General features: G+C 69.5%; 55 protein-coding genes, 2 tRNA genes and 2 pseudogenes (1 of these 59 only partly in view). 21 read left to right on the forward strand and 38 right to left on the reverse strand.

From position 1 onward, the window contains the following. Window positions 1–726 (reverse strand): annotated as a pseudogene (locus tag HXX10_RS21250) (hypothetical protein); the annotation flags it as partial. A gap of 123 nt (window positions 727–849) precedes the next feature. On the opposite strand from HXX10_RS21250, the gene pcaB reads away from it, so the two are divergent. After that, a complete protein-coding gene (gene pcaB, locus HXX10_RS21255; protein WP_296525008.1) occupies window positions 850–2241 on the forward strand; it encodes a 3-carboxy-cis,cis-muconate cycloisomerase in 1392 nt (463 codons plus the stop codon). Between the two features lie 335 nt (window positions 2242–2576). Here the strand turns inward: pcaB and HXX10_RS21260 are convergent, their stop codons facing one another. From HXX10_RS21260 to HXX10_RS21275, 4 genes are all read right to left on the reverse strand, one after another. Next, the gene (locus HXX10_RS21260; protein WP_296525010.1) at window positions 2577–3218 is read right to left on the reverse strand and encodes a CDGSH iron-sulfur domain-containing protein; all 642 of its coding nucleotides are present in this window, start codon (window positions 3216–3218) and stop codon (window positions 2577–2579) included. Between the two features lie 111 nt (window positions 3219–3329). Further along, complete coding sequence (locus HXX10_RS21265) at window positions 3330–3641, reverse strand: hypothetical protein (protein WP_296525012.1); 312 nt, start codon at window positions 3639–3641, stop codon at window positions 3330–3332. A gap of 70 nt (window positions 3642–3711) precedes the next feature. Beyond that, window positions 3712–3942 carry a hypothetical protein gene (locus HXX10_RS21270; protein WP_296525014.1) on the reverse strand — a complete coding sequence of 77 codons (231 nt, stop codon included), beginning with the start codon at window positions 3940–3942 and terminating at the stop codon, window positions 3712–3714. Window positions 3943–4064: 122 nt separating this feature from the next. After that, window positions 4065–4268, reverse strand: a complete 204-nt coding sequence (locus HXX10_RS21275; RefSeq protein WP_296525017.1) for a hypothetical protein — start codon at window positions 4266–4268, stop codon at window positions 4065–4067. Window positions 4269–5232: 964 nt separating this feature from the next. Between HXX10_RS21275 and HXX10_RS21280 the strand changes: the two genes are divergently transcribed. The 4 genes from HXX10_RS21280 to rpsU all read left to right on the forward strand — a co-directional run bounded on the left by HXX10_RS21280 (window position 5233) and on the right by rpsU (window position 8243). After that, the gene (locus HXX10_RS21280) at window positions 5233–6411 is read left to right on the forward strand and encodes a fatty acid desaturase (protein ID WP_296525019.1); all 1179 of its coding nucleotides are present in this window, start codon (window positions 5233–5235) and stop codon (window positions 6409–6411) included. A 110-nt stretch (window positions 6412–6521) separates the two neighbouring features. Continuing rightward, window positions 6522–6923, forward strand: coding sequence for a phasin family protein (locus tag HXX10_RS21285; RefSeq protein ID WP_296525021.1), 402 nt, complete (start codon window positions 6522–6524; stop codon window positions 6921–6923). 270 nt (window positions 6924–7193) lie between these two features. After that, the gene (locus tag HXX10_RS21290; RefSeq protein WP_296525024.1) at window positions 7194–7490 is read left to right on the forward strand and encodes a hypothetical protein; all 297 of its coding nucleotides are present in this window, start codon (window positions 7194–7196) and stop codon (window positions 7488–7490) included. 459 nt (window positions 7491–7949) lie between these two features. Beyond that, window positions 7950–8243 carry a 30S ribosomal protein S21 gene (gene rpsU, locus HXX10_RS21295; RefSeq protein WP_296525025.1) on the forward strand — a complete coding sequence of 98 codons (294 nt, stop codon included), beginning with the start codon at window positions 7950–7952 and terminating at the stop codon, window positions 8241–8243. 148 nt (window positions 8244–8391) lie between these two features. Here rpsU and HXX10_RS21300 read toward each other — a convergent pair whose 3' ends face one another. The 15 genes from HXX10_RS21300 to cpaB all read right to left on the reverse strand — a co-directional run bounded on the left by HXX10_RS21300 (window position 8392) and on the right by cpaB (window position 24322). Then, window positions 8392–8514 (reverse strand): hypothetical protein, encoded by a 123-nt coding sequence (locus HXX10_RS21300; protein WP_296525028.1) that lies wholly within the window; start codon window positions 8512–8514, stop codon window positions 8392–8394. A gap of 102 nt (window positions 8515–8616) precedes the next feature. Beyond that, complete coding sequence (locus HXX10_RS21305; protein ID WP_296525030.1) at window positions 8617–8886, reverse strand: DUF1488 domain-containing protein; 270 nt, start codon at window positions 8884–8886, stop codon at window positions 8617–8619. Then, window positions 8883–9191, reverse strand: a complete 309-nt coding sequence (locus tag HXX10_RS21310) for a hypothetical protein (RefSeq protein ID WP_367142010.1) — start codon at window positions 9189–9191, stop codon at window positions 8883–8885. Before HXX10_RS21310 ends, HXX10_RS21305 begins: the two co-directional genes overlap by 4 nt. 43 nt (window positions 9192–9234) lie before the next feature. Beyond that, window positions 9235–9492, reverse strand: coding sequence for a hypothetical protein (locus tag HXX10_RS21315; RefSeq protein ID WP_296525032.1), 258 nt, complete (start codon window positions 9490–9492; stop codon window positions 9235–9237). 49 nt (window positions 9493–9541) lie between these two features. Further along, a complete protein-coding gene (locus tag HXX10_RS21320; RefSeq protein ID WP_296525034.1) occupies window positions 9542–9811 on the reverse strand; it encodes a hypothetical protein in 270 nt (89 codons plus the stop codon). A gap of 319 nt (window positions 9812–10130) precedes the next feature. Next, entirely contained in the window at window positions 10131–12494 is a 2364-nt protein-coding gene (locus HXX10_RS21325) for an EAL domain-containing protein (RefSeq protein ID WP_296525036.1), read from the reverse strand. Window positions 12495–12653: 159 nt separating this feature from the next. Next, the gene (locus tag HXX10_RS21330; protein ID WP_296525038.1) at window positions 12654–13745 is read right to left on the reverse strand and encodes a DUF2336 domain-containing protein; all 1092 of its coding nucleotides are present in this window, start codon (window positions 13743–13745) and stop codon (window positions 12654–12656) included. A 16-nt stretch (window positions 13746–13761) separates the two neighbouring features. Then, a complete protein-coding gene (locus HXX10_RS21335) occupies window positions 13762–16539 on the reverse strand; it encodes an EAL domain-containing protein (RefSeq protein WP_296525040.1) in 2778 nt (925 codons plus the stop codon). Between the two features lie 203 nt (window positions 16540–16742). Further along, window positions 16743–17693, reverse strand: coding sequence for a type II secretion system F family protein (locus tag HXX10_RS21340; protein WP_296525042.1), 951 nt, complete (start codon window positions 17691–17693; stop codon window positions 16743–16745). 16 nt (window positions 17694–17709) lie between these two features. Beyond that, complete coding sequence (locus HXX10_RS21345) at window positions 17710–18675, reverse strand: type II secretion system F family protein (protein ID WP_296525044.1); 966 nt, start codon at window positions 18673–18675, stop codon at window positions 17710–17712. A 7-nt stretch (window positions 18676–18682) separates the two neighbouring features. Next, window positions 18683–20158 (reverse strand): CpaF family protein, encoded by a 1476-nt coding sequence (locus HXX10_RS21350; RefSeq protein WP_296525046.1) that lies wholly within the window; start codon window positions 20156–20158, stop codon window positions 18683–18685. A gap of 46 nt (window positions 20159–20204) precedes the next feature. After that, the gene (locus HXX10_RS21355) at window positions 20205–21434 is read right to left on the reverse strand and encodes a response regulator receiver protein (protein ID WP_296525048.1); all 1230 of its coding nucleotides are present in this window, start codon (window positions 21432–21434) and stop codon (window positions 20205–20207) included. Between the two features lie 52 nt (window positions 21435–21486). Next, complete coding sequence (locus HXX10_RS21360) at window positions 21487–21849, reverse strand: hypothetical protein (RefSeq protein WP_296525050.1); 363 nt, start codon at window positions 21847–21849, stop codon at window positions 21487–21489. Then, on the reverse strand, window positions 21836–23281 hold the full coding sequence (locus HXX10_RS21365) for a type II and III secretion system protein family protein (protein ID WP_296525052.1): 1446 nt from the start codon (window positions 23279–23281) through the stop codon (window positions 21836–21838). Before HXX10_RS21365 ends, HXX10_RS21360 begins: the two co-directional genes overlap by 14 nt. Window positions 23282–23467: 186 nt before the next feature. After that, window positions 23468–24322, reverse strand: a complete 855-nt coding sequence (cpaB, locus tag HXX10_RS21370; protein WP_296525054.1) for a Flp pilus assembly protein CpaB — start codon at window positions 24320–24322, stop codon at window positions 23468–23470. 305 nt (window positions 24323–24627) lie between these two features. Between cpaB and HXX10_RS21375 the strand changes: the two genes are divergently transcribed. The 5 genes from HXX10_RS21375 to HXX10_RS21395 all read left to right on the forward strand — a co-directional run bounded on the left by HXX10_RS21375 (window position 24628) and on the right by HXX10_RS21395 (window position 28693). Next, on the forward strand, window positions 24628–25524 hold the full coding sequence (locus HXX10_RS21375; RefSeq protein WP_296525055.1) for an NAD(P)-dependent oxidoreductase: 897 nt from the start codon (window positions 24628–24630) through the stop codon (window positions 25522–25524). A 175-nt stretch (window positions 25525–25699) separates the two neighbouring features. Next, the gene (locus tag HXX10_RS21380; protein ID WP_296525056.1) at window positions 25700–26290 is read left to right on the forward strand and encodes a tetratricopeptide repeat protein; all 591 of its coding nucleotides are present in this window, start codon (window positions 25700–25702) and stop codon (window positions 26288–26290) included. 132 nt (window positions 26291–26422) lie between these two features. Continuing rightward, a complete protein-coding gene (locus HXX10_RS21385; RefSeq protein ID WP_296525058.1) occupies window positions 26423–26899 on the forward strand; it encodes a TerB family tellurite resistance protein in 477 nt (158 codons plus the stop codon). Next, on the forward strand, window positions 26896–27732 hold the full coding sequence (locus HXX10_RS21390) for an SDR family oxidoreductase (protein ID WP_296525060.1): 837 nt from the start codon (window positions 26896–26898) through the stop codon (window positions 27730–27732). The genes HXX10_RS21385 and HXX10_RS21390 overlap by 4 nt, the downstream gene beginning before the upstream one ends. Window positions 27733–27922: 190 nt before the next feature. Further along, on the forward strand, window positions 27923–28693 hold the full coding sequence (locus HXX10_RS21395) for a glutamine amidotransferase (protein ID WP_296525062.1): 771 nt from the start codon (window positions 27923–27925) through the stop codon (window positions 28691–28693). A gap of 28 nt (window positions 28694–28721) precedes the next feature. Here the strand turns inward: HXX10_RS21395 and HXX10_RS21400 are convergent, their stop codons facing one another. Next, complete coding sequence (locus HXX10_RS21400; RefSeq protein ID WP_296525131.1) at window positions 28722–29627, reverse strand: LysR family transcriptional regulator; 906 nt, start codon at window positions 29625–29627, stop codon at window positions 28722–28724. A gap of 199 nt (window positions 29628–29826) precedes the next feature. Between HXX10_RS21400 and HXX10_RS29020 the strand changes: the two genes are divergently transcribed. The 3 genes from HXX10_RS29020 to HXX10_RS21415 all read left to right on the forward strand — a co-directional run bounded on the left by HXX10_RS29020 (window position 29827) and on the right by HXX10_RS21415 (window position 33509). Then, window positions 29827–30051, forward strand: a complete 225-nt coding sequence (locus tag HXX10_RS29020) for a hypothetical protein (RefSeq protein WP_367142011.1) — start codon at window positions 29827–29829, stop codon at window positions 30049–30051. A 182-nt stretch (window positions 30052–30233) separates the two neighbouring features. Further along, window positions 30234–31922 carry a methyl-accepting chemotaxis protein gene (locus HXX10_RS21410; RefSeq protein ID WP_296525064.1) on the forward strand — a complete coding sequence of 563 codons (1689 nt, stop codon included), beginning with the start codon at window positions 30234–30236 and terminating at the stop codon, window positions 31920–31922. Window positions 31923–32132: 210 nt separating this feature from the next. Further along, complete coding sequence (locus tag HXX10_RS21415; protein ID WP_296525067.1) at window positions 32133–33509, forward strand: SLC13 family permease; 1377 nt, start codon at window positions 32133–32135, stop codon at window positions 33507–33509. A gap of 31 nt (window positions 33510–33540) precedes the next feature. On the opposite strand, the gene HXX10_RS21420 is transcribed toward HXX10_RS21415, so the two are convergent. Further along, window positions 33541–35556, reverse strand: coding sequence for a methyl-accepting chemotaxis protein (locus tag HXX10_RS21420; RefSeq protein WP_296525068.1), 2016 nt, complete (start codon window positions 35554–35556; stop codon window positions 33541–33543). Between the two features lie 246 nt (window positions 35557–35802). Here HXX10_RS21420 and HXX10_RS21425 point away from each other — a divergent pair, with 246 nt between their 5' ends. Further along, complete coding sequence (locus HXX10_RS21425; protein ID WP_296525070.1) at window positions 35803–36096, forward strand: hypothetical protein; 294 nt, start codon at window positions 35803–35805, stop codon at window positions 36094–36096. Window positions 36097–36136: 40 nt separating this feature from the next. Here the strand turns inward: HXX10_RS21425 and HXX10_RS21430 are convergent, their stop codons facing one another. Then, window positions 36137–37114, reverse strand: coding sequence for a tripartite tricarboxylate transporter substrate binding protein (locus HXX10_RS21430; RefSeq protein WP_296525073.1), 978 nt, complete (start codon window positions 37112–37114; stop codon window positions 36137–36139). Between the two features lie 218 nt (window positions 37115–37332). Between HXX10_RS21430 and HXX10_RS21435 the strand changes: the two genes are divergently transcribed. Together HXX10_RS21435 and HXX10_RS21440 are read left to right on the forward strand one after the other, a co-directional pair. Continuing rightward, window positions 37333–37695, forward strand: a complete 363-nt coding sequence (locus tag HXX10_RS21435) for a hypothetical protein (protein ID WP_296525075.1) — start codon at window positions 37333–37335, stop codon at window positions 37693–37695. A 378-nt stretch (window positions 37696–38073) separates the two neighbouring features. After that, on the forward strand, window positions 38074–38691 hold the full coding sequence (locus HXX10_RS21440) for a LysE family translocator (RefSeq protein WP_296525077.1): 618 nt from the start codon (window positions 38074–38076) through the stop codon (window positions 38689–38691). A 30-nt stretch (window positions 38692–38721) separates the two neighbouring features. On the opposite strand, the gene HXX10_RS21445 is transcribed toward HXX10_RS21440, so the two are convergent. From HXX10_RS21445 to HXX10_RS21460, 4 genes are all read right to left on the reverse strand, one after another. Further along, on the reverse strand, window positions 38722–39153 hold the full coding sequence (locus tag HXX10_RS21445) for a hypothetical protein (RefSeq protein WP_296525078.1): 432 nt from the start codon (window positions 39151–39153) through the stop codon (window positions 38722–38724). Window positions 39154–39307: 154 nt separating this feature from the next. After that, window positions 39308–40012: a 5,6-dimethylbenzimidazole synthase gene (bluB, locus tag HXX10_RS21450; RefSeq protein WP_296525079.1), complete on the reverse strand. Its 705-nt coding sequence runs from the start codon at window positions 40010–40012 to the stop codon at window positions 39308–39310. 239 nt (window positions 40013–40251) lie between these two features. After that, window positions 40252–40656, reverse strand: coding sequence for a hypothetical protein (locus tag HXX10_RS21455; protein WP_367142012.1), 405 nt, complete (start codon window positions 40654–40656; stop codon window positions 40252–40254). 121 nt (window positions 40657–40777) lie between these two features. Beyond that, the gene (locus HXX10_RS21460; RefSeq protein WP_296525081.1) at window positions 40778–41143 is read right to left on the reverse strand and encodes a DUF952 domain-containing protein; all 366 of its coding nucleotides are present in this window, start codon (window positions 41141–41143) and stop codon (window positions 40778–40780) included. A 339-nt stretch (window positions 41144–41482) separates the two neighbouring features. On the opposite strand from HXX10_RS21460, the gene HXX10_RS21465 reads away from it, so the two are divergent. Further along, window positions 41483–41558 (forward strand) — tRNA-Phe (locus tag HXX10_RS21465). A gap of 65 nt (window positions 41559–41623) precedes the next feature. Here HXX10_RS21465 and HXX10_RS21470 read toward each other — a convergent pair. From HXX10_RS21470 to HXX10_RS21480, 3 genes are all read right to left on the reverse strand, one after another. Beyond that, entirely contained in the window at window positions 41624–42376 is a 753-nt protein-coding gene (locus HXX10_RS21470) for a GntR family transcriptional regulator (protein WP_296525083.1), read from the reverse strand. 37 nt (window positions 42377–42413) lie between these two features. Beyond that, window positions 42414–43937, reverse strand: coding sequence for an MmgE/PrpD family protein (locus tag HXX10_RS21475; RefSeq protein ID WP_296525085.1), 1524 nt, complete (start codon window positions 43935–43937; stop codon window positions 42414–42416). A gap of 117 nt (window positions 43938–44054) precedes the next feature. Continuing rightward, complete coding sequence (locus HXX10_RS21480) at window positions 44055–45362, reverse strand: citrate:proton symporter (protein ID WP_296525086.1); 1308 nt, start codon at window positions 45360–45362, stop codon at window positions 44055–44057. Between the two features lie 583 nt (window positions 45363–45945). Between HXX10_RS21480 and HXX10_RS21485 the strand changes: the two genes are divergently transcribed. From HXX10_RS21485 to HXX10_RS21500, 4 genes are all read left to right on the forward strand, one after another. Beyond that, on the forward strand, window positions 45946–46995 hold the full coding sequence (locus tag HXX10_RS21485; RefSeq protein ID WP_296525088.1) for an amidohydrolase family protein: 1050 nt from the start codon (window positions 45946–45948) through the stop codon (window positions 46993–46995). Beyond that, window positions 46992–47987: a tripartite tricarboxylate transporter substrate binding protein gene (locus tag HXX10_RS21490; RefSeq protein ID WP_296525090.1), complete on the forward strand. Its 996-nt coding sequence runs from the start codon at window positions 46992–46994 to the stop codon at window positions 47985–47987. Before HXX10_RS21485 ends, HXX10_RS21490 begins: the two co-directional genes overlap by 4 nt. Window positions 47988–48332: 345 nt before the next feature. Then, on the forward strand, window positions 48333–49349 hold the full coding sequence (locus HXX10_RS21495; protein ID WP_296525091.1) for a BMP family protein: 1017 nt from the start codon (window positions 48333–48335) through the stop codon (window positions 49347–49349). Between the two features lie 265 nt (window positions 49350–49614). After that, entirely contained in the window at window positions 49615–49779 is a 165-nt protein-coding gene (locus tag HXX10_RS21500; RefSeq protein WP_296525094.1) for a hypothetical protein, read from the forward strand. A 77-nt stretch (window positions 49780–49856) separates the two neighbouring features. Here the strand turns inward: HXX10_RS21500 and HXX10_RS21505 are convergent, their stop codons facing one another. The 8 genes and pseudogenes from HXX10_RS21505 to selA all read right to left on the reverse strand — a co-directional run. Then, a complete protein-coding gene (locus HXX10_RS21505; protein ID WP_296525096.1) occupies window positions 49857–50906 on the reverse strand; it encodes an esterase in 1050 nt (349 codons plus the stop codon). Window positions 50907–51032: 126 nt separating this feature from the next. Next, window positions 51033–51473: a hypothetical protein gene (locus tag HXX10_RS21510; RefSeq protein ID WP_296525097.1), complete on the reverse strand. Its 441-nt coding sequence runs from the start codon at window positions 51471–51473 to the stop codon at window positions 51033–51035. Between the two features lie 164 nt (window positions 51474–51637). Beyond that, entirely contained in the window at window positions 51638–52015 is a 378-nt protein-coding gene (locus HXX10_RS21515; protein ID WP_296525099.1) for a DsrE/DsrF/DrsH-like family protein, read from the reverse strand. Between the two features lie 90 nt (window positions 52016–52105). After that, on the reverse strand, window positions 52106–52564 hold the full coding sequence (locus HXX10_RS21520; protein WP_296525101.1) for a hypothetical protein: 459 nt from the start codon (window positions 52562–52564) through the stop codon (window positions 52106–52108). Between the two features lie 17 nt (window positions 52565–52581). After that, window positions 52582–52677: transfer RNA gene (locus tag HXX10_RS21525), tRNA-Sec, on the reverse strand. Between the two features lie 135 nt (window positions 52678–52812). Next, window positions 52813–54675: pseudogene (gene selB / locus HXX10_RS21530) on the reverse strand (selenocysteine-specific translation elongation factor); the annotation flags it as partial. Further along, window positions 54672–55481 (reverse strand): tetratricopeptide repeat protein, encoded by an 810-nt coding sequence (locus HXX10_RS21535; protein ID WP_296525102.1) that lies wholly within the window; start codon window positions 55479–55481, stop codon window positions 54672–54674. The pseudogene selB and the gene HXX10_RS21535, both read right to left, overlap by 4 nt. After that, window positions 55468–55878 carry the end of an L-seryl-tRNA(Sec) selenium transferase gene (selA, locus tag HXX10_RS21540; protein WP_296525104.1) on the reverse strand. The gene runs 1023 nt beyond the window's last position, so the window shows 411 of its 1434 coding nt (coding positions 1024–1434); its start codon lies beyond the right edge, outside the window; its stop codon occupies window positions 55468–55470. Before selA ends, HXX10_RS21535 begins: the two co-directional genes overlap by 14 nt.

A 55878-nucleotide genomic window follows, 5' to 3' on the forward strand; every position in this document is an offset into this window, starting at 1 on the left:
GCCGCGCGGCTTCGGCCTCGCGGGCGGACGCGGCTCCGGCCGGGGCGCCGCGGCGCGGACCGGCGGCTTTTTCGGCACGGTCGGCGACGGGGCGACCTGTGGTGGGACCGGCATGGCGACCGGGTCGGGCGGCGGCGCGGCAGCCTCCACGGGGGGCGGGGCTTCCACCGGCGGCGCGGCCGCGGCGACGTCGACCGGGGTCTGGGCCGGCGTTTCGGCCGCCGCCGTCTCCGGCGGCGGGGGCTCGGGAGTCTCCGGAGCATCGGGCGCGCCAGCCGGGCGTGCCGCAGCGGAGGGCTCGGACTCCTGCTCGCCCGGAACCGGGGCGCGGCCCGCCGGGGCGTCGGCCCCCAGCACCAGCTCGACCGACATGGCTTCGAGACCGATGCTGGCGCGCGGCTCGACCGGCCGGTTGAGCAGCACATAGAGCCCGGCATGGGCCGACACCGAGACCAGCAGGGCGGCGACCAGCGCCAGCGTCCGTGACGACTCGGCGTGACGCGGTGCCGGACGTTCCTCGGCGCCCGCCGGCAGCGGCACCCGCGACGCCGGCTCGGCGCCCGGCTGCGGCCGGCGGAACGGCACGATGTTGCCGCCCTCGGGCAGCGCGCCGGCGACGACCGATCCGGGCGGCGGGGCCGGACGCGCGCCCTCTGCCAGGCGCAGCGGAGGCGCGAGGTTTTCGGCGGGCGTCGGCACGAGCCGGATATCGGGCATCTCGAGCATGGGGACAGATTGCACGGACCACCACTCTACCCTATCCGGCATAACCGCTACGATGGCTTGCCGTCGGACCCGGCCCTGCCGCCCGCGCATCCCTGCCGCGTCTGTTCCCGTGGAAGGTTCCCCATGCCTGCAACTGCCCTCGATTCGACCATCCTGCGCGACGTGTTCACGACCGCCGCGATGCGGGCGGTCTTCTCGGACGAGCACCGGCTGCAGCTCACTCTCGACATCGAGGCGGCGCTGGCCCGGGTGCAGGCCCGACTCGGCGTCATCCCGGCCGAGGCTGCGGCGGAGATCGCCCGCCACTGCACGGCCGACGCGCTCGACCTGGAGATGCTCGCACGCGACACCGAGCGGATCGGCGCCCCGGTGCAGCCGGTGGTCGCCCAGCTCACGGCCCTGTGCCGCGACGGTCTCGGCCAGTGGACGCATTACGGCGCCACCACCCAGGACGTCATGGACACGGCGAGCGTGCTGCAGATGCGCGAGGCCTTCGTGCTGATCGACGCCGACCTCGCGGCGATCGCCGATGCGCTGGCGGCGCTCGCCCACGCCCACCGCGACACCGTGATGGCGGCGCGCAGCCAGCTCCAGCACGCGATCCCGACGACGTTCGGCTTCAAGATGGCGGGCGTGCTCGCCGCCGTGCTGCGCGACCGTGCGCGGCTGACCCAACTGATGCCGCGTGTAAATGTCGGGCAGTTCGGCGGCGCCGTCGGCACGCTCGCCTCGCTCGGCGACAAGGGGCCGGCCGTGCACGACGCCCTGATGGCGGAGCTGGGGCTCGGCACGCCGGAAATCGCCTGGCACACGGCGCGCGACCGCATCGCCGAGGCCGGCGGCTTTCTGGCGCTGGTCGCCGGCACCTGCGGCAAGCTCGCCCGCGACGTGACGCTGCTGATGCAGACCGAGGTCGCCGAGGCGACGGAAGCGGCCGCGCCGGGGCGGGGCTCGTCGAGCACCATGCCGCAGAAGCGCAATCCGGTTTCGTCCGTGATGATCTCGGCAGCCGTGCCGGTGGTGCGCCAGCTCGCCGGCAGCCTCTACGAGGCGATGGTGGAGGACCACGAGCGGGCCAGCGGGGCGTGGCAGACCGAGTGGATCGTGGTGCCGGAAATTTTTTGCCTCGCCGCCGGCGTGCTGGCTCATACGCGGGCGCTGGCGGCTGGTCTGTCCGTCGATCCGGCCCGCATGCGCGAAAACCTGGCGATCACCAAGGGCCTCGTCACGGCCGAGGCGGTCGCCATGGGGCTGGCGCCGACGCTCGGCCGTGCCCACGCGCACCACCTGGTTGCCGAGATTTCGCGCGAGGTGCTGAAGACCGGCCGCCCACTGGCGGAGCTGCTGGCCGGGAATGCCGAGGTGACGCGCCATCTCGATCGCGCCGCGATCGAGCGGCTGTGCGATCCGGCGCACTACACCGGTGCAGCCGGCGAGATGGTCGACCGGGTGCTGGCCCTGCACGCGGCCTCGGCACCGGCGGATCGCCAGGCGAGGCAACAGCAACTGCGCTGATCGGGAAACGACATCTGATCAGGTGCTGATCAGACTCCGATCAGACGTCGAAACACTGCTGATACCAGCCTTCACAGGTTTTTCCCCCTCGCGTCATGGCCGGGCTTGACCCGGCCATCCATCAAGCTACTGAAAATAAGATCCATTCTAGCGATGGATACGCGGGTCGAGCCCGCGTATGACGAGTCAGAGAGAGTATGCGACGGCTTGTATGATGGATAGAATCCGACGCTTGATAACCGAGTCGAAGAGGCTGCAACGACGCGCGGCGAAGTCCTTGCTCGACCCAGAGCAGACGCCGGTCCTTTGCTCGAGAAAAGACGGTCCGGCAACGCTCAGACGGGGGCAGCCGTAAACCCGACCTTCGCGTGTGCACCGTCGCAAAATGGTTTCGATCCCGACTGGCCGCAGCGGCAAAGGGCGGCATGTGCGGTCTTGACGATGGTGTGTCCGGTTCCCGTGACAATCTCTACCGGGCCGGCGATCAAAAGAGGTCCGTTGGCGACGCCCTTGATCGTCACTCTACCCGACCGCGATGCCAATTCTTCATCGGGGCGTGGCGCGGCTTCGCCGGAGGCGGAGAAAGATGCGGCAGCATGACTGCCGTCGCAGAAGGGCTTTTTGCCCGACGCACCGCATCGGCAAAGCGTGGCGCGCAAGAGGGTGTCCGGACCCAGCGAAAGCTCGGCATGAACGGCAAGCGGGCCGTTCTCCCTGACGCGAATGACGTTGACCATCGGCGGTTGCTCGCCCGGACCGCCGTCGGTCCTTTCGAACGAGATCGTCCCGGATGGGCAGTCATGCGCGAGCTCGATGATCTCGGCGGTCGTCGCCTTCTCCGGATGCAGCCATTCGCCTTCGACATTCGGGACAAAGACATCCGGACGCGACAGGACACAATTGCGCGAGTGAATGCACTTATCGCCGTCGAATATCAGGCGCAGGCCCGATCCGGGGACAACTTCGATCTTCGACATGCTTCTCTCTACGGCTGCCTGGCGTTCGGGGCGAGGGCGAGGGGGAGCCCACCGTGACGCAGCGGCAGGCAGAAACAACAGGCGCCGATCATGCGTGACAGCATGCGGCCACTAGTCCGACAGCACCGACACCACCGAACCCGCGGCGGGCTGCGCCGGGGTCGGGGCCGGTTGCACGGCTGTACGTTCGACCGGCTGTCTGTAGCCGATCGCCGCCAGTGCCTGCTGGGCGAGGCGCGCCGGATCCCGCTCGCCTTGATCGGCCAGCGCCATGATGTGCATGGCCGCCGCCATCTTCACGAGCGTGAGGGCGTGGCCACAATGCAGCTCGGCGCACACTTTGTCGAAGGCGGCCTCCATGGCCACGATGGTGGGGGGATCGAACGTGAACTGCGGCGGAAAGCCCGGAAAGTTGCCAGCCATGAGACCTGCCTTCTGTGAAATCCTGCCTTCGCCGCCCGGCGCGCCGCCTGTCGGGGCGTCGCCCTCGGCATCATTCCTCCGTGTCGTCGCGATCTGGCCCCGGCCGCTCCTTCAGGACGAACACCACGCGATGGCCGGATTGCCAATCGGCCATGATCCGACCACAGACCTCGCAGTGGGCGGAGCTGCGATCCTGCACCAGCGTCTCTTCGACGTGGACCGAATACAGGGCTCCGCAGCTCTCGCAGGTGAAGTCGCCGCTGCCCACGGCCGTCTCCCAGATCCTGGCCATGACCAACATGCCTAGCCTCCGGCGATCCCAGGAGGCGCCGCCGCTGCGACGCCATTCGCATCCGCACGCGTTCCGAGCAAGCGCCGGGCGGCGGCCGGCTTACGCTGGACGCCGCGCTACTCGGCGGCTCGTCACGACGATCCGACCGGGCTTTCGATCTCGCTCTCCTTGACGACGCGTTCATACTGCTCGCGACCGCTCTTGATCCGGTACTGATAGTCACCCTCGGCGAAGGGAAGTTGCCGAACGACCTCATAGAGGCCCGTAGCCGCATTGCGGAACGGAAACCCATTGACGATCCGGACGCTCTGCCCGGTACGAAACTTGTGAAGCATTGTCACGACTCCCCGAACGGCACCTGAACTGCGGTCTTCCACTCGCGTCCACATCCTGTGCATCGCCAGTGATGAACGATGTGCGCGGTCTCGCCAGGCCAGCCTTCGACGAAGTCCGATCGGATCGGCGCGACCGCCCATGCCCCGTCGCAGGACGGACACGCTTCGGGCGGCGGAGGACCGACCGGCAGAGGACCGACCATCGGCCGATCGTGTGTCGGAAGTCCGGGCACGGCGCGGCTCACCGGATCGCCGGACACCAATCGCGGCAGCCGGCGACGACCATTCTCGTCGATCATGGTCTCAGGGGTGGCCTCTGTCACGCCGGCTCCTGGTTCGAGGCGGGAGCACGAACGGTCTCTCGGCCAGCGGCGGCCCTTCATCGTGCCGGTGGTTGTACATATGTGGGGTCTCCGCCGACGATCGTCGAGGTTTTTTTTCGCCGGAGGACGGGAGCACCGCCCCCACATCCGCTGGCGAACCGCGCGGATGACAATCATTGGCGTCAGCGCCGGTCCAAGCGACAGACGCCCGTTTTACGGGCAACGTGAAATATCGTGTCGCCGGCCGGCTTTCCCTCTTGCCAATTCATGATCAGGTGCGCAACTTGTGTGTGCAGGCTCGTCGCGACCTCCCGAGCGAGCCGCGATCCAAGCAGATGTGACGGCGATCTTCGTGACGGCCTCTCTCGCGGGCCTGATTCATGAAGGCCTCCTGTGTGCTCCGGCATTCGTCCGGCCTGCTGCGGCGACACCATCGCCGTAGTCATGTCGCAACGCTTCAGCGACACCTCCGCGACGTCCATGCCGTCGCGACGTCCATGACATTGACCCCGCGTCGCGCATTCGACGCCGCGGGCCGCTCGTGCGGAAGGCCTTCGCTCGGCCTTTCCGGCACGGCGGGGGCGACCCGGCCCGACACCCGACCACGCTCGAGCGACGGAGTCCCGAGAGGGAACGCCCCGATGCATCATGACGCCGACTCCCCCGCGGCCGAGGCCGGCCGGCACGACGACCACAACGACATCGTCTATCCGTCCGCCGTTCCGTTCGTGCTGGTTCATCTCGCCTGTTTCGGCGCCATATGGTCCGGCGTGACCATCGAGGCGGTCGCCATCTGCTTTGGTCTCTATTGGCTGCGCATCTTCGCGATCACGGCCGGCTATCATCGCTACTTCTCGCACCGGGCCTATACGACCAGCCGTGCGTTCCAGTTCGTTCTCGCCGTGCTGGCGCAGAGCACCGCGCAGAAGAGCGTGCTGTGGTGGGCCGCAAAGCATCGGCATCATCACCTCCATTCCGATACCGTGAACGACGTGCACTCGCCGCGCCGCAGCGGCTTCCTGTACAGCCATCTCGGCTGGATCTTCGCCCGGCGCAACGACGCCACCGACCTCGGCAAGGTCGCGGATCTGGCACGCTATCCGGAGATCGCCTGGCTGCACCGGCACGAGCTGGTGTCGCCGATCGTCCTCGCCGTGCTGTGCTTTCTCGTCGCCGGCTGGTCCGGCCTGATCGTCGGTTTCTTCTGGAGCACCGTGCTGCTCTATCACGCGACCTTCTGCATCAACTCGCTCGCCCATGTGCTCGGCAGCAAGCGCTACGTGACGGGTGACGACTCCCGCAACAACTGGGCGCTGGCGCTGGTCACCATGGGCGAAGGCTGGCACAACAATCACCATGCCTTCCAGAGCAGCGCCCGCCAGGGCTTTCGCTGGTGGGAGATCGACGCGACCTACTACATCCTGAAGGCGCTGTCCTGGATCGGCGTGGTCTGGGACCTGAAGGCGCCGCCCGAGCAGGTGCTGAAGAACGAGCAGCGGCTCGGCCGCAAGGTGATCGACCGCGCCGCCGAGGACCTCGCCGCCCGCTTCAACGCCGACCGCATCGCCGCTGCGGTGGTGACGACGCTGCAAGGGCCCGAGCTCGCGGCGCTGCGCGCGACGCTCGCCCGTGCCCAACAGCGCACCGCCGATGCGCTGGCGACGCTGCATCTGCAATATCTCCCTTCGCGCGAGGAGCTTGTCGCGGAAGCCCGGCGCATGTTCGCGAAAACCCGCTCGCTCGACGCCATCGTCGACCGGGCCCACGAGCTGCTGCTCGCCTCGGTCGGAGCCCGCCTCGCCGGCGCGGCACTGACGTAGCAGAATCGTCCGCCGACCTGCGGGCAACGCCCGCCCGGCGGACGATCACGTGCGAGGACCTGCGTCCGGCTCGGCCGAGGGCCAGCCCGGCACATCATCAGGAGATCGTCATGCCTCTCTCGTCCTTCGGAATGTCAAACGACGCAGCCGGTGTGAAGAAGATGGCGGAGCAAGGCCTGGAGCCGATCAACGCCGCCATCTCCAGCTACCTTCGAATGTTCCAGGGCGGCATGTCCGGGATGCCGAGCATACCGGGGATGAACGGCGTTCCGGGCGGCGGCGCAGGCGAGCTCGGCACCAAGATGTTGAGCTATGCGGGCCGCAACATGACCACCGCCTTCACCTTCGTGCAGTCTCTGATGGAGGCCCGCGACATCCGCCAGGTGCTCGAGCTGCAGACCGAGTTCGTCCAGTCGCAGATGCATGCGATGACGGAGCAGATCAGCGATCTCGGGCGGACCGCGATGACGGCCATGGCGGACTCAGCCAAACCCGCCGGCAAGTCGAGCTGACCTGACGGGGGGGGGCCTTACGGGACTGCCGCGGCCGGGGCTCGTGCGCCGGCCCGACCCGCGGCGGCACGGCCGCGCCGGCGCCTTGCACGGTGTGGTTTCTTTTCGAGCTTTTTTGATCGAGATCAGCATCCGGGAGGGTCTTCCGGTGTTGGAAGGCATTCTGGGGGAGTAGACTCGCGTCGAGGCCATGAGCCCAGGCCGACACCGCACCGGCTATGCAGCCCTCGTCACCGGGCATTCTGCGGGTCGCCGTCAGGAGAACTCGCGATGCGCCTCCCGCCGGAGCTTTTGCATGTCTCGGTGATCCGGGACGAGGACGAGGCCATGTCGACGCTGAGCCACGCGCTCACCACGTCCGGCTGCCAGGACCAGGACGTGCGGGTGCTGTGTGCCCTGCTGATCGCCAAAGCCGCCATCGTCGCGGTGAGCCGGGTCACCGGCCAGGTCGTGCTCGGCTTTCACCGGATCGAGACCCCGCGACGGCAGCGATGGTTCACCATCGGCTCGGGCGGCGTGAGCTTCGTCTGGGAAACCGACGACGACGACCAGGCGACGCTGCAATAGCCCCTTGCAGATCGCCGGAGCGCAAGGCAGCACGGATCTCCTGCATACGGGGCGCCCAAGAAAACGGTGGCTATTTCTCCGCCGACGCTCCATGGTGCGGGAGCGGTCGGATGTCGCCTCGGCTCACCTCGCGCCGAGGGATCGATTCACGTCCCGTCGGACCTGAAAGCCGCCCTCGTCCGCCCGTCCGATTCAGCGACTCCTAGGGCAGACGTGCCGGCGTGACGAACCGTGGACGTCACCACGCGTCACCGAACGATGTGCAATGGCCATCGCCAGGTTCGTGCAGCCGGGTCCGTGTGACAGGCCCCGGTGATCGAGTCTGTATGGCGCAGCCTTGCACGGAGCGCTGCCACGACGATGTCGATGCGCGCTGCCGGCCCGGCACGCCATTCGCCGTTTCGCGTTTCGCCGGTCCGCTGTCCGCGAGGGCGCGACCCGCCAAGAGGAGTGACAGGTTTGCAGGTTTTCGTACGCGACAACAACGTCGATCAGGCGCTTCGGGTTCTGAAGAAGAAGATGCAGCGCGACGGCGTGTTCCGGGAGATGAAGCGACGGCGCTTCTACGAGAAGCCGTCGGAGCGCGCCAACCGCGAGAAGGGCGAGGCCGTGCGGCGCGCCCGCAAGCTCGCCCGCAAGAAGGCGGTGCGCGAAGGCTTGCTCCCTGCTCCGAAGAAAAAGAAGATCGAGCCGGGCCGCGGCGGTGCCGGCGGCGGCGGCGCGATGCGGTTCCCCGCCCCGCTGGCCGCTTGACGCGGCCGATGGCTCGGGTTCGCGGTCAATCCACGGATCGATCGCGCAGATGGATTGCTTCGGCGGATCGCGCTCGGCGTTCGATCGCGACGGATCCGCGTCGCCGCGCGCTTTACGCGTGGCGGCGACCTGACATCGCCGCCGGCGATCAGAAGAAATCGGTGAAGTTGAAGAGGATCAGGAAGGCGACGAACAGAACCGCCATGCCGAAGACGGCGGTCTGAACCAGACGGCGGAGCAGAAGTCCGGCGTCGATGCTCGTGGTGGTCACGGAACCTCCCGGTTCGAGTGAGTCATCGAGCGGACCGTCCGTCCGATGCGGCAGTGCCTGCGGGCCGGACGACGCGGCGCCTTCGGAGCGCTGCGGCCGCCCTCAAAAATCGCTCCCGTCGAGATCGTAGGAACCGCGGCTGCCGCGCACATAGATGCGCGTGGCGGCGCGATGAATCTGGTCCACGTGGGAGTCGAACACGCGCAGCATCTCCGACTCGCCCGTCGGGGTTCCAGGCTGGATCCGCTGCAGCGCGCCTTCCGTCACGAAGAAGGTGGTCTCCAACGCGCCGTCGGAGCCCCAGAACCGCACGGCCCGGCGGGTCGCGTCGAAGCAGCGGCTGCGATTGGGGAACTGTACTGACATGGTCATGTGTCCGATCCGCCCGAAAGCCGCTTGAACTCCTCGAGCACGTCGGCGATCAGCCTTTGTCGGCGCGGATCCTGCGCGGCCGGGCTCGTTGCGAACAGCGACAGGAGATAATGCGCCTTCTCGGCCGCCTCGGGCCAGGTCTGGGACGGCAGCGCGAGCAGGCGGTTCTCCAGCTCGAGCTGACGCTCCTGCAGGGCCTTCGCGTTCGCCTCGACGTCGGAACGCAGGCGGCGCAGCTCGGTCGCGTGCTGGGCAGCCATGCCGCGGTGCAGGTCGAGATCGATGGTGCTGTCGGTCATCTCCATCCTCACATCCGTCCGCGCCCGGCTCGCACCGGCGGCACTGCACTCAGCCGGCCCTCGCCACGGCCCGGCGCGCCAGCGGAAAGGAGCCGCTCTCGTAGAGGCGGCGGATCCCGACAGCGTCGAAGCGCCCCTCCTCCACCTCCAGATAGGCCCCCGCGAAAAGCTCCCGCGGAAGCTCCTCGACGGCGAAGCGGACCGCTTCCGCGGCCCGGTCGAATCGCCGATAGGAGAGCTGGTAACGCGCCTTGCGGCTGCGCGAGGGAAACAGCTCCGCTGCGCTCTCCCAGTCGATCCCATCCATCGCTCGTTCTCCTCGTATCCGTCGTCGCTCCCGGCCGTCGTCCTGACCATCAGCGCAGCATCAGGGTTTCGCGCGGTGGCCCGCCCGGAACCGCCTTGAACGAGCTCCACTCGCGCCCGCATCTGTCGCAGGTCCAGTGTTGGACGATGCGCCCGGGACCCACGAGGGCCGACACCAGCGGCGCGGCGGCGAGCCGGCCGCACGACCGGCACAAGGCTCGGTCCCCGTCGCCGGTCGGCTGATCGACGGCGGAAGACGTCGCCGGAATGCCGAGGAGATGCCGCACGAGACGACGCAGGCCGAACGGAATGCCCGCCATCACGAGCGACCTCGGCGCAACGCCCCATTTGATCCGCCGGTCGGAACGGGACCGTCGCGCTCGAAACAAAGGCGCTGCAGCGAGCACCGCGCAGCACGGCAAATCCGAGCTGAGACAACCGGGTTCCGAGCTGCGACAACAGGCGCGGCGGACAGATGACTTCCGATGTCAGCGTGCATATCGCTCCGCCGGTCGTACGGAAGATCCCGGACTCACGCCAAATCCCGGCACCGCACGTCGTCTTCTCCGCGCCATCGGCACTATGGGCGCATCACGCGTGCTTGGCGAGCGATATTTCCGACGTGCAGCGCGCGCGGCGTCAGGTCCGGTGCGCGCGACGCGAGGCGCTGGCGGGCCGGAGTGTCGGTGCGATCGTAGCGGCCAGCGCCTTCAGGCGCGAGAGCTCGTAGGCCCCCACGAACGCAGCCAGCTCGTCGGCGGGCAGCGGCCGGCTGAACAGGAAGCCCTGCATCTCGTCGCAGGCGCGCTCGCGCAGGAACGCCTCCTGGGCCTCGGTCTCGACCCCTTCGGCCACGATCGTGAGATCGAGTGCCTTGCCGAGCGCCACGATCGCCTCGGCGATAGCCTTGTCCTCCGGATCGGTGAGCACGTCGCGCACGAAGACGCGGTCGATCTTGATCGTGTCGATCGGGAACTGCTTGACCAGCGCCATCGACGAGTAGCCGGTGCCGAAATCGTCGATCGCCAGGTGGATGCCCTTGGTCCGCACGGCCGCCAGCAGCGGCAACGCGCGGGCGAGATTCTGCATCACCATGCTCTCGGTGATCTCGAGCTCCAGAAGGTCCGGCGGCAGCCCGGATTCGGCCAGCGCCTGCTCGATGTCGCCGAGCAGGCTCTCGTCGGCGAACTGTCGGGGCGACAGATTGACGGCGACCCGCAGCGGCGCGAGCCCCTGGCGCTGCCATGCCATGCTCTGCAAGCAGGCCTGCGCCAGCACCCAGCGGCCGATCGGCACGATCAGGCCGGTCTCTTCCGCCAGCGGAATGAACCGGCCGGGCGCCAGCATCCCGAGCTCGGGATGCCGCCAGCGCAGCAGCGCTTCGGCGCCCGACACGGCGCCGGTCGCCAGGCGGCGCTTCGGCTGGTAATGGAGCACGAGCTCGTTGCGCTCCAGCGCACCGCGCAGGCTCGTCTCCAGCATCAGCCGCTCGATCGAGCGACCCTCGATCGCCGGGGTGAACATGCGGACGCAGCTCCGGCCCTCGTCCTTGGCGAGATACATGGCGGCGTCGGCGTTGCGCGCCAGCGTCTGCTCGTCCAGCCCGTCGATCGGATAGAAGGCGACCCCGATGCTGACCGAGACCCGGCACTCCTGGCCGAGCACCACGATGGGCGCCACCACGGCCGCGAGGATCGCGCGGGCCACCGTCCGGGCCTGCTCCTCGTCGGCGGCACGGCGCAACAGGACGATGAACTCGTCGCCGCCGAGTCGCGACACCACGTCGGCGGGATCGACGCAACGGGCGAGGCGGGCCGCGACCTCCTTGAGCAGCGTGTCGCCAGCCGTGTGGCCGAGCGTGTCGTTGACGAACTTGAAGCGGTCGAGGTCGAGGAACATGACGGCGAAGCGCTGATGGCTGGTCTGCGCGGCCGCGATCGTCTCCTCGAGCGTCTGGCTGAACAGGGTGCGGTTGGGCAGGCCGGTGAGCTCGTCATGGGTGGCGAGCCACTGCGCCCGCGCCTCGGCCCGCTCCCGCTCGGTGACGTCCTCGAACAGCACCACGGAGCCGCCGTCGGTGATCGGCCATTGCGACAGCAAGATGGTGCGGCCGCCGGCGAGCTCCATCTTGGAGTTGCTCGGCATGCCCCCGGCGAGCCTCTGCTCGAAGAAGACCGTCATCTCGTCCAGACTGCGCCCCGGATGATTGCCGGCCGCGACGCTCTCCTGCAGCATGTCGCGCACCGACATGCCCGGCCGGAAGGTGCCGGGCGGCAGGCCGTAGAGCTCGCACATGCGCCGGTTGCTGACGGCCAGCCGGCCGCGGCGGTCGAACATGCAGAGCCCGTGCGACATGTTGCTCAGCGCCGCGTCGAACCGCAGGTTCTGGGCGGCGAGCGAGTGCGCCAGCGCGGTCTTCTCGCGGTTGGCCATCAGATGCCGCAGGCTGCGATTGCCGAGATAGACTGCGATCTCGGCGGCGGCGACGAAGTACAGACCGGTGACGACGGCAAGCGCAAGATAGGCCGATCCGCCGTGCAGCAGAGCGCCGAGCGAGATCGGCGCCAGCGTCAGGGCGATCTGGCCGACCGCGATACGCGGGCGGCCGGCGTTGCGGGTGGTCGCTCCCGCCGTGTAGCCGATCGTGGTGGCGTCGACGAGCAGGTGGGCGACCGGATCGTCGACCTGCACGAAGCAGACGAAGCACAGCCCCCCGAGCGTGCCGGCGAATACCCAGGCTCCGAGGAGCCAGCGCCACTCCCACCGGCGCAATGTTTCCAGGTCGGTGTCCGGGCCGACCGGCCGGGACCGGTAGGACACGACGAGCAGCCCGCGGGCCGCCGCGATCAGCGCCAGCGCGGCCGTGATGGCGGCGAGCCACGCGCTCCCGGTCCGGGCGCTGACGATCACGCCGATCAGGATGCTGCAGCTCCAGCCGACGACGAGCGAGCCGATCGGCGCGTAGAGGCTGTCGATCAGCTCCGCCAGGACGTCCGAAGGCAAGGGTCCGGACCCACAATGGTCGATCGTCCGCAGCCGCCCCATTGCCCGCATGCACAGTCCCGCCATTGCGGACGGTATCGTAGAACCAGAGGCTTAAGGGATCGTCTCCGAAGGCGCGACGCGGGCCGTCAGAGCCTGTTCGAGAGCCCAAACAGGCTGTCAGGTCCGCGTGGTGGCGACGCGCCCGCGCAGGCGAAGGAACTGCACGGCCTTGCGGGCCGTTTCCGGCCGCAGCTTGGTGAACGCCGCGAGTTGGTCGCTGCCGGGGTCGTCGGCGGTGCCGCCGGCCCGCAGCCGCAGGATGGCCTTGGTGGTGTTCCACGACAGACCGACCGCCTTGGCGAGCAGGATCACCAGCTCGGGACGCGGCTGCACCATGGCGCGCTCGCAGGCCTCGACCGGCAGATCGGCCATGACCGACAACGCGACCGTGGTCTCGTCGAACCGACCGGTCGCCGCGAACTCCCGGACCTTGGCCTCGTCGAGCGCGCCGAACCGGCGCAGCCCCTCGACGGCGCGGCGCGCCTCGGTGTAGTCGCCGGACAGCCGCCGGACCGACGCCTGCACCCGCTCGGACACGTCCGACAGCATCTCGCGCAGGAGCTTCGCACTCGGCCCGTCGACCGACTGCAAGGTCCGCCGCACGTTCTCCGACGCCACATCGAACAGCCGCAGCAGGTGCTGCCGCGGAATGTCCTGCCGGACGAACACCCCCACGGCCATCAAGTCGTCGTCCTTGGAACGTTCCACCAGCATGCCGTGGCCTCGCTCCGAGAACCGCACCCCGGCATTGGCCACCGTCGACAAGGCGACGGCACGGTCGCCGCGCTCGACCAGAACGTCCGACACCGCCTCGCTGACGGTCGCCCGCTTGGAGATGGCGAGCAGGTGTTCCTGGCTGGCCGTGGCGGCGGTCTGGAGCAGGATGTCGTCGGCGAGGCGTTGCGATTCCGTCAGGACGGGACCGGCGACGTCGATCGCCTCGTCCTGGGCCAGCTTGCGGATCAGGTTCTGCGGCGCGTTCGGGATGGCGGCGAGCCGACGCGCCATGGCGGCACGGACCGTCGTTTCCATCTCGCCGATCAGCCGCACCATCACGTCGTCGAACAGCGCGACCTCGTCCTCGCCGTAATCGGCGGCGCTGCCGAGGAACAGATCCGTGATCCGCCGCAACGCATCGGCCCGATAGCCGATCGCGCGGTTGGACAGGGCTTCCTCGAGCTCCTCGATGATGGTGTGCTTGTTGCTCATCGTGTTGCGCCGTATGTCACGCCGTCACCCTTTCGACGCGCCCCTGCACCGCCGTGCCGATGCCCGACTCCGCCCCCTCGGCCGCGAGGTCGAGCGCACCGGACGGAGCCGGGCGGCCGATCAGATAACCCTGCACCTGGTGGACGCCGGCCGCCCGCAGCGCTTGGAGCTGCGACTCGGTCTCCACCCCTTCGGCGACCGTGACCATGTCGAGCGAGCGGCCGAGATTGATGATCGCGCAGACGATCGCCCCGCAATGATCGTGCGTCAGCAGATCGCGGGTGAACGAACGGTCGATCTTGAGCTTGTCGAACGGGAAGGCCGTGAGATAGCTCAGCGACGAATAGCCGGTGCCGAAATCGTCGAGCGCGACCGAGATGCCGAGATTCCTGAGCTGGTGCAAGGTCGAGAGATGGTCGGCTTCCCATTCGAGCAGCACGCGCTCGGTGATCTCGATCTCCAGCCGTTCGGGCGCCAGCCCGGAATCGACCAGCGCGCACATGATCACGTCGAGCAAATTGGTCTTGCGGAACTGGACCGGCGAGATGTTGATGGCGATCTTCACGTCCTCGGGCCAGGTCGCCGCCTCGGCGCAGGCGGTCTGGAGAATCCACTCGCCGAGCGTTCCGACGAGCCCGGTGTCCTCCGCCATGGCGATGAAGCGGTCCGGCGCGATCAGCCCCTGGTCGGGATGGTTCCACCGGACCAGCGCCTCCATGCTGCGCAGCCTCCGATTGCCGGCGTCGACCAGCGGCTGGTAGTGGAGCTCGAACTCGTTCCGCTCCAGCCCCTCGCGGAAGTCGACCTCCAGTCGGTGACGTTCGTCGGCCGTGGCGGCCATCGCCTCGTCGAAAAACGCAAAGCCGCTCCGTCCCGCCGTCTTGATGGCGTAGAGCGCGAGATCGGCCTTCTTCATCAGCTCGTCGGCGTCGACGGCGTCCTTCGGCGCCATGGCGATGCCGATGCTGGCTCCGACCACAACCTTGTGGCCGTCGATGGCGAACGGACGGTCGATCAGCTCGATGATGCGGCTGGCGAGCACGATGGCGCTTTCGCGCATGATCTCGGTAGCGTCGCCACAGGCTACGAAATCGCGCGGCGGCGTCTGGATCACGGCGAACTCGTCGCCGCCGAGCCGGGCCAGCACGTCCTCGGCCCGAAGCGCACCCTTGAGCCGCGCGGCCAACTCCTTCAGCAGAGCGTCGCCGGCCGCATGCCCGAGCGAGTCGTTGACGTGCTTGAAGCGGTCGAGATCGAGCATGAGCACCGAGAAGGGCAGATTCTCGATTTCCAGGCGCCGGTGAGCGACCTCGATCTGCTCCAGGAAATGCACGCGATTGGCGACGCCGGTGAGAATGTCGTTCTCGGCGAGCCGCCGGATTTTTTCCTCGGTATGCCGCCGTTCCGTGACGTCCTCGTGGGTGGACAGCCAGCCGCCGCCCTCCATGGGCTGATTGACGACCGCGACGATACGGCCGTCTCCGAGCGACAGCTCGTGGTTCGTCGGCCCCGGACGCAGCACGCGGTCCAGGATCGCGGCCACCACCTTGTCGACGGCGACGGGATCCCCGGCGAGCTCCCGGCAGCCGCCGATCAGGTCCTGCAAGGACGTGCCAGGCACCGTCTGCTCGTCCGAAAGCCCGTAGAGTCGCCGGTATCGCTCGTTGCAGACGACCAGGCGCGCCGCGCCGTCGAACAAGGTGAGCCCCTGGCTCATGTTGTTGAGGGCGGCATCGAACCGCTGGTTTTGGGTCTGCAGCGCAGCCTGGTGGGCCTGCAGCGCGTCGTGCTCGCGCTCGAGCGCCCGCGACTTCTCGGCCAGCGAGGCCTCCGAGGCGCTCAGCGAGCGGTACTGCCGGCCCATGAGACAGAGGAGGACGAGCGCGGCGCCGACGAACACCAGGGTCGCGGCGACCGTCACCATCGTGCGGATGCGCCAAGTCTCCAGAAGCACGTCTTCCGGAACCGCGATATGGGCGACGAACGGATAGCCACGAATCGGATGGACGGCCACCCACCGTGCCACATTGTCGAACACGCCGGGCGACCGAAAGCTGCCGCCCCCTTTGGCGACCGTCGTATACCACGGCGACGACGCCGGGAGCTGCAGGCCGGTGCGATCCTCGGCGTCCGGGAAGCGCACGAACACCCGCCCGTCCGTCCGGGTGAGTGCGAAGTTCCGGCTGTGCAGTCCTTCAACCGCGTTGTAGATCTGCTCGAAATACCGCGTTCGCAGGCTGACGAAGACGACACCGAGGAACCGATGGTCCGGCGAGTTGAGGCGCCGGCCGAAGACCAGCGTCTTCTCGCCGTCGACGCGGTTCAGCAGCGGCATCGGCGTGCTCAGCCGGTCGTCGTCGTTGGCCGCGAGGTCCTGGAAATACTCGCGGTCCGCCACGTCGATACCGGACGCCGGCAAGCTGGCCGTGGAGACGATCACACGACCACGGCTGTCGGTCACGGCGATGTTGAAGGCTTGCGGCAGGTAGCCGAGCCGTTGCCGCATCAGCTCCCGAAAGGCCTGAGTGTCGTCGATATGCGGGGCGGCTATTTCTGCCGGACCGTCGCTGCTGTCGATCCGCGTCTGCAGCTCGCGGAGGACGATGTCGACCGCCTGGAGCGAGCGGCCGAGCTGGCCGGCGAGCACGACCGCGACATCGTGGGCGCCGCGCACGCCGCCTCGGATTTCGTGGTTGCGGTCGATCCAGACGGCGACGCCGACCGCACCCGTCGCCAGTCCGAGGACCAGGACGACGGCAGCAGACAAGGCTCGGAACGTCCGCGAACGGGACATGGAGCGTCTCGAGATCCTGATGACTGACCGGGGGGCAGGCTCAGTTCGGTGATGGGTCGAGGATGGACGAGAAGTGCTAAGATTCCATGCATCCCGACCGCGTGTCAGAGGCGGGAGAATACTAAGAGTTTAGTACTAGTTGGTTGGTTTCTCTGCTCGCGCGGGCGGGCCGCCTCTTGATGTCGCGTCACGTCACTCGCCTTTCAGTAGGCGCCCATCTTCACCCGCACATAGACGGGCAGCAGGATCACCACGAAGAGCACCGGAAAGATGCAGATCATCAGCGGTACCGAGAGCTTCACCGGCAGGCTGTAAGCCTTCTCCTCGGCGATCGACAACCGCTTGTGGCGCATGTCCTCGCTGTAGACGCGCAGTGCGTCCGTGATGCTGGAGCCGAGCTCGTCGGACTGCTGGATCAGGGTGGCGAAGGAGCGCACCTCGTCGAGCCCGAGCCGGTCGCCGAAATGCTCGAGCCCTTCCGACAGCGTGCGGCCGGCGCGGATCTCGAGATTGGTCAGGTGGATGTTCTGGGCGAGTGCCGGATAGGAGTCGGCGAGCTCGCGCCCGATCCGCTCGAGCGAGGCTTCCATGCCGAGACCCGCATCGGCGCACACCACCAGGAGATCCATGAAGTCCGGGAAGCCGCAGCGATACTCCTCGCGGCGCTTCTTGATGATGCGATCGAGCGCGAGGCTCGGGGTGAGATACCCGACGAGGCCGGCGACGCCGACGACGCCCCAGAACATCGAGTCGCCGGCGGCGGACAGCATCGGCATGATCATGAAGCCTATCGCCGCGAGGCCGACGGCCAGCACGCCCCGCACCAGGAAGAAGAAGCCGACCGCGCGGGGATCGAGGATCCCGGCCTGCACCAGCCGGTGCCGCAGCAGCTTCATGTTGCCGTCGTCGAGGGTCGCGTAGTGCTTGGTCGTGTGGTCGATCAGCTTCTGCACCGCGTCGATGCTGGTCTGCCGGAACGAGCGCCGGCCGCCGCCGCTCTCCACCAGGCTGCCGCCGCCGACGATGCCGGCCGCGCGCCGCTTGACGGCGCCGCGCACCCGCACCACCGCCATCATGCCGAATGCCGCCGCGGTCGCGGCGACGAAGACGAGGGCCGTGATCAGGAGGTCGGTGTCGTCGACGAGGAAATCCATGGGCGATGCCAGTCGGCTAGACCTTGAAGTTGACCATGCGGAACATCAGCAGATTGCCGGCCACCATCCAGGCCGCGGCGAGGCCGAGCCCCAGCTTGGTGAGGTCGTATTTCCAGACGCTTCCGTAGAAGTCCGGCGACACCACCTGGACGATGAAGAACATGCCGATCGGCAGCGCCGACAGCAGTATGGCCGACATCTTGCCCTCGGAAGCGAGCGCCTTGATCTTGCGCCGCATCTTGAAGCGATCGCGGATCACCGAGGACAGGTTCTCGAGAATCTCGCCGAGATTGCCTCCGGTCGAGCCCTGGATCGCCACCGCGGTCACGAACAGCGGCAGGTCGTCCTGGCCGACCCGGTAGAACAGGTTGCGCATCGCCGTCTCGAGGTCGGCGCCGTACGTGATCTCGTCGGCGACGATGCCGAACTCGGTGCCGACCGGATCCGGCAGCTCGCGCGCCACCATGGTCACGGCGATCGGTACCGGATGCCCGGCCCGGAGGCTGCGCACGATGATGTCGATGGCGTTGCCGAACTGGGTACCGAACTTCTTCTGTCGGCGAGAGCGCATCATCTTGAGCGCCAGGATCGGCCCCAGCGTCAGGCAGGCGATCGCGGCGAGCACGCCTTCGACCATGCTGTCGCGCAACACGACCACCAGGGTGAACGCCATCAGGGTGACGATCACGGTGTAGATCGCCAGCCGCGGAAGGCCGCCCGACATGCCGGACTGCAGCAGCAGCCGGTTGAAAGACAGGATCGGCAGAGTCAGGTCGCCGCCGCCGGTCAGCCCGCGCTCGCGCCGAAGCTGGATCAGGATGCTCTCGCGATCGTTGGTCTCACTCAAGAGCGCGAGCCGGTGGTTGATCCGCTTGCGATAGGAGGTCGCCGAGAACAGCAGCAGATAGGCCCCCTCGCCGAACATGATGGCGGAGGCTGCCACCAACGCGTAGATCATGTAGAGTGGGTCGATGTCGAGCATGGTCAGCTCACAACGGATGGCCGGGATCGAAATAGTTCGACGGGATCTTGATTCCCTTTGCCGCGAGATCGGTCAGCACGCGCGGCCGTACGCCGGTCGCGACGAAGTGGCCCTGCACGGTACCGTCCTCCAGCGTCCCGGTGCGGACGTACTTGAAGATCTCCTGCATTTGCAGGATCTCGCCCTCCATGCCGGTGATCTCGGCGATGCTCATCACCTTGCGCTTGCCGTCGGAGAGGCGCGAGAGCTGCACGATGATCCGGATGGCGGCGGCAATCTGGCCGCGGGTCGAGGCGATGGTCATCGGCAGCCCGGCCATGCCGATCATCTGCTCGAGGCGTGAGATCGCCTCGCGCGGATTGTTGGCGTGGATGGTGGCCATCGAGCCCTCGTGGCCGGTGTTCATGGCCTGCAACATGTCGAACGCCTCCTCGCCGCGGCACTCGCCGAGGATGATGCGTTCCGGCCGCATGCGCAGCGCGTTCTTGACGAGGTCGCGCTGGCGGATCTCGCCCTTGCCCTCGACGTTGGGCGGGCGCGTCTCCATGCGGGCGACGTGCGGCTGCTGGAGCTGCAGCTCGGCCGCGTCCTCGATGGTGATCAGGCGCTCCTTGTCGGAGATGAACGCCGACAAGGCGTTGAGCATGGTGGTCTTGCCGGAGCCGGTGCCGCCCGAGATGATGGTGGTCACCCGCGCCTTGACCAGCGCGGCGAGCAGCTCGGCCATCTGGGGCCGCAGCGCGCCGACCTCGACGAGCTTGTTGAGATGGAGCGGCTTCTTCGAGAACTTTCTGATCGAGACCAGTGGCCCGTCGACCGCGACCGGTCGGATCGCCACGTTGACGCGCGAGCCGTCGAGCAGGCGGGCGTCGCAGAGCGGATGGGATTCGTCGACCCGCCGCCCGACCGCCGAGACGATCTTGTTGACGATGCGCAGGAGATGCGCCTCGTCCTTGAACCGCACCGCGGTCGGCTCCAGCATGCCGCCGCGCTCGATATAGACGCATTCGTGGCCGTTGATCAGGATGTCGCTGATCGACCCGTCCTTGAGCAGCGGCTCGATCGGACCGAGACCCGTCATCTCGTCGAGAATCTCGGTGACGAAGTCGGCGAGCTCCTGGGTGTTGAGGGCGAGCCGCTCGACCAGCACGTATTGCGAGACGAGCTGCTGGATGTGCTTGCGGATCTCGTCCTCGGGCAGCTTCTCCAGCGCCGAGAGGTTGATTTCCTCGATCAGTCGGCGATGCAGCCGCACCTTTGCGTCGAGCAGCTTGTCGCGCATCACCGGGTTGGCCGGCACCACGGCGGCGGGCGCCGGAGCCGGCGGGGGCGGCGGAGGCGGCGGCGCGATCACCGCGGCGGCCTCGGGGCTGCCCTCGGCAAACACCGTCCAGGCGATTCCCTCGGGCGCCGCCGTCTCATCGGGCAGCGCCGGCTCGACCGGCGGTGACGGCACCTTGCGGAAGCTGAAGCGTCCGGCCATGGCTACACTCGTCACCCTGCTCCCCGGGCGGAGACCCGCCCGACCGTCAGCCGCGCGCCCATGACAGGCTCAGCCGGCGCTTGCCGGCAGGCTCGGCACCCGTTTTCTCCGACGACGTCGTCGGCCCGATCAGCTTGCGCAGCTCCGCCGTGATCTTGTTGCCGGCCTTGACCTCGTCGAGCGGCACGCCGCGATCGATCGCCTCGCGCACCAGCCGGTAGTCGTTCGGAATCGTCGCTGCGAGATCCTCGCCGAGCGCCTGCTCGGCGTCGCTCCGGCGCAATCCGGTGCTGAACAGCCGCTGCTCGAACCGGTTGATGATCACCTGCGGGCGCGGTCCCTCCTCCAGTCGCTCGCGCACGGCGGTGACGAGCTGCTTGGCGTGCTTGATGCCGGGCACCGTCATCTCGCTCACCACGAACAGGCGGTTGGAGCCGAGCAGCACATTGTCGGTCCACGGGAACCAGGTGCGCGGCAGGTCGATGACGACGTAGTTGAAATGCGAGGAGACGAGGTCGAGGAGCCGCGTCACCGTGTCGGGGTCGAACGAGCGCATCTCGGCCGGCCGGCTCGGCGCCGCGATCACGGCGAGGCCGGACGCGTGATAGGACAGCATCACCTCGAGGAGCTGGCGATCGAGCCGCTCGGGCCGGGGCTCGATCTCGTTGAGGTCGAGGCGGGGCTCGAGGTCGAGATAGTCGGCGCAGGCACCGTGCTGGAAGTCGAGATCGACCAGGCAGGTCGCCGGCCGGGTCTTCTGGGTGCCGCTGCCGAGCAGCAGCAGCGCCGTCTGGATCGCCAGCGTGGTGACGCCCGCGCCGCCGACCGCCGGCAGATACGAGAAGATCTCCGCCTCGCTCGGCTCGTTTCCGGCCGGCGTCTGCACCACCCGCGCGCAGGTGCGCACCAGCTCGACCGGCTGCACCGGCTTCACCAGGAAGTCGGCGACCCGCATCTTGAGGATCTGGCGCATCACCTCCTTGTCGAAGGCGTCCGTCACGGTGACGACCGGCGGCCAGCCGTCGAGCCGCGCCACCAGGGCCTGCAGCGACGTCATGTCGTCGAGCGTCGCCGCGTGCAGGTCGACCACCACCACGGTCGCATCGGCCGCCGTGATCGCCTCCGCGTGCTCCGCGACCGATCCCGACATCAGCTCGAGCTCGACCTGCGGCGCGGCCGCGAAGGTGTCCTGCACGACCTGCTCGAAAGCAGGATCCGGCGTGACCACCACGACCCGGGTCTTGCTGCTGGACGATTTGGTACGGGGACTTCGCATATCTCAGGGGTGCTTTCGGTCTTCGCTCGATGCGGCGGGCCTGCGGCCCGCGTCAATCCTTGACGGTCGCGCCTCCCGAGCTCTGCGCCGCCACCGTCGGAGCGCCCTCCGCGCCCTGCGACTGCTTGTAGGTGGACGTGGTGCCGAGTCCCTGCGGTCTGATCACCTTGCCGGTGCGGTAGCGCTCGGCCGCGATCGCCATGGTGGTGCCCTGGCCGGGGATGTTGCGGTTGGCGGCCGCCTTCGACCACGGGTCGACCGTGTGGATCGCCACATTGGTGGCGACGGCGTCCTGGGCGCCGAAGAACACGGCCTCGCGCCGATCGTAATAGATGTCGGAGCAGCCGGCCGACAGCGTCGCCAAAGCGAGCGCGCCGGCGAGCGCGCCGCGTCGAACAGTGTCACGGCACGACATAGGCGCCTCCTTGCGGGAACTCGATCATGTGGCCGGTGAACGGGCGCAGCGCCGCGGTCTCGCCGCGAACCGCCGGACCGCGATCGAGCTCGGGCTTGCCGCCGACGAAGAAGTCGAGATCGTTGGCCGGCAGCGTGTTGTCGAGCGGCGTGCGGAGCGGGTCGCCCGGCCGCGCCGGCCGCGCCAGCCGCGGCGTGACGATGATCACGAGGTCTGTCTCTTTCTTCTGGTACGACTTCGAGGAGAACAGCGTACCGAGCACCGGCACGTCGCCGATCCACGGGAACTGCTCCTGCGCCGTCACGCTGTCGTTCTGCAGGAGGCCGGCCAGCATGAAGCTCTGCCCGTCGCGCAGCTCCAGCGTGGTCGAGGCGCGCCGCACCGTCAGGCCCGGCACCGAGATGCCGTTGGCGACCGACACCGTGGTGGTGCGGTCGATCTGGCTGACCTCCGGCTCGATCTTCAGATTGATGATGCTGCCGCCCAGCACGGTCGGCGTGAAGGCGAGGCTGACGCCGTAGCGCTTGTACTCGACCGAGATTTGGCCGAGCGTGCCGGACACCGGGATCGGATACTCGCCGCCGGCCAGGAAGTTCGCGGTGTCGCCGGAGAGCGCCACCAGGTTCGGCTCGGCGAGCCGGCGCACCAGGCCGCGCTCCTCCAGTGCGTTGAGGGCGACGTCGATATGCATGCCCTTGACCAGCAGGCTGCCGACCATGAAGCCGAACGGGTTGCCGCCGCTCAGCACGCCGGCGGCCGTCGTTCCCACCGCCTGGGCGATCGGCAGGCTCGACGCCCCCTTCTCGCTGCCGATGTTGCCGATGAACCGACCGTTGTTGCTCCAGGCGTTCCACTGCACGCCGAGGTCGCGGCCGGCGGTCCGTGTCGCCTCGACGAAGCGGACCTCGAGCAGCACCTGCTGGGGCGACGCGACCTGCACGGCGTTGATCACCTGCGGGCCGAACTCGCGGGCGATCGACAGCGCCTGGTCGAGCGTGATCGAGTCCGGTGCCAGACCGCCGAGCAGGATGCGGCCATTGACGCTGGAGACGCGGAACTTGGCGCCGGGGAAGCGCTGCGTCAGCTCGTTCGCCAGCGCAGAGACGTCGTAGGACACCTCGACGTCGAACACGCCGACGAGCTTCCTGCCCTCGCCATAGACCGAGACGCGGGTGGTGCCGATCTTCTTGCCGAGGATCGACAGCGCCCGGTCGGTCAGCGGGTTGACGTCGGCGATCTCGGGATCGCCGAGCGTGACCTCGAGGAAGGGCGTGTCGGTGCGCACATCCTGCGACTTGCCGACCGGCACCGTGATGGAGTTGGTTCGCTTGGCGGCGGTGAGCGTGATCATCTTCTGGGCGAGCGCATCGGCGGCGATGCCGGGCAGCGTCGCGGTCGCGAGGGTGCCGCCGAAGGCGAGCGCGAGCGTCACCAGCAGCGCACGCCATCCTGTCCCACGCTGGCGACCCGCCGGGCGAACATGACCCGCCGGGCATGGAGTCCGCGCGTGTGCCGACGGCAGCGCCGTCGCGGTCGTGTTGGTTCGGTCCCCGTCCATTCCCAAGCCCCCGATTGTCTCGACGGCCCTGCGCCCCCCGGCACCGGACCGTCGCCTTGTCTATTCGGCGATCGCGTAGGACGCTCCGTCCTGCATCTCGTGCGGCACGCGATAGTCCTGCTTCTGCCCGCCGCGGGTGACCACGACGGTGGTGACGTCGCTCTTCGGCTTCTCGCCCATGAGGTCGGTCAGGAGATCCTTGATGGTGACTCGCGACGACTTGGTGCCGGCGATCTCGCCGGCCTTGCGCAGCAGCAGCGAGAGCGAGCCGATCGACGAGGCGAGGCTCAGCTTCTGGCCCGCCGCGGTGTCGACCTCGAGCGTCACCGCCTTCGGGATCGTCGGATTGGTGGACCGCTCGTCGGCGACCTGATCGACCGCGAGGACGCGGATGTCCTGCAGCAGCACCTGGGTCGAAGCGTTGTCCTTGTCGATCTGCCGGGTCAGCACCACGTCGACATGGTCGCCCGGCAGCACGAAGCCGCCGACGCCGTCGACGTCGTTGACCCGGATGGTGACGGCCTTCATGCCGGGCCCGACCAGCGCCGAGAGGGTGGCGCGCTGGCCCGCCCCCGTGATCTTCATGGCGAGCACCGGCTCGTTCGGCTCGATCGCCGCGAGCACCACGCGCTTGCCGTCGGACAGCATGTCGGAAATCCGGGCGAAGGCGCCAGGCGGCAGCGAGTCGGCCGGCCAGGACGCCTCACGCAGCACCTGCGGGGAGAGCTCGTTGCCGAAGCGCAGCGGCCGCGCCGCGACCACGACGGTGTGGGACGCCACCGGAGCGCCGCGGTTCGCGTCCAGGCTGCGCAGCCGTGCCTCGGACTGGTTGTTGAGCCAGGCACGCGTCGCGAACACGGCGAGCAGGCCGAACACCGCCGCCACCGCGATCATGATGACTGTGCTGCTGCGCACCGGTCCTGTCCCCGCCAGGAGTCCGCGGCATGCGGCTCCTGACCGACTATAGGAACCGCGACGGTATTGAATTCGTGAACCGAACCGGGGGGTCTGCCGGTATGCTGAAGGACGCCTGAAGGGACACCGTTTACGAAACGTGTACGGACGCGGCCGGCCTTTGCGCGGTCTTAAGCGTAAGCCGCGGGGCACGGTGCCTCGCCACCTCCGCCCACCTCTGCGGCCGGCTCCGAGACGACCCGCAAGAAAGCAGTGGCGCCGCCGACGGGCTTACGGAATAGTCGGCGCAGCACGGGACTCTGATCATGCCGACCACAATCGCAATTCTCGCTCCGGGTGAGATGGGCTCGGCCGTCGGGGCGCGGCTGACGGCGGGCGGTGCCCGCGTGATCACGTCGCTCGCCGGCCGCAGTGCAGCAAGCGCCGCACGGGCCCGCGCGGCCGGCCTGGAGATCGCCGACACCGACCATGCGTTGGTGGCGGAGGCCGATCTGGTGCTCTCGGTGGTGCCGCCCGGCGAGGCGGTGGCGGTCGCCAAGCGGCTCCGCCCGGAGCTCGCCCGCATCGCGACCAGCCCCGTCTATGTGGACTTCAACGCGGTCTCGCCCGACACGGTGCGCCACATCGCGGCCGCGCTCGCCGACACCAGATGCCCGTTTGTCGACGGCGGCATCATCGGACCACCGCCCTCCCCGTCGAGCCGGACGGTGTTCTACGTGTCGGGCGACGCCGCCGGCCGGGTCGCCGCGCTGCGCGAGCACGGGCTCGACATCCGCCTGCTGGAAGGCGCGGTCGGCGCCGCCTCGGCCCTGAAGATGTCCTATGCCGGCATCACCAAGGGTCTGACGGCGCTCGGGGCCACCATGATGCTCGGCGCGACCCGCGCGGGCTGCGCCACCGACCTCGCCACCGAGCTCGCCGAGAGCCAGCCGCATCTCGCCAAGTGGCTCACCCGCCAGGTGCCGGCGATGTTCCCGAAGGCCTACCGGTTCGTCGCCGAGATGGAGGAGATCGCCGACTTCCTCCACACCGACCGGCCGGCCTGCGAGGTCTATCACGCCATCGCGCGGCTCTATGCGCGGCTCGCCTCGTCTGAAGGGGCCGGCGACATCGACGCGCTCGCCCGCTTCTGCAACGCGCCGGGACAAGCCCAGGAGCAGACCCGGGCCCAGGTGGTCGTGGCGCCCGACTCGCCCCGCTGACGGCGCCCGGAGCCGCCGGTCGCAGCGCCGCGGTTGACGCGGCGTGGACGAAGAATTCCGCATTGCAAGTGAAATCTTAACCCTCTCTTTCTAGGCTCGCGACAGGCCATCCATCGTCCGTGCCGCGCATCGTTCCTCCTTTTGCGCCGCAGGGGCCTTCGGTCCCGAGCTTGTCATGAGAGTCGAGTTCAAGCGTTTCGCGTTCGTGACCATGGCGGGGCTGCTGTGGCTCTCGGCCTGCGAGACCACGACCGTGAAGCTGCCCGATTGGCCCGGCTCCAAGTCGGCGGACACGACAGGCTCCGTGCCGGTCGCGGTGGCAGACCCGGATGTCACCGGCTCGATGCCCGGCGCGGCCCCCAAGCTGATCCAGGACAACATGACGCCGAGCGCGCCGAACGACGATCTCAGCGTCGGCAAGGAGCAGTTCCGGCAAGGCAATTACGGGATGGCGGAGAAGCAATGCCGGAAAGCCGTCGAGGCGTCGCCGCGCTCCGCCGACGCCTGGCTCTGCCTCGCCGCCTCCTATGATCGGCTGAAGCGCTGGGATCTCGCCGACCGCGCCTATGGCCAGCTCGTCAAGCTGGTCGGCCGCACCGCGGCGGTGCTCAACAATATCGGCTACTCCTACATGCTGCGCGGCGACATGCGTCGCGCCCGCACGGTCCTGCTGGAGGCCCGCGCCCTCGACCCGGCCAACCCGTTCGTTCAGAACAATCTGGCGCTGCTCGCCGAGACGGCCCGCTCGGGTGAAGGCGTCCGGTAGCGAGAGACCCGCCCGGCGACGCACCGACGGCCCCCGCGACCGATCGTCCCGCCGCTTCGGCTGCCGTTTTGCCGCAAAACAGGTTAGAAGGCGGTCGAACGCCCCACGGCACCGGCCCCGGAGCACGACCGCATGTTCAACGACATCAAGGTATTCCTCGCCGAGCTGACGAGCGGCGGCAAGCACCCGGCCCGCTTCGAGGCGAACGACTATCGGCTCGCCGCGGCCGCCCTGATGGTGCATGTCGCCACCCTCGACGCCAACCTCTCGGACGTCGAGCGCGAGAAACTGCACACGCTGTTGAAGACCCGCTTCGCCCTCGACGACGCGACGACCGACGAGTTGATCGACGCCGCCGTCGCGGCGGATAACGATGCCGTCGACTTCTATCAATTCACCAGCCTGCTGATGCGCTCGCTCGACGAGGACGGCCGGCGCAAGGTCGTGGCGATGATGTGGGAGATGGTGTTCGCCGACGGCGACGTCACCGAGTTCGAGGACAATGTGATGTGGCGGGTGGCCGACCTGCTCGCCGTTCCCAACCGCGAGCGCATCGAGCTCAAGCGCGAGGTGGCCGAGGGCCGCGACCCGCTGGACGATCCGGCGTGAGCGTCGAGCCGTCGCCGGCCGCGGCCACAACGGTCGCCGCGACGCCCGTCGCCATCGTCACCGGCGCGTCGTCCGGCATCGGCGCGGCGCTCGCCCGGCTGTTCGCCGCCGACGGTCACGCCGTGATGCTGGTTGCCCGCCGCGAGGCGGAGCTGAACGCGCTGGCCGACGACATCGCCGCCGCCGGCTGGCCGCGCCCGACCGTTCTGGCGCTCGACCTCGCCGCCCCTGAGGCCGTGTCCCGCATCCGCGAGGTTCTCTCGGCACGCGGCCTCGCGCCGAAATACGTCGTCAACAATGCCGGCTTCGGCCTGCTCGGCGTCGCCGCGGCGCTCGACCGCGACGAGCAGCTCGCGATGATCGACCTCAATGTGAAGGCCCTGACGGCGCTGTCGCTCGCCTTCGCGGACGATCTCGTGCGGCTTCAGGGCGGTCTCCTCAATGTCGGCTCGCTCGCCGGATTCATGCCCGGCCCCGGCATGGCCGTGTACTACGCCACCAAGGCCTATGTGATCTCGTTCAGCGAGGCGCTGTGGCGCGAGCTCGGACCGAAGGGCGTGCGTGTCACCGTGCTGTGCCCGGGCCCGGTGCCGACCGGCTTCCAGGCCCGCGCCGGCGTCACGGTCACGGGGCTGCAGAGCATTCTGACCGTCACGGCCGAGGACGCCGCCAAGGCCGGCTACGACGGCCTGATGGCGGGGCGCCGCATGGTGGTGCCGGGCCGGCTCGCCGGTCTGGTCCCGCTGCTCGCCCGGCTCATGCCCCGCAACGTCATGATCGGCCTGATCGCATCGACCCAAATCCGCCGTCTCGGCCCGCGCGGCGGCCTTTGACGACCGACGCGAACCGTTCCCCCGGCGCACCACACAGAGGAACATGATCCTGCCCGGAGGCGCCGGGCAACATGCCGCCACCCTTTGGCTGCCCCGCTTGGCTTGCGGCTTGCATGTCGGGTCCCGACACGGCTAGCCTTGCCGATCGAGACAACCCCATGACGCTGGACCCGAAGGACACGACGACCCGATGCCCGAGCCCGTCCTGATCGTCCTGCACCAGGAGCACTCGACGCCGGGGCGCATCGGCCACGCCCTGCAGGCGCGCGGCGTGCCGCTCGACGTGCGCCGGCCGCGCTTCGGCGAGCGGCTGCCGGAAACGCTGGCCGAGCATGCCGGAGCGATCGTGTTCGGCGGCCCGATGAGCGCCAACGATCCGGACGATTTCATCAAGGCGGAGATCGACTGGCTCGCCGTGCCCCTGGCGGAGCAGAAGCCGTTCCTCGGCATCTGCCTCGGCGCCCAGATGCTGGCCCGGCATCTCGGCGCGACGGTATGCGCGCATCCCGAGGGCCAGGCCGAGATCGGCTACTACCCGTTGCGCGCGACACTCGACGGACGGCGCGTCTGCCCGCATTGGCCGGACCACGTCTATCAATGGCACCGCGAAGGCTTCGACCTGCCGGAAGGCTCGCGCCTGCTGGCCGAGGGCGACATGTTCCGGGTTCAGGCCTTCCGGCACGGGCCTGCGGCCTACGGGATCCAATTCCACCCCGAGGTCACCCACGCGATGATGTGCCGCTGGACCACCCGTGGCCACGAGCGGCTGGCGCTGCCGGGCGCAAAACCCCGCCTCGCCCATTTCGCCGACCGGCCCGTCTATGACGGCGCCGTCCAGGCCTGGCTGGCCGAGTTCCTCGACGCCTGGCTGGGGTCGCCGCGCGCCGATACGCGACCGGGCCGCGGCGCCGAGCGCGTCACCGGCGCAGCGATGGCGGCTGGCCCCTGCGCGCCGGGGTGACGAGACCGGCAGCGTCCTCGCCTCTGCGTCACCGCTCCTTCGCTCGCTCGCGCAGGAAATCCACGAAGGCGCGCAGCGGCGCCGGCAGATGCGCGCGCCCGGCGTAGTAAAGGAACGGGCCGGAGAAGCTCGGCCACCAGTCGGTCAGCACCGGCACCAGCGTGCCGGCCGCGAGCGACGGCGCCAGCGCCTCCTCGAAGGTCGAGATCACACCGAGGCCCGCCTCGGCAGCGGCGATCTCCAGTTCGAGCATGGTGGCGACCAGCGGCCCCGTCGGGCTGATCCGGACGACCTCGCCGTTCCGCTCGAACTCCCATGGCAAGGCGACGATGCCGCTGGCGAAACGATGGCGGATGCAGGGGTGCGCCAGCAGCTCCTCGGGATGGCGCGGCACGCCGTGCGCGGCCAGATGCGCGGGCGACGCGGCCGTCGCGTAGCGCTGCAGGCGCGGTCCTATCGGCACCGCGATCATGTCCTGCTCCAGCCGCTCGTCGTAGCGCACGCCGGCGTCGAAGCCGGCCGCCAGCACGTCGATGAAGCCGTCCTCGGCGACCACCTCGAGCGTGATGCCCGGGTGGGCGGCAAGAAACGCGCAGGCGATCGGCGGCAGCACCATCCGGGCCACGATGACCGGCACGTTCAGCTTGAGCGTCCCGGTCGGGCTGTCGCGGAAGCTGTTGACGGCGTCGAGCGCCGCCGCCACCTCGCCGAGCGCCGGGCCGAGGCGCTCCAGCAGGCGGGCGCCGGCCTCGGTCGGCGTCACGCTGCGGGTGGTGCGGTTGAGGAGCCGCACCCCGAGCCGCGCCTCCAGCCGCCGCACCGCCTCGCTGAGGCTGGAGGCAGACACCCCGCGCACCGCGGCCGCCCCGCGAAAGCTGCGCTGCCGGGCCACCGCCGCGAAGGCGTCGAGATCGGTGAGGTCGATATCCGCCACGGCCATGACCACTGTTCGTAATCTCGTACAACCCGCACCGACATTGCCGCGTTATCGAACAAGGCGCCAGCCCTCATGCTCCTGACCATCGGGCGGACAGCTCGGCGCCGAGACGATCAGCCGGGCCGCCGCCGGGCATCCGATCAGCGGCCTGCAGATCGAGCACTCGCTGATCCCGGGCGGCATCGAGGATGCAATCATGCCGACGGTGCGCGATCTCGGCAGCGGCGTCATGGCCCAAGGCGTCCTGTCGCGCGGACTGATCGGCGGCCACTGGAGCAATCAGAACGCATCGTCGGCGGACGATTTCCGGGCGCACAGCCCGCGCTTCCAGGGTGACATTTTCGATCGGAATCTCGCCCTCGTGGAGGCGCTGCGCGGCATCGCGCAGGCCCAGATGCCGATGCTCGACTCGGAGCGATGAGGCCGCGGCGCTGCCGGTCCGGTGACGCGGGTCGGTTTCGATAAATTAACTAAAACGGAGGACGGTATCGGGCACCACCCACCGGCCGCGCCCGGCCTGCGGCGGGATGGACGGGCGGACCGCGGATTCCCCGTCCGGCGGCAGGCGCGCGAGCCGACGGCCAACCGTCGGAGTGCGTTGCCATGAAGCTTCGGTTCGACCTCACCGTGAGCCGCAAGATCTACGCCGTCATCGTCCTCGGGTTCCTCGGCCTTCTGGGGACGACCTTTCTCGATTCGCGCGAGCTCGCGTCGAGCCTGAAGCAGCAGAAGGAGATCGAGCTGCGCCATCTCTCGGAGCTGGTGGTCGGGATCATCGCCCGCGAGCACGCGGCCGCCCAGCGCGGCGAGCAGTCGATCGAGGCAGCGCGCAAGCGGGCCCTCGAGACGATCGGATCGCTCCGCTACGGCAACAACGACTACTTCTTCGTCCGCGACGGCGAAGGCATCACCCTGGTCAATCCGAACGCTCCCGACAATGTCGGCAAGAAGCGCGACGACGGGCGCGACGCCAACGGCAAACTCTATGTCCGCGAGATGATCGACCTCGCCAAGCAGAAGGGCGAGGGCTACGTCACTTACGTCACCAAGAAGCCGAGCGGTACGAACGCCGAGAAGCTGGTCTTCCTGCAGAGCTACCGCCCCTGGGACATGGTGGTCGGAAGCGGCGTCTATATCGACGACCTCGACGCTCAGACCTGGGCCGCGACCAAACGCTCGCTGATGGCCGCCGCGCTGGTGCTGCTGCTCATGCTGGCCGCCTCCGTCGTGATGGCGCGCAGCATCACCGGCCCGCTGCGGCGGATGACCTCGACCATGAAGTCGCTCGCGCATGGCAAGCTCGATGTCGAGGTGCCCGGACTCGGCCGGCACGACGAGGTCGGCGAGATGGCCGAGGCCGTCGCGGTGTTCAAGACCAATGCGACCGAACGCGTTCGTCTGGAGGCCGAGCAGAAGGCGGCCGAGGTGCGCGCCGCGGCGCAGCGCAAGGCCGACATGGTGCGGCTCGCCGACACCTTCGAGCAGGCCGTCGGCGGCATCATCAACACCGTGTCCTCGGCGGCGACAGAGCTCGAAGCGACCGCGACCACGCTGACCCGCACGGCCGACCTCACCCAGCAGATGTCGGCGACCGTCAGCGCCGCGTCGGGAGAGGCCTCGACCAACGTGCAGGCCGTCGCGGCGGCGACCAACGAGATGACGTCGTCCGTTCACGAGATCGGCCGCCAGGTGCAGGCGTCGAGCCGCATCGCCGACGCGGCGGTGAGCCAGGCGGCCAAGACCGATGCGCGCGTCGGCGCGCTGTCGGTGGCGGCCAACAAGATCGGCGACGTGGTCAAGCTGATCACGGCGATCGCCGAGCAGACCAACCTGCTGGCGCTCAACGCCACCATCGAGGCGGCGCGCGCCGGCGAGGCCGGCCGCGGCTTCGCCGTGGTGGCCAACGAGGTGAAGGCGCTGGCCGCTCAGACCGGCAAGGCGACCGGCGAGATCGGCGCCCAGATCTCCGGCATGCAGGCGGCGACCCAGGAGTCGGTCGCGGCCATCAAGGAGATCAGCGGCACCATCGGCCAGATCGCCGAGATCGCCTCGGCGATCGCGGCGGCCGTCGAGGAGCAGGGCGCGGCGACGTCCGAGATCTCGCGCAACATCCAGCAGGCCGCCGCCGGCACCACGCAGGTGGCCGAGAACATCACCGAGGTGAGCCGCGGCGCCGAGGAAACCGGCGCAGCCTCGGGCGAGGTCCTGAGCGCGGCCGGCCAGCTCGCCGGCGAGAGCAACCGCTTGCGCGCCGAGGTGGAGAAGTTCCTCGCCACCGTCCGGGCCGCCTGAGCGGGCGGGCCGCCGGGACCACAAGGGCGGATCCGTGACAAGACGGTCGGCCGCGGGCAGGGACTTCGAACTTCGCAGTGGTCGAAGGCGTCCTGGCCTGTCACATGCATGGGTCCGCCCCGTCGGAGGTCGACCCGTGCGCCCCTGCCCACCCCGAGGTTTCGCCCGGCCTCGTCTGCTGCCGGTCTCCGGCATCCGGACCGTTCCCTGATGGGCGGCACCTGGAAGACCCTGGTCACGGCCGTGGTCGTCGCCGGGCTGGCGATCACGGCCGCCGTGCAGCATGCCACCGGCGGCCATGGCCTCGTCCTGCCGTTCCTGGTCGTGGTGGCGACCGTGCTGATGTGGGCGACCCGCGCGGTCCCCGAATACCTCGCCGCCTTCGTGTTCTTCGTCGTGTGCGCGATCGGCCTGGTCGCGCCGGCCTCCGTCTACCTGTCCGGCTTCACCGGCCCGGCCACCTGGCTGGTGTTCTCCGGCTCGGTGATCGGGGCATCGCTCGGCCATACCGGGCTCGCCGATAGGCTCGGCGCCAAGCTCGCGGCGATCGCCAACGGCCCGTTCCCGGCCGTGATCGCCCGGGTGGCGGTGTTCGGGGCGGCGCTCGCCTTCGTGATGCCGTCGGGCATGGGCCGCATCTTCCTGCTGGCGCCGCTGCTCGGCGCCTTCGCCCAACGGGCCGGCCTCGCCAAGGGCAGTCGCGGCCGCGCCGGCGTGATGATCGCGGGGCTTTTCGGAACGTTTTTCCCCGCCATGGCGATCCTGCCGGCCAATGTGCCGAACAACGTGCTGGCCGGCCTGCTGGAAGCCACCGGAATCGGCGTGCCGACCTTCTCGGAATACCTGCTGCTGCATTTCCCGGTGCTCGGCTTCGCCAAGCTGATGCTGCTGATCGGCTTGCTGGCGATCGGCTTTCGCGACGTGGCCCGAATCCCGGCCCCGGACGCGCCGTCGCCACCGCCGATGACCGCCGTCGAGAAGCGCCTCGCCGTGGTGCTCGCCGTCACCATCGGCCTGTGGCTCTCCGATAGCCTGCACGGCGTCTCGGCCACCTGGGTCGGCATGGCGGCCGCGGTGGTGTGCCTGTGGCCCGGCAGCGGCCTGCTGCCGCCGAATCCGATGAGGAGCGTCGCGTTCGAGCCGATCGTCTACGTGGCCGGCGTGGTCGGGCTCGGCGCCGTGGTCGGCTATACGGGGCTCGGCACCAGGCTCGGCGAGATCCTGACGGCCGTGATCGCGCCGCTCGCCGGCAACGCCGTGGCGAGCTATGTCGGGCTGGCGGCGATCGCGGCCGGGCTCGGCCCGCTGGTCACCGCGGTCGGCACGCCGGCGATCCTCACCCCGATCGCGCCCGTGCTGGCGACTGCCACCGGGCTGCCGGTCGCCACCGTGACCATGAGCCAGGTGCTCGGCTTCTCGACCATCTTCCTGCCCTACCAGGCGCCGCCGCTCGCCGTCGCGGTGCAGATCGGCGCGCTGCCGGCCCGCGAGGCGATCCGCTATTGCCTGATGCTGGCGCTGCTCACCATCCTGGTGCTGTGGCCGCTCGACGTGCTGTGGTGGATGCTGCTCGGCCGGCTGCCGTGAACGCCGCGGCGGCCGGACGAGGGCGTGCCGATCACGCCACCTTGGCGAGGAACTCGTCGACCGCCGTCTGCAGATGACGGGCCGCCCCGGCGAGCTCGCCGGTCGCGCCCAGAACGTCGGTGGCCGAACGGCTCGCCTCGCCGATCGCCCCCCGCACGGTCGCGATGTTGCCGGCGAGCCGGCTGGCCCCGTCCGCCGCCTGGGCGACGCTGCGCGAAATCTCGTGGGTGGCCGCCGACTGCTCCTCGATGGTGGCCGCGATGGTCGCGGTGAAGCGGCTGATGTCGTCCATGGTCGTGGTGATGCGGCCGATCGCATCGACGGCGTCCGAGGTCGACGACTGGATCCCGGCGACCTGCGAGGCGATCTCCTCGGTCGCCTTGCCGGTCTGGCTCGCCAGCGTCTTCACCTCGGAGGCGACCACGGCGAAGCCCTTGCCGGCCTCGCCGGCGCGTGCCGCCTCGATGGTGGCGTTGAGCGCCAAAAGGTTGGTCTGCTCGGCGATCGCCTTGATCAGGCCGACCACATTGCCGATCCGCTGCGCCGCCTGGGCGAGCGTGCCGACCTGCTCGTTGCTGCGGCCGGCGAGCGTCGTCGCCTCGCCGACCACCGCGTTGGCCTGGCCGATCTGGCGGCCGATCTCGGCCACCGACGAGCCGAGCTCGTCGGCCGCGGAGGCGACGCTCTGCACGTTGTCGGCCGCCTGCTCGGAGGCCTGGGCGGCGGCGCCGGCCTGCTTGCTGGCGTCGGCCGCGACCGTGTCGAGGGACGTCGCCGTGCTCTCGAGCTTCTTCAGGCTGGCGCCGACCGCGGTGAGCACCTCACCGATGCTGGAGCGGAACACCGCGATCAGACCATCGACCCGCCGCTGGCGGTCGGTCTGGTCGGCGAGCGCGCGCTCGTCGGCGGCCTTTCGCTCGATCGCCGACTGCCGGAACACCTCGATCGAGCGGGCCATCACGCCGATCTCGTCCTGGCGCTCGACGCTCGGCACCTTGATGTCATACTGGCCGGCCCGCATCTCGCCCATGGTGTGCGACAGCTCGCCGAGCAGATCCCGGATGGTGCGCAGCACGATCCGGCTCATCACCAGCACGGCCACGATGGCGATCGAGGTCAGGCCGAAATAGAGGAGAATATTCCACCAGGCGGTCGAAAGCCGGCGCTCGGCCTCGGCGATGGTGCCGTCGACGCTCGCCGTGATCAGCTTGGCGAGGGTCGGCAGCAGGGCCTGGTTGACGGAGCCCCAGGCCGCGAGATCGGCCTCGGGCGCCTTCTCGCCGGCGTTCTTCAGCGCGATCGCCTGCAGCTCGGCATACCGCTTGCCGTGGGTGGTGCCGACGGCCCGGAACTGGGCGACCACCTCGGGCAGCGCATACTCCTCGAGCAGCCTGCCGTAGCTCGCCTGGTGGGTGTTGGCCTCCGCCAGCATCAGGAACGCCGGCGGCGGCAGGCTGCCTTCCCGCAGGGCGCGTTCACCATTGTTGCGCAGGACGAGGCTGGCACTGTTGTATTTCAGCAAGGCGTAGAGGCCGAGGATGCGACGCGACAGCCCGTCCTCCGCGGTCGCCACCGCCGTGCGGCCGACCAGCTCGATGCCGAGGCCTGCGAGCGGCGCCCGGAAGGCCGGAATGTCAGAAATGGCCGCCGACTTGGAATCCATGCGGGACCGATGCGCGACCTGGCGGCCAAGCTGCTCGTCGATCGAGCGGAGATAGTCGCGAATGGCGACGTCCTGTGGAGCGACCACTGCGACGGTATCCTGCAACGCCTTGTAGGCCTGGTCGGTCTCCCGACGCTGGGCATCGAGGGCGGCCTTTTCGGCGCTGCCCAGCAGCCAGTTGCGCTCCGCCATACCCTCGGCCGGGAAAGCGAACGAGACGTAGCGGGTCACCGAGACGGCCAGCCGCAGCATGCGGGTGGCGTCGGAGAGCGCGTCGTATTTCAGCCACTGCTCGTACGTGAGCCGTCCGGCGAACAGAGTCAGCACCAGGACGGGGACGACGCTGGCGATGAGAAGCAGCTTGGCGAAGGAGATGTGGCGCACTGAAGGAAGCCTTCGGTCCGGGGCAGATAGCTGGTTCTAACCTGCAACGGTAAATGGATCCCTGACAAATGGTCGCCTTTCGAGCAACGCTTGCCCACGATGCGGGACAGAATACCGACCGAGCGGGAGAGGGGCTTGCGGTCCTGGCGCGATGGGCTTAACCGAAGGGCGCGAGAACGGCCGCACTCCCCCGGGCCGTGCGCAGGATATCGGCCGTACCGACGGCCTCTACCCACGAGTTCAGTGATGTTGGCGAATCTGGTGCGCGCGATCGTCTCCGCCGTGGTGGCGGTGGGGATCGGCGTGCTGCTCTACCTCGACGAACGGGTGCTCGGCTTCGTGATCACCAGCCTGACGGTCGGCCTGCTGGTGTTCGGCCTGATCGGATTGCTGGCGGGCGCCGCCTTCGCGGTGCGGGCCGGCCTGCGGCTGTTCATCGAGCCGCCCGAGGTGATGCCCGCCGTCCCGGCGGACCGGCGGCAGGCGGAACAGCGTCGAGCCGAGCATCTGCGCACCGAGGCGGCGACCAGCCCGTCCTGAAGCTCCAGTCGGCGGACGACTCTGCGATCGGCGCGCCGGATCAATCCGGCTTGGCGTTGGACACGCGCACCACCTCGGCCCATTTGCGCACCTCGGCGGCGACGAAGTCCGGCATCTCCGCGGTCGGACGGAAACGCGCCACCACGGCATTGCGATCGAAGGTCTCGCGCACCAAATCGGCACCGAGCGCCGCCTCGATGGTCTTGGCCAGCAGCGCGATGCGGTCCGGCGGCGTCCTGGCCGGGGCGAAATAGGCGAACCAGGCATCGGCATCGACGTCGGGCACGCCGGCCTCGGCCAGCGTCGGAATGTCGGGCATGAGGGCGACGCGCTTCGACGACGCGATGGCGAGCGCCCGCACCATCCCGCCCTCGAGCGGGCCACGGATATTGGCCACCGCGATGAAGCCGAAATCGACCACGCCGGCCATCAGGTCCTGGGCGAGCGGTCCGCCGCCCCGATAGGGCACGTGCTGCGCCTCGACGCCGGCCTTCAGCTTGAACAGCTCGCAGGCGAGATGCGAGGACGAGCCGTTGCCGGTCGACCCGTAGTTGAGCTTCCCTGGCTCTCGCTTCAGAAGTGCGACCAGCTCGGTCGCGCTCGACACCGGCAGCGTCTTCTTGACCACCAAAGCATGCGGCACCGTGCAGACCTCGCAGATCGGCGCGAAGCTCTCGACCGCGCGGTAGCCGAGCGTGGGATAGAGCGACTCGTTGGTGCCATGCGTCTGCTGGGTGCCGAGCACCAAGCGGTAGCCGTCCGGATCGGCGATCGCCACCGACTGCGCCGCGACCGAGCCGCCGCTGCCGCCGCGGTTCTCCACCACGACCGGTTGCCCGAATGCGCGCCCCATCGGCTCGCCGATGGCACGGGCCACCAGGTCGACCGAGCCGCCCGGCGGATAGGGCACGACCACGGTGACGGGCCGGCCCGGATACGGCGCGTCGGTCGCGGCCATGACGGGCCCGACGAGGCTGGCGCCGGCCGCGCCTAGAACAAAGCTGCGACGATCGATCATGGACAATCCAAAGCGGGGGTTGCGTGACGAACGGCGCCGACCGGCGCGCGCAGACGCGTGTCTTAGCGCCCAGCACCGCCGACAGACAAGCGAGCGGCGCGCGGCGCAGTCGGGCCGGCACGCTGGCCAGCCCCCACGGCTGCGCTAGGATGCCGCGCCCGGACAAAGCCACCAGGACAATGCCACCGAGGCGCGAACCGATCGGGAGAGCCACTTTGTTGCGATTGCAGACCCTCGAGCATCGCCGCCTCGCGCTCGCGACGCAGCGCAAGTTTGCGTTGCGCATGGCCATCGCAGTCGCCATGTGGTTCGCCCTCGCGGCCTTCGGCCTCGCGATCGGCATGGCCGGCTATGCGGGCTTCGAAGGCATGTCGCTCACGGACGCCTATGTGAACGCCGCCATGATCCTGTCCGGCATGGGGCCGATCGGCGAGCTCAAGACGACGGCGGGGAAGATCTTCGCCGGGTCCTACGCGATCTTCTCCGGGCTCATCATCGTCATCGCCTCGAGCTTCGTGCTCGCCCCGATCTTTCACCGCGTCCTGCACCGATTCCACGTCGAGCAGAGCAAGGATGAGTGATTTGGGATCCGGGTGATCAGCTCCGATCCACGACAACTGACGTCAGCGCCCGGGGCCGCCCCCCACCCCCGACCCCTCCCCACCGCTTCGCGGGGGGAGGGGAGCCGCAGCGCTTTCGTCTCCCCTCCCCCCGCGAGCGAAGCTCGTGGCGGGGAGGGGTCGGGGGTGGGGGGCAGCAGCCGAACTGATCGGCCGGAGCGCGTATGACCAAACGCCCGTGCGGCGGCGTTCCGCCCGTCTTGAAAGACGCACCGGCGAGGCGAACTCGCCGAACCGCGTCTTTGCCGAACCCCCGCTTTTCGGGTGGCCGCCGCACGATGCCAGCGGTAAGACCGCGCTCATGCGGTCCGTCGGCGTCGATCCGGTCAGGGAGCCACCATGCATCTCACGCCAGAATTCCTGCTCACCTCGCTGGTCGTGGTCGCCTCGCCCGGCACCGGCGTGCTCTACACGCTGGCGGCGGGCCTTTCGCGCGGGCGACGAGCCAGTGTCGCGGCGGCCTTCGGCTGCACGCTCGGCATCGTGCCGCACCTCGTCGCCGCGGTGCTCGGCCTCGCGGCGGTGCTGCACACCAGCGCGTTGCTGTTCCAGGCCGTGAAATTCGCCGGTGTCGCCTACTTGCTGGTGATGGCATGGCAGACGCTGCGCGAGCACGGTGCGCTCCGGGTCGAGACGAAGGCCGATCCGAGGCCCGCCCGCGAGGTGATCACCACGGGCGTGCTGATCAATATTTTGAACCCGAAGCTGTCGCTGTTCTTCGTCGCCTTCCTGCCGCAGTTCATCGAGGCCGGCGAGGCGGCACCGCTCCTGCGCATGCTGGAACTCTCCGCCGTGTTCATGGCGATGACGTTCGCCGTGTTCGTCGTCTACGGCATCACGGCGGCGGCGGTGCGCACCCATGTGGTGTCGCGGCCCGCCGTGATGACCTGGCTTCGGCGCGTCTTCGCGGCGGCCTTCGTGGCGCTCGGCGCCAAGCTGGCACTGGCCGAACGCTGATTTGCCGAACGCCGACTCGCCGAGCGCCGATCAGCGCAGCGCGAGCTTGCCGTATTCGCCGGCGGCGCGGGCCAGCATGGTTTCGCACTGCGCCGGACCGACGCTGTCGATGGTGCCGAGGTTTTCGCCCGACTCGCCGTGCCGGAACAGCCAGACGTCGCGGCCGTCGCGGACATTGATCGAGTGGCGAATGCCGTGCGGGGCGCCGCCGGCCGGCTCGCCGCCGAGCGGCACCAGCCAGAAGTCCACATGGGCGTGGTTGGTCGAGTGCGGGTCGAGATTGGTGTCGACCCGGAACGTCACATGCGCCTGCGCGAGATCCGCATTGGCATTCTCGATCGCCGGCAGCAGCACCGTGCGGGCCCATTCGGTGCCGGCCTCGAACCCCGAGACCACACGGGCCGCCTGACCCTGATCCTGCTGGTTCCGTCCGGCGAGAAACGCGTCTTGGATACGGCCCATGGCTCACCTCCTGTCGACGCCGGCGCCGGGCCCCTGCCCGATCGCCTCCGGGCGGACCGCGAGCGCCGATCCGCCCAATGACAACCCGCTCCCCCGGCGACGGTTCGCCCGAGCGGGCACAACCCGAGGTAACAAGGTGCGCCCTCGTCGACCCTCAGTCCAGCTCCGTGAGCAGCGGCTCGCGCCCGGTCCGCTGGTGCCAGCCGTCGAACCAGACGAGATCGCGCAGCGGCAGCCGGGGGAGCCAGCCGGCCGTCTCCAGCTCGGGCTTGGCGAAGAAATGCGACACCCGCCCGATGCACAAATAGGCGATCGGCTGGATCCGCGGCGGGATGCCGAGGGCGGCGCGCAGATCGTCGTAGCGCACGATGCTGACCCAGCCGACGCCGAGATTTTCGGCCCGCGCCGCCAGCCACAGGGTCTGCACGGCGCAGACGACGCTGTAGAGGTCCATCTCCGGCTGGTGGGTGCGGCCGATGACGACCGGGCCGGTGCGATCGCGGTCGCAGGTCACGCACAGGCCGATCGGCGCCTCCAGGACGCCTTCGAGCTTGAGTCGCCGATAGGTCGCGGCGCGGCCGTCGTCGAACATCCCGGCCGCCTCGGTGTGCGCGTCCGAGAAGGCCGCGTGGACGCGGCGCTTGGCCTCGGGATCGCGCACCACGATGAAGTCCCAGGGCTGCATGAAGCCGACCGAGGGCGCCTGGTGGGCGGCGGCGAGCAGCCGCGCCAAAACCTCGTCCGGGATCGGATCGGGCAGGAACTGGCCGCGCACGTCGCGGCGGGTGGCGATGCAGCGATAGACGGCGTCGCGCTCCTCCTCGGAGAAGTCGGCATTGTGCTGCACGGTTGCGTCCATGAGGTCCTCGTCGTCTCGGGCACGGCCGGCGCCGCCGGCGACCCGCGGTCGGCCATCATAGCGCGATTTGCGGCATGCCGTGGACCGGCGGCGCCGCTCCGGCCTGCCCGCGGAACAACCGCGCGCTGCTCGGGTGAGGGGTCGGCCCGCCGGCGGCGCGCAGCCTCGGGGCGCGCAACCGCGGGGGGCACTCGGCGGACCGACCCGCTCACCCGAACCGGGCGGCCGGACCGGCCGACCTAGTCGTGCGACAGCACCGCCAGCGGGGTCGGATAGGGCTCGACCCGGATCGACTCGTGGGCGAGCAGTCCGACCTTCTGGCGCGGGGCCTGCTCCAGCTCGCCGGTTGCCGACTTGCGCACGGCGTATTGCCAGGCGGTGAGCTCGCCGCGGGTCTTGAGGGCGCGGGCGACCGCGCCGGCGTCGCGGCCGCCGAGCGCATCGAGCTCGGCCTCGGAAAGGCCGATGACGATCTCGTCGCGAGCCGAGACGATCTTGAACAGCATGGTCATGGCGGTATTGCTCCGCGGGGCTTGCGCAAGGAGGCGGGTCTGGGGGTCGAGGGCGCTCTGGGCGAAGGCCGGGCCGGCCGCCGCGAAGAGCAGCGTGCCGGCGACGAGGTGCCGGCGTGCAATGTCAGGCATCGGAAGGTCCCCTCCGGAATCGCCGCGGCGGCAGGCGCCGACCGTCGATGCGACGCGAGCGCCGCGGCAATGAGAACGCTGAATAGTCCCTGCCCTTTGTCGCGGCGGAGCGCCCGGAGGTTCAGAGCCGGTCGACGAGGTCGGGGCTCTGCACGGTGCCGTCCGGCGACGTGGTGAGCGGCACGACGGAGCGCACCGCGGCGAGCGGCAGCGGTGCATAGAGATGCGGGAACAGCGCGCCGCCGCGCGATGGCTCGAAGCGCAGCGCGTCGCCGAGCGCAGCGGCCACCACCGCGACGAGCAGCAGGTCGCGCTGGCCGAAAAAGTGCTTCGCGGCCGTCTCGGCGACCTGCGCGGCGGTGGAGAAATGGATGAAGCCGTCGGCGAGGTCGACGGGGGCGCCCGTGAAGGTGCCGGCCCGCTCCGCCTCGCGCCACAGCGCCGCCGGGCAGATCTTGTAGACGAGCTCTTCGCGCGCAGCAGTCATGCGGGTCTCCGTTCGACAGGCTGACGCCCTCATACGCGCCCGCGCCGCCGCGCTCCAGCCCGGCCGCGTCCACACCTTGCTCGAAAAAGACCGGCGGCCCGGCGAACCGCCGGCGAACCGGTGCGGCCCCGCGGCCCGCCGGGACACCACCGGAAAGTCCTTCCGCATCGGCCATTTAGTCCGGCTTTGCAGCGGCTTCGCGGCCCGGAGCGCCGGTCCGTCGGCTGGGCCGAGCCGGGGCGGTGACGGGGCCGTGACGGCTTCTGGACAACCGTCCGGAACGCCTCTATAACCGCCCCCGCTCGCCGATGCCCCTGGGCATCGCGCTTCTGCGGGCACGCCCAGGTAGCTCAGTTGGTAGAGCACGTGACTGAAAATCACGGTGTCGGTGGTTCGATTCCGCCCCTGGGCACCATTCTTCATTTTGGCCTTCGGTCGCCCCGATAGTCCACCCGGCCGCGTGAGCCACCTTGTGCCGCCCTACGCTTGCGCGGCGGCCTCCGTGCCCCCGCGCTCGCCGCCTTGCAGGCTGCGCTCCAGCGCCGCGCGGGCGGAGGCGATGTGGCGGCGCATCAGGATCTCGGCCAGCTCGCCGTCGCGTTCGGCGATCGCATCGACGACGCGCTCGTGCTCCGCGAGGGCCTGGCGGGCGCGGCCCGGCACCACCCGGTGCTGCCGGCGGTAGAGCCGGAACAGCGTGTAGAACTCGTTGCACAGAAGGCCGAACAGCGTCTCGTTCTGGGCGATCCGGGCGATCAGGACGTGATAGTCGGTGTTGGCCGCCGCCTGCCAGCGCAGGCTGGTGTCGGGATCGGCGAGGGCGCGGCGCTGCATCTTCAGCACGGCGCGCAGCGCCGCGATGTCGGCCGGCGTCGCCCGCAGGGCCGCCTCACGGGCCGCCAGCCCTTCGAGCACCTCGCGAATGCGGAAGAGCTCGATCGCGAAGGTGCGCGACGGGACGATCACCCGCACGCCCTGGCGAGGCGAGCGGGTGACGAGCTTGCGCTCCTCGAGCTGCCGGATCGCCTCGCGCAGCGGTCCGCGGCTGACCCCGAAGCGGGCCGCCAGCCGCGGCTCGCTCAGCTTGCTGCCGGGCGGAAACTCGCCCTGGACGATCGCCTCGCTCAGCCGCGCGAACAGCGACTCGGAGAGCGACCGCTCGTCCTCACCGTCCGGCGGCGCGGCAACGGTGCCGAGAGCGACGGCGGCGGCGGATCGGTGCGGCGAGGTCATGACGGCGAGTCCTGCTCCGAGCAGACTGATCGACCGATCACCCCAGACCGCGATCGAAGATGCCCGCCCCGGTCGGCCGGGACGGCGTGACGGTGCCGGCCGGCAGCGCCGGCACGAGGCCGTCGAGCGCGCCGGCAGGACGGCCGGCGAATCCTCTCGCGGCGTCGAGGAACGCCTGCCGCTCGGCCGCGCCGAGCATCTCGCGGGTCAGCGTCTCGAACTTGCCGACATAGTCGGGCCAGGTCCACGGATGGGCGCCGTTCGGATGCGCGTCGGCGACCGCCCGCTCGCCCGACACGACACGACCGTCGTCGAGCGTGATGGTGAGCTTGCCGCCGAAGGCGCGCTTGGCCGGATCGGCCTCGTGGTAGCGCGCCGTCCACGCCTTGTCCTCGACGGTCCTGATCTTGTGCCACAACGCCACGGTCGACGGACGGTGGGCGCGCTCCGGCGTGTAGGAGCTCTCGTGGTGCCAGCCGCGGTCCTCGAGCGCCACCGCGAGGATGTACATGATCGAGTGATCGAGCGTCTCGCGGCTGGCGTCCGGATCGCTCTTCTGTGGATCGTTGGCGCCCGTCCCGATGACGTGATGGGTGTGATGGCTGGTCTCGAGCAGGATGTCCTCGACGCGGGAGAAGTCGCCGATCTGTCCGGCGAGGTCGCTGGCGAGATCGATCAGCGCCTGCGCCTGGTACTCGGCCGAATGCGCCTTGGTGTAGGTCTCGAGGATGCCGCGCGGGCTCTCTCCGTCGGCGGGGAGCCAGACGTCGTAGCGGCTGTCCGGACCGCCCAGCATCCAGGCGATCACCGACTCCTCACCCTCGTAGATCGGCGACGGCGCGCCCTCGCCCCGCATGGCGCGGTCGATGCACTCGATGGCGAGCTTGCCCGAGAAGCCCGGCACATAGGCCTTCCACGAGCTGATCTCGCCCTTGCGCGACTGCCGCGTCGAGAACGACAGATGCACGGCCTGGTTCACGGCCTGGTAGATCACCGGCGCCGGCAGGCCGAGCAGCGCACCGATGCCGGCCGTGGTCGCCGGGCAGAGATGGGCGACGTGGTCCTTCTTGTACTGGTGCAGCGAGATCGCCTTCACCAGCGCGACCTGGACCTCGTAGGAGACCGCGATGCCGCGGGCGAGCGCGGCGCCGTCGCACCCCATCTGCTGCGCCACCGCGACCAGCGGCGCGATGGCATCGCCCGGATGCGCGTAATCGGCCGCCAGGAAGGTGTCGTGGAAGTCGAGCTCGCGCACTGCCGTCGCGTTGGCCCAGGCCGCCCATTCGGCATCGACGCGGATCGCGGCAGCGAGCCCATACAGGGTCGCGCCGCCTTGGCGCGGATGCGCCAGCGCCATGGCGCGGGCCGCCGCCACCGGCGCGCGATTGATCGCCGCCAGCGCGACGCTGGCATTGTCGACGATCCGGCACGCGATCATGTCGGTCACGTCTGCGTCGAGCGGCCCGCAATGCGCCGCGAAGCTCGCGATGTGCCAAGCGAGCTGCTGCTCGCGCGGCAGCCGCGCGGCGGAGGGGTGAACCCGAACGGTGTGGCGTCTCATGACGAACGTCCTGCTTTCCTTACTGTCTCGCGAGTCGAGCACGCGGCCCGGTCCGGCGCGGAGAGACACGCGGGACCGGCCGGCATGGGTTAGGCGATCGCAGCGGGGCTGTCGACCTCACAGACGGATGTTGCCGAGAGCGACCGCGGTCGCCAGCCAGATCAGCGAGACGCCGATCGCCGGCAGCAGCGCGAACTTCTGCAGGTCGCCGAACTCGACCTTGTTGAGGCCGACCAGCAGATAGGTCGACGGCACCAGCGGGCTGAGCAGATGGGCGCCCTGCCCGATCAGGGCGGCGCGCCCCATCTCGGCGGCGTCGATGCCGTAGGCGGCGGCCGCCTTCACCAGCACGGGCAGGACGCCGAAATAGAACGCGTCGTTGGTCATGAAGAAGGTGCCGGGCAGGCTGATCAGCGCCGTGATGAGGGCGAGGTGCGGGCCCATCGACTCCGGCACGCCGGCCAGGATCATCTTGGCCATCGCGTCGACCATCTTGGTGTCGGCGAGAATGCCCATGAAGATGCCGGCCGCGAACACCATGGTGACCACCGGCGTGGCGTTGGCGCCGTTGGCGGCGATGCGCGCCTGCTGATCCTTGTTCTTGTAGTTGATCATCAGCGCGAGCGCCGTGCCGATGATGAACAGGATCGCCAGCGGCAGGACCTCGCCGATCAGGCAGACCATCAGCAGAACGACGAGCGCCGCATTGAACCAGAACCGCTCCGGACGCTTCAGCTTGGCGGCCTCCGGGTCGTCGTCGGCCGCGACGGCGGCGCCCTCGTGCTTGATGTCGAGGACGCCGAGCCGCGCCCGCTCCTGAAGGCCCCAGCGATAGCCCATGTAGCAGACGAACAGCGTGCCGAGCACCATGCCCGGGATCATCGGAACGAAGACCTGCGACGACTCGACGTTCAGCGAGGCGAGCACGCGCCCGGTCGGTCCGCCCCAGGGGATGATGTTCATCACGCTGTTTTCAAGCACCGCGATGGCCGGCAGAATGATCGGCCTCAGGCCGACCCGCCGGTGCACGGCCAGCATCGCCGAGCAGGTCACCAGGTAGGTGGTCGAGCCGTCGCCGTCGAGCGAGATGACGGCGGCCAGCACGGCCGTGCCGACGCACACCCGCACCGGATCGCCGCGCACCGACTCGAGGATCCGCTTGATGATCGGATCGAACAGGCCGGCGTCGATCATCACGCCGAAGAACAGGATGGCGAAGAAGATCATGATGCCGGTCGGCGCCACCCGCCTGACGCCGTCGAACATCATCTTGCCGAGCCCGGCGTCGTAGAAGCCGAGGCAGAGCGCGAACACGATCGGAATCAGGATCAGCGCGTTCATGGCTGTCATGCGCTTCGACATGATCAGGTACATGAACAGGATGATCATTGCGAAGCCGGCCACGCCCAATGTGGTGCTCGTCATGATGAACTCCTGATGGTCGGAAGGACGGATCGCCGACCGCGCGCCACGGGCGCGGGTGCGGATCGGCAAGGGTGGGGATCGTGTGCGGTGCGGCTCGAGGGGGAGGAGTCACGGGAGGACTCGGTGCGTCCTTGCCGGCGCTAGGGCGGCCCGGCCGCAGTGGGTCGATCGGCGCCGCGACGTCCTCTGTCGCGGGTGGCGGCTCCAGGAGCGAGAGGTCCGAGCGCCTTCGTCACAGTCATTCCCGTCTCTCCGAGCGTCTGCAGCACGAATGTGGACATATGCACAGCACACATCCTTCCGGGCCGCAGCGTGCGACCCGGTCCGGGCGAGCGATTTGTCGACAAATCTGGCGTAAGACTAAAGTAGGACGGGCGGACGCTAGTAGAGGCCGGCAGGTTTGTCGACAGAATTTCGGGCGACGACGGCGCCGGCCCGGCCAGCGAAAGCCGACCATGCGCTTTTGGCGGGGCTAGTCTGCTCGGGATTGTCCGTAATTGAGAACACGTTGCTCCCTGGCCTAATGTCCGCACTTGTCGAGTCCGCCTCCCGCGATCGGCACCACTTGGCCCGTACCCCCGTCATGAGCGAGACCGCCCTGCCCCGCACACCCCTGCTTTCGGCGATCGACGTGCACGCGCACGTGATCGTGCCCTCCGTCTACGATGTCACCAAACCGCACAGCCTCTTTGCCCGCGCCGAAGCAGACCCGTCGCTGTCGCCCGAGCAGAAGGCTGCCGTCGTCGCCCGCAACGGCGACGTGGTGCGCCGCATGGCCGACGTCACCGAGCGCATCACCGCCATGGACCGCATGGGCGTCGCCGTTCAGGTGCTGAGCGCCAGCCTCGTGCACCAGTGCAGCTATTTTGCCGAAGCCGCCGAGAGCCTCGCCATCGAGCGGCGCAACAACGACGCCATCGCGGCGCTGGTGCGCGGTGCCCCGTCGCGCTTCGCCGGGCTCGGCGGCGTGCCGCTGCACGCGCCCGATCTCGCCGCCGCCGAGCTCGAGCGCTGCGTCGGCGAGCTCGGCCTAGCGGGCGTGCAAATCTCGTCGCGGGTGCGCGACAAGGAGATCGGCGATCCGACCCTGCGGCCGTTCTGGGCCAAGGCCGAGGCGCTCGGCGCCGTCGTCTATGTGCATCCGGCCGGCAATCCGGATCCGCGGCTCGCCCCCTACATGATGTGGAACAGCCTCGGCCAGTCGATCGAGGAGACCTTCGCCATCGCCTCGCTGTTCTACGACGGCATTCTCGACGCCTATCCGAATCTCCGCATCTGCATCTCGCACGGCGGCGGCTATATGCCGTATTACACCGGCCGCATCGAGCGGAACTACATCGAGAAGCCGGCGACACGGAAGAACATGTCGAAGCCGCCGGCCGACTATCTGCGCATGCTGCACTATGACACCTGCGTCTATGATCCGCGTGCCCTCGCGAGTCTGGTCGAGACCGTCGGGACCGAGCGCGTGCTGCTCGGCTCGGACTATCCCGTAGGCGACCCCCGGCCGGTCGACTTCATCCAGGACGCCGCCTTCCTCTCGGCCGAGCAGAAATCCGCCATCCTGGCCGGCAATGCCACACGCCTCTACGGCATCGATCCCGGCCCCGCCCCCACAGGAGACACGCCATGACCCAGCCGATCTCGCGACGCACCGTCTGCACGGGCGGCCTCGCTCTGTCGGGGCTGGCGCTCGCCGACCTCGCCCTGTCGCCGGCTGCACTGGCGCAGCGCGGCGGCCCGCCCGTCACCGTGGTGGTGCCCTACACGGCCGGCAGCGCCCCCGATCTGTTCGGACGGCTGCTCACCGAGCACCTGCGGCAGCTTTCGAACCAGACCATGATCGTCGAGAACCGGGTCGGCGCCAGCGGCAATCTCGGCACGCTCAGCGTCGCCCGGGCGACGCCGGACGGCACCACGCTCCTGGTCACGGCCAACACGATCGTCATGAATCCGAGCCTGTTCAAGTCGCTCCAGTACGACCCGGTGAAGAGCTTCGAGCCGGTCGCGGCGTTGGTGACGGCGAACTTCGCCCTGGTGGTGAGCGCGTCGCTCGGTGTCGACACGCTCGCCGCGTTCGTCGAGAAGACGAAGGCCGCCAAGGACCCGATCAATTACGGCTCGCCCGGCATCGGCACGCCCCACCATCTGTCGATGGAGCTGTTCCGCCGCCGCGCCGGCATCGAGATGGTGCACGTGCCCTATCGCGGCCTCGCCCCGGCCGTGACGGATCTGGCCGGCGGCCACATCAGTGCGATGTTCATGCAGATCAACGCCGCGACCGAGCTGGCCAAGGACGGCCGTGTGAAGGTGCTGGCACTGATGGGCAGCGCCCGCAACCCCGTGGCGCCCAGCGTCGCGACCTTCGCCGAGCAGGGCATCACCGGCGTCGACGTCGACAACTGGTGGGGCATGTTCGCGCCGGCCAAGACGCCGGCCGACGTGATCCAGCAGATCAACGCCCGCGTCAATGAGGTGCTGAAGCTGCCCGAGGTGCTCAAGGTGATGGAGACCCAGGGCCAGACCCCGATGGGCGGTCCGCCGGAGCGCCTGAAGGAGCTGGTCGAAATCGACCGGGCGCGCTGGGCCGAGGTCATCAAGGCGGCCAACATCGTCCTGGACTGAGGCTTCGCGTGGGACCCATGCCTCCTTCACCTCTCCCCGCGCGCGGGCCAAGGAATGCACAGATCTCGTTTAGTCGAGGAAATCAGGTCATATAGCGAAGAGCGTTCCCCACCCGCCGGCGTCATCGCCGGGCTTGACCCGGCGATCCATCATTCGCGAACAAAGTTTTTTTGCGAAACTGGATGGATGCGCGGGTCGAGCCCGCGCATGACGACTCTCACGCGTGTGACGCGATCTGTGCATGCCATGGCACGCGCGGGGAGAGGGAGCGCCGCCGTCGTGCCATGATAAGATCGCTTCCTGGCGCTGCACTTGCCTGACCACGGGCGAGCGAGGAGGTACCGCATGAGATCGACGATCATCGGCCGCCGCACGCTGCTGCTCACGGTCACGGCCGCGGGGCTGATGCCGTTGCTCGGCGGACGTCCCGCCCTGGCGGCAAACCTGCGCGTCGCCGCGCTGTTCGCCGGAAAGGTCGACGACCGCGGCTTCATGCAGGCCGGCTACGAGGGCCTGCGCCTCGCCGAGAAGCAGGTGCCGGCCGAGATCGCATTCACACAGGGCATCGCGCCGCAGCCCGACGCGCTCGCCGCCGCGCTGCGCGAGCTGGCGCGCCAAAAGCCCGATCTGGTCGTCGCCCATGGCGGCCAGAACAACGCCGCCGCCAAGGCGGTTGCCGCCGAATTCCCCGACATCGCCTTCGTGGTCACCCAGGGCAACGTCACCGGCGCCAATCTCGCGAGCTACGAGGTGCTGCAGGAGCAGTCGGCCTTCCTGGCCGGCGCGCTCGCCGGCCTGATGACCAAGTCCGGCGTCGTCGGCCACATGTCCGGCATCCGGGTGGTGCCCGGCCTGAAAGGCCGCGCCGGCTATGCGCACGGCGTCGCGCACACCAATCCGAAGGCGAGGCTGCTGACCAACTTCTCCGGCAACCAGGACGACAACGCGCTGTCGAAGAAGATCGCGACCGCGATGATCGCGGCCGGCGCCGACATCGTCTTCACCATGCTCAATGCCGGCCGTGCCGGCGCGATCGACGCCTGCCGGGAGAGTGGCGTGCAGCAGATCGGCAACGTGGTCGACTGGATCACGATCGTGCCTGATGTGTTCGTCGCCTCGGCCTGCGCCGACTCCGGCCGCGCCGTGTATCAGGCGATCGCCGACAAGGCGGCGGGCCGTTTTGGGCCCGGCGTGATCCGGCAGGTCGGCCTGGAGACACCGGAAGCGGTGCGGCTGGCCATGGCACCGCGGGTGCCGGACGCAGTACGCTCGCGCATCGCCGGGATTTCCGCCGACATCGTCGCCGGACGGCTGAGCGTGCCGCACGAGTGGACCGGCGAGGAATTCCCGACGCCGGCGTGAATGGCGGCAGTCCGTCGGAATTCGACGCACGGAACTGCGTGGCATTCGACGAAACTTTTCGCGAAACACCAGCCCGCGATCTCGCCGCACGGCCTAACCGGGCCGCGACATCTTGCTGATTAGATCCGTCGTGTGGCGTGGCATGGACGCGCTGCCGCCTCCGGCGGCACAGCGGCGGCCGGCAGCGCGTCCCGCACGCCTCGACGTTTGCGAGCACCCCGTGGCGATCGACCGGTCAGAGGTCCGGGATCAAGGAGTGGGACCCATGCACGTCTTCATTTGGATCTTGTCGACGGTGTTGCTGTTCCTGACCTACGACGTCGTCGCGCTCGGCAGCCGCTATCAGAGCGGCCTCTTGTCCAGCGCGTCGCAGTACGGCGCAGTGGCGCGCTACGAATCGAGGGGCGTCATCAGGCGTCACGGGCTGTAGCGCCGGGACGATCGTGGCGCAGCCTGCCGTGGCGCAAAAGCGCGCCGCGGCAGGCTCGCGACATCAGCGCCGCGTGATCAGCGCTTGGCCTGCTCGACATTCTTGTCGATCCAGGCGAACAGCCATTCGGCGATCTCCAGGCTGTTGTCGTCCTGCATCAGCATGTGCGAGTTGCCCTTGATGCCGATCTCGGGCAGCACGACGTTCTCGACCCGGCCGCCGGCCTTCTTGGCCGCCTCGGCGAACTCGCGGCACGCCTTCAGGCGCGGCGACCAGCGCGACGACAGGTCGACATAGTCGCCCCACAGGATCAGCACCGGCATGCCGAGATAGGGTTTCAGGTCGCCGGTCGCGGCCGGGCAGGTGCCGGGCTCGATCGAGACGATTCCGGCGATGCCGCGCGTATCGAGCGCCGCCGTCTGGAACGGATAGATGCCGGACTGCGAGTGGCTGATCAGCACGGTGCCGTCGAGCTTCTTGGCGAGTTCGGACAGCGCCGGCACGGTCGGATTCGGGGTCGGCAGCGTGGCGATCCAGTCGACCACCATCTGCTTCCAGAACTCCTCCTGGGCCTTCAGCGGGAAGCGCATGCCGGGATGGACCTGCGGGTACTCGGCGCCGAAGCGGAAGATCGCCCAGGCGGCCTCGTGCCCAGCCGCGAAGATCGGCGGCGCCTTGTCGGCCGGCGTCTTGCCGAGCCGCACGCTGTTGACGAGGCTCGGATCGGCGGCGGAGCGGCCGCGCGAGACCTGGTCGATCACGTAGACCGGATGGCCCTTGCGGACGAAATACTCGTCCCAGCCCATGCGGCCGTCGGGCGTCGTCTCCCAGGTCTTGCCGGTGAGGCAGCAGCCGTGGATCAGCGTCAGCGGCCGGCGGCGCGCGTCGACCGGCACCTGATAGCGGACATACATCTGGTCGACCGTGATGGTGCCGGACGGCGCATAGGCCGGCAGGGTCGACAGCGTGTCGGACTTCACGTCGCGGCCGCCGACGAAGAAGCTGCCCTGCCGCTCGATCACCAGCGGCCCCGGCTTGTCGGCCGGCGTCGATGCGGCGGTCTGCGCGACGGCGGGCGCAGCCGCGAGCATCACAAGGGTGGCGGCGAGAAGATGTCGTCTGATCATGGGCAGTTCCTCGATGGGCGCGTTCAGCGCTCGGTCTTGGTGGGTTCGGTCAGGCGGGATGGTCGGGCGGGTGGGCGAGGCAGGATGGACGAGGCGAGAGGGTCGGGCGGCGTGGTGCGGGCGGCGCTACCCGGTGCGGTCCTTGTAGGCGCCGGTGAGGAGCCAAGCGTCGAAGGCGGTCGCGATGGCGTCGCCGGTGACGAGGCCGTCGCGCCAGTCGTCCCGGGCGGGACGCAGGCGCATCATCCAGCCGTCGCCGAACGCATCCTGCGTCAGCAGTTCGGGATGGTCCACCAGCCGCTCGTTGTGGCCGACCACGGTGCCGTCGAATCCGGCGCGCGCCGCGCCGACCCATTTGCCGCCCTCGACCATGGCGATCCAGCGGTCCTTCTCGACCGCCTGGCCGGTGCGCTTCGGCGTGAACACCAGCACGTCGCCCATCAAGGCGGCGGCCCAGGGCGTGAAGCCGGCCCGCACGACGCCATCGGCCTCGACCGCGTACCAGAGCTGGTTCCCCATGTCGTAGAAGCGATCGTCCGGATAGTCGGCATCCAGTATTTTGGCCACGGGCAACCTCACACGAGCTGGTCATTCCGGGGCGCCGCCAACGGGTCCGGCCTTCGGCCGGCCCGATGACAGGCTCCGCGGCGAGCCCGGAATCCATACTCACAGACAGGGGCTATGGATTCCGGGCTCGCGGACCTTCGGCCCGCGCCCCGGAATGACGGGCCTCAATACGTCAGCACTCGGCAGTCGCCCTCCATCAGGTCGCGGATCATGGTGGCGGCGCCCATCATGCCGCTGCATTCCGCAATGAGGTCGTCCTCGGTCATGTCGAGCAGATCGAGATTGGCCGGGCAGGCCCAGAAGCGGGCGCCCTGCTGGTGCGCCTCGCGGATCCAGTCGTGCACGGTCTTGGGATGGTCGGGCTTGATGCGGATCGCATCGGCGACCCCCTTGCGCATCAGCCGCCCGGCCGTCGCCGTGCACACCACGTCGACCGCGTAGTCCATCGCCGCCGCGACGGCCGCGTGATAGAACGGCGCGCCGAGCTCCTCCGGGTTGCGCGGATCGGTGTTGAGCAGCACGATCAGCAGACGCCGGGTCACCGGTCTCACCTTTCAGTGATCGTCATTCCGAGACGGCGCCGGTTCTCCCTCTCCCCGCCTGCGGGGAGAGGTGAAGAAGCGCACGACGTCTCAAAAATCCACAAGCGGCGTCTGCTGGACATAGCGTTCGAACAGGATCCAGAACGGCGACCTGCGGCTGTCGGCGTACCAGCGCTCGAAATCGGCGAGCACGTCCTGCGGCGACGGGGCCGGGTCGTCCTCGCTGGTGAGGCTGCGGAACAGCGCCTGCGTCACCGGGGCGAAGCGCTCCAGGACCTCGCTGCGCGCCTCGCTCTCGCTGCTCCAGCCGAGCTTCCCCCGCAACGTCGCGGCGGCGATCGACAGCGCGCTCTCCTCGGCGTCGGCGCCGGCGATCGCGTCGACGAGCTCGCGCATCAGGCCGAGGCGGCGATACGCGAAAGTCCGCTCCTGCTCGAGCCCAGCGATGCGCTGCGCGGCCTCCTGGCGATACTGCCGCTCGGCCCGGTCGGCGCCGTCGGCGGCAGCCACGAGCGCCTGCAGGACCGGCAGGGTGGAGACGACCGTCATCGCACGCTCCCGAGACGTGGCGGAAGAGAATGGGAGTCGAACCCACCAGAGACCGGCTCGCGGCCCCTCCCGGATTTGAAGTCCGGACGCCCCACCGGGGACGCTTCTCTTCCGAAAGCTGATTGATCGGCATCGTCGTCGGCATCGGCCTGCGCCGGCATACCGAACAGGTCGAGCCGATGCTTGTTCATGCGCCGCAGATCGCCGCGCCGCAAGGTGACGCCGTGGCGGTCGAAGAACTCCAGAATCTGGATCGCGACCTTGCGGCCGTTGTCGACGCGGTCGCGGAACTGTGCCGCCGTGAAGCTGCCGGTCGGACCGGTCGAAAGATCGCAGGCGATCTCGACCATCTCGGCGACCGTGGTGCGCAAAAAGTAATGGTCGTGGGCGACCTCGTCGACCCGGCCGGTGCGCGCCGTCAGCTTGAGGACGCGCCGCACCTCGGGCTCGGCGGCTCCGAGCAGACCGGCGAGGTCGCGCACCCGCGGCGGCTTGAACTTGTCGGGCCCGCCGAGCCGCGGCGCGATGGCCCGCCACAGCCGTTCCTCGGCCTCGCTCAGCCGCACCGCATGTCCGGGCCGCCGCACCCAGGCGCCGTCGAGCACCACCTCGCCGGCGCGCGCGAGGGTCTGCAGCACGGCCCGGAAGGCCGGCGCTTGCAGGCGCGGCTCGGCCTGTAGCCGCAGCCGCTCGAGCCCGATGCCGGGCAGGTCGGGATTGTCGCGGTGGAACGCGTCGAGGATCGCACCGATGCTGCGCGAAAGCGACGCCCAGGCGTCGCCGGCGAGCGCGACCGTCTGGTCCTTGTCGGGGATCCGCACCAGGCCGAGCGTCTCGACGATGTGCGCAAGCGCGTCGTCGGCGAGCGCGTGGTCGCGGGCAAAGCCGCCGAGCTCGACCCAGCCGGGCGGATGCGCCAGCAGGGCGGCGAGGGCCTCCGCCGGATCGGCGAGCGCCAGGGCATCGAGCTGGGCGAGGCGCGCGGGCGTCCGCCGCTTGCGGGCCGGTGCGCGCAGGTCGAGAAAGCGCCCGCCGCCGATCGTGCGCTGCGCCGAGACGTCGCGCAGCACGAAGCGGTCGCCCACCGCCGCGGCGATCGGCCTGTCGAGAACGAGCTGCACCCGGCCCTCGCTGCCGGGGCCGAGCGGCGCATCGTCGAGCAGCACGATGCGGGCGCCGACTTCCGATGCGGCGTGATGGAGCCGCACCGGCATCCATTGCGGCACGGCTTTCGGCTCGCCCGGCAGCAGGCGCAGCCGCGCGTCGATGCGCTCGGCCGGCGCATGCAGGGCGGGATCGAGCACCACGTCGCCGCGCCGGATCGCCTCCTTGGAGATGGTTTCGCCGGCGAGATTGAGGGCGCAGCGATCACCGGCCACACCCTGCTCGGCCGGACGGTTCTGCGCATGGATCGAGCGGACGCGCGCGACCAGGCCCGATGGGCTGACGACCACGCGGTCGCCGACCGTGACGCGGCCGGACAGGACCGTGCCGGTCACCACCGTGCCGGTGCCGGCGAGCGTGAACGAGCGGTCGACCGCGAGACGGAATTTCTTGCCTCGCCCCTCGCGGCTGCCGAAGGCCTTCGCCGCCGCGAACAGATGCGCACGCAGAGCGTCGATCCCATCGCCCGTCACCGACGACACCGGCACGACGGGCGCATTTGCGAGGCCCGTGCCGGCGAGCGCCGCCGAAATCTCGTCGGCCGCCTCGGCACGCCGCTCGTCCGAGACGAGGTCGACCTTGGTCAGCGCGACGACGCCATGGCCGATGCCGAGCAGGTCGACGATGGCGAGATGCTCGCGGGTCTGCGGCATCACCCCGTCGTCGGCGGCGACCACCAGCAGGACAACGTCGATGCCGCTCGCCCCCGCCACCATGGTGTGGACGAAGCGCTCGTGCCCCGGCACGTCGACGAAGCCCAGCACGCTGCCGCCCGGTCCTTCGTCGGCGCGGACCGGGTCCGCGGGAACCGGCAGATAGGCGAAGCCGAGATCAATGGAAATCCCGCGCGCCTTCTCCTCTTTGAGGCGGTCGGTGTCGACCCCGGTGAGCGCCCGCACCAGCGCGGTCTTGCCGTGGTCGATATGGCCCGCCGTGCCGACGATCATGGCTTGATCTCCGGCAGGGACGCGGGCTCCGGCGGCGGCGCGGCGGCGCGGCGGGCTGCCTCGGCGAGCCCCGCGTCGTCGAGCGCGGTGCGCGCCGCGCCGAGGAACTGGGCGGCGAGCCTGCTGCCGCCCGCCTGCGCACGCAGCAGCCAAGCGAGCGCTGCGACCGGATCGCGCTCCACCCCCGTCCCCATCGACAGCGCAGCACCGAGCATGGCTTGGCCGTCGGCGTCGCCGCGCTCGGCGCCGCGGCGCCACCAGCGCGCCGCCTCGGCCGGGTCGCGCGGCACGCCGAGGGCATCGTGAAATAGCATCCCCAGGCGCGTCATCGACGAGGCGACGCCCTGCCGGGCGGCAGCCTCCGCCCACCGGCGCGCCGCCAGCACGTCGCGCGGAATGCACTCGCCCTCGATCAGCATCCAGCTCAGCATGTCCTGCGCGACCCCGTCGCCCTGCTCGGCCGCCGCGCGATAGAGCTCCGCGGCCCTGGCGAAGTCGGGCTCGCGATCCTCGCCCTTGAAGCACAGCGACGCGAGATTGCGCTGGCCGATCGGATCGCCGTTCGCGGCGGCAAGCTCGAGCCAGCGCCGTGCCAGCGCCGGATCGCGCTCGACGCCGAGCCCTTCGGCGAAGCAGGCGCCGACATTGTTCTGCGCCCGCGGCACGCCGGCCTGGGCCAGCTCGGCCCAGATGTCGAGCGCCACCGCATAGTCGCGTCGGCCCGCCGCGTCATAGGCCTCGGCCATGCGGGCCTTGACGTCGAGGGCGGGCTTGTCCCGCCCGGGCAGACGATCAAGCCAGCGCATCGGCGGCTCCCGCGAGACCAGCGAGGTTCTGCGCGAAGGCCGCCTCGTCGTCGAGGCAGCGCAGATCGAGCACGAGGGCGCCGTCGGCGACACGGCCGACCACCGGCACGGGCAATTCGCGCAGCGCCTGCGCGAGCTTGTCCAGCGTGCGGCCGGCCCCCCGCTCCGTACAGGGGCGCGCGGAAAGGCCGGCGCTCGACAGCGTCTCCAGCGGCAGCGCGCCGGAGCCGATCTGGCTCCTGCAGTCCGCCACCGCGACCGCGAATGTCTCGCCGAGCGCGGCGGCGAGCACCGGGCACAGGCGTCTCGCCTGCGCGGCGATGCCGTCATACGGTCGCGCCAGATGCCGGATGGTCGGCAGCCGGTCGGCGAGCCGGTCGGGATCGCGGTAGAGCTT

Source organism: Rhodoplanes sp. (assembly GCF_013377085.1).
GTDB lineage: Bacteria > Pseudomonadota > Alphaproteobacteria > Rhizobiales > Xanthobacteraceae > Rhodoplanes.

Excerpts from the sequence above, each read along its gene's own strand:
- pcaB (WP_296525008.1), top strand. The coding sequence starts at position 850 with ATGCCTGCAACTGCCCTCGATTCGACCATCCTGCGCGACGTGTTCACG.
- HXX10_RS21260 (WP_296525010.1), bottom strand. The coding sequence starts at position 3,218 with ATGTCGAAGATCGAAGTTGTCCCCGGATCGGGCCTGCGCCTGATATTC.
- HXX10_RS21265 (WP_296525012.1), bottom strand. The coding sequence starts at position 3,641 with ATGGCTGGCAACTTTCCGGGCTTTCCGCCGCAGTTCACGTTCGATCCC.
- HXX10_RS21270 (WP_296525014.1), bottom strand. The coding sequence starts at position 3,942 with ATGTTGGTCATGGCCAGGATCTGGGAGACGGCCGTGGGCAGCGGCGAC.
- HXX10_RS21275 (WP_296525017.1), bottom strand. The coding sequence starts at position 4,268 with ATGCTTCACAAGTTTCGTACCGGGCAGAGCGTCCGGATCGTCAATGGG.
- HXX10_RS21280 (WP_296525019.1), top strand. The coding sequence starts at position 5,233 with ATGCATCATGACGCCGACTCCCCCGCGGCCGAGGCCGGCCGGCACGAC.
- HXX10_RS21285 (WP_296525021.1), top strand. The coding sequence starts at position 6,522 with ATGCCTCTCTCGTCCTTCGGAATGTCAAACGACGCAGCCGGTGTGAAG.
- HXX10_RS21290 (WP_296525024.1), top strand. The coding sequence starts at position 7,194 with ATGCGCCTCCCGCCGGAGCTTTTGCATGTCTCGGTGATCCGGGACGAG.
- HXX10_RS21305 (WP_296525030.1), bottom strand. The coding sequence starts at position 8,886 with ATGACCATGTCAGTACAGTTCCCCAATCGCAGCCGCTGCTTCGACGCG.
- HXX10_RS21310 (WP_367142010.1), bottom strand. The coding sequence starts at position 9,191 with ATGGAGATGACCGACAGCACCATCGATCTCGACCTGCACCGCGGCATG.
- HXX10_RS21315 (WP_296525032.1), bottom strand. The coding sequence starts at position 9,492 with ATGGATGGGATCGACTGGGAGAGCGCAGCGGAGCTGTTTCCCTCGCGC.
- HXX10_RS21320 (WP_296525034.1), bottom strand. The coding sequence starts at position 9,811 with ATGGCGGGCATTCCGTTCGGCCTGCGTCGTCTCGTGCGGCATCTCCTC.
- HXX10_RS21330 (WP_296525038.1), bottom strand. The coding sequence starts at position 13,745 with ATGAGCAACAAGCACACCATCATCGAGGAGCTCGAGGAAGCCCTGTCC.
- HXX10_RS21335 (WP_296525040.1), bottom strand. The coding sequence starts at position 16,539 with ATGTCCCGTTCGCGGACGTTCCGAGCCTTGTCTGCTGCCGTCGTCCTG.
- HXX10_RS21340 (WP_296525042.1), bottom strand. The coding sequence starts at position 17,693 with ATGGATTTCCTCGTCGACGACACCGACCTCCTGATCACGGCCCTCGTC.
- HXX10_RS21345 (WP_296525044.1), bottom strand. The coding sequence starts at position 18,675 with ATGCTCGACATCGACCCACTCTACATGATCTACGCGTTGGTGGCAGCC.
- HXX10_RS21350 (WP_296525046.1), bottom strand. The coding sequence starts at position 20,158 with ATGGCCGGACGCTTCAGCTTCCGCAAGGTGCCGTCACCGCCGGTCGAG.
- HXX10_RS21355 (WP_296525048.1), bottom strand. The coding sequence starts at position 21,434 with ATGCGAAGTCCCCGTACCAAATCGTCCAGCAGCAAGACCCGGGTCGTG.
- HXX10_RS21360 (WP_296525050.1), bottom strand. The coding sequence starts at position 21,849 with ATGTCGTGCCGTGACACTGTTCGACGCGGCGCGCTCGCCGGCGCGCTC.
- HXX10_RS21375 (WP_296525055.1), top strand. The coding sequence starts at position 24,628 with ATGCCGACCACAATCGCAATTCTCGCTCCGGGTGAGATGGGCTCGGCC.
- HXX10_RS21380 (WP_296525056.1), top strand. The coding sequence starts at position 25,700 with ATGAGAGTCGAGTTCAAGCGTTTCGCGTTCGTGACCATGGCGGGGCTG.
- HXX10_RS21385 (WP_296525058.1), top strand. The coding sequence starts at position 26,423 with ATGTTCAACGACATCAAGGTATTCCTCGCCGAGCTGACGAGCGGCGGC.
- HXX10_RS21395 (WP_296525062.1), top strand. The coding sequence starts at position 27,923 with ATGCCCGAGCCCGTCCTGATCGTCCTGCACCAGGAGCACTCGACGCCG.
- HXX10_RS29020 (WP_367142011.1), top strand. The coding sequence starts at position 29,827 with ATGCCGACGGTGCGCGATCTCGGCAGCGGCGTCATGGCCCAAGGCGTC.
- HXX10_RS21410 (WP_296525064.1), top strand. The coding sequence starts at position 30,234 with ATGAAGCTTCGGTTCGACCTCACCGTGAGCCGCAAGATCTACGCCGTC.
- HXX10_RS21415 (WP_296525067.1), top strand. The coding sequence starts at position 32,133 with ATGGGCGGCACCTGGAAGACCCTGGTCACGGCCGTGGTCGTCGCCGGG.
- HXX10_RS21425 (WP_296525070.1), top strand. The coding sequence starts at position 35,803 with ATGTTGGCGAATCTGGTGCGCGCGATCGTCTCCGCCGTGGTGGCGGTG.
- HXX10_RS21430 (WP_296525073.1), bottom strand. The coding sequence starts at position 37,114 with ATGATCGATCGTCGCAGCTTTGTTCTAGGCGCGGCCGGCGCCAGCCTC.
- HXX10_RS21440 (WP_296525077.1), top strand. The coding sequence starts at position 38,074 with ATGCATCTCACGCCAGAATTCCTGCTCACCTCGCTGGTCGTGGTCGCC.
- HXX10_RS21445 (WP_296525078.1), bottom strand. The coding sequence starts at position 39,153 with ATGGGCCGTATCCAAGACGCGTTTCTCGCCGGACGGAACCAGCAGGAT.
- bluB (WP_296525079.1), bottom strand. The coding sequence starts at position 40,012 with ATGGACGCAACCGTGCAGCACAATGCCGACTTCTCCGAGGAGGAGCGC.
- HXX10_RS21455 (WP_367142012.1), bottom strand. The coding sequence starts at position 40,656 with ATGCCTGACATTGCACGCCGGCACCTCGTCGCCGGCACGCTGCTCTTC.
- HXX10_RS21460 (WP_296525081.1), bottom strand. The coding sequence starts at position 41,143 with ATGACTGCTGCGCGCGAAGAGCTCGTCTACAAGATCTGCCCGGCGGCG.
- HXX10_RS21470 (WP_296525083.1), bottom strand. The coding sequence starts at position 42,376 with ATGACCTCGCCGCACCGATCCGCCGCCGCCGTCGCTCTCGGCACCGTT.
- HXX10_RS21475 (WP_296525085.1), bottom strand. The coding sequence starts at position 43,937 with ATGAGACGCCACACCGTTCGGGTTCACCCCTCCGCCGCGCGGCTGCCG.
- HXX10_RS21480 (WP_296525086.1), bottom strand. The coding sequence starts at position 45,362 with ATGACGAGCACCACATTGGGCGTGGCCGGCTTCGCAATGATCATCCTG.
- HXX10_RS21485 (WP_296525088.1), top strand. The coding sequence starts at position 45,946 with ATGAGCGAGACCGCCCTGCCCCGCACACCCCTGCTTTCGGCGATCGAC.
- HXX10_RS21490 (WP_296525090.1), top strand. The coding sequence starts at position 46,992 with ATGACCCAGCCGATCTCGCGACGCACCGTCTGCACGGGCGGCCTCGCT.
- HXX10_RS21495 (WP_296525091.1), top strand. The coding sequence starts at position 48,333 with ATGAGATCGACGATCATCGGCCGCCGCACGCTGCTGCTCACGGTCACG.
- HXX10_RS21500 (WP_296525094.1), top strand. The coding sequence starts at position 49,615 with ATGCACGTCTTCATTTGGATCTTGTCGACGGTGTTGCTGTTCCTGACC.
- HXX10_RS21505 (WP_296525096.1), bottom strand. The coding sequence starts at position 50,906 with ATGATCAGACGACATCTTCTCGCCGCCACCCTTGTGATGCTCGCGGCT.
- HXX10_RS21520 (WP_296525101.1), bottom strand. The coding sequence starts at position 52,564 with ATGACGGTCGTCTCCACCCTGCCGGTCCTGCAGGCGCTCGTGGCTGCC.
- HXX10_RS21535 (WP_296525102.1), bottom strand. The coding sequence starts at position 55,481 with ATGCGCTGGCTTGATCGTCTGCCCGGGCGGGACAAGCCCGCCCTCGAC.